Origin of the sequence: Azospirillum griseum, assembly GCF_003966125.1 — a bacterium.
In the GTDB taxonomy this organism is placed as follows: domain Bacteria; phylum Pseudomonadota; class Alphaproteobacteria; order Azospirillales; family Azospirillaceae; genus Azospirillum; species Azospirillum griseum.
The window spans coordinates 1-57,074 of record NZ_RXMA01000018.1 but is presented as its reverse complement, the minus strand read 5'-3'; the positions used below and the strand labels follow the sequence as shown (position 1 = coordinate 57,074).

The window sequence follows — 57,074 nt, the reverse complement described above, 5'->3', positions numbered from 1 at the left end:
CCGACCAGGAGGCGGTCGTGAAATCGGCCAAGCGGGTGCCGACGGCCAGAACGACGTCCGCCTCCTCGGCCAGCGCGTTGGCGGCGCTCGATCCGGTGACGCCGATGGAACCGACGTTGCACGGGTGATTCCAGGCCAGCGCGCCCTTGCCCGCCTGGGTTTCGGCCACCGGGATGCCGTGGCGGGCGGCGAAATCGGCCAGCGCGGCGCAGGCCCCGCTGTAATGCACGCCGCCACCGGCAACGATCAGCGGCTTGGCCGCGCCGCGCAGGGCGGCGAGCGCCTCCACCAGCTCGTCGCGGTCGGCCTCCGGGCGGCGGGTGCGGTGGATGGTGCGCTCGAAAAAGGACAGCGGGAAATCATGCGCCTCGGCCTGGACATCCTGCGGCAGGCAGAGCGTGACCGGGCCGCAATCCACCGGATCGGTCAGCACCTGGATGGCGCGGCGCAGGCTGGGCATCAGCTGTTCGGCCCGCGTGATGCGGTCCCAGAAACGGGACACCGGGCGGAAGCAATCGTTGGCCGACACGGTGAAATCGCCCGGCTGTTCGACCTGTTGCAGCACCGGATCGGGCGTGCGGGTGGCGAAGGTGTCGCCGGGCAGCAGCAGCACCGGCAGCCGGTTGACGTGGGCGAGTGCTGCCGCCGTCACCATGTTGACCGCCCCCGGCCCGACGGACGTGGTGCAGGCCATCATCCGGCGGCGGGCGTTGGCCTTGGCAAAGGCGATGGCGGCATGCGCCATGCCCTGTTCGTTGTGGGCGCGGTAGGTCGGCAGCGTGTCGCGGGCGGCGTGCAGCGCCTCGCCCAGACCGGCGACGTTGCCATGGCCGAAGATCGCCCACACCCCGGCGAAGAGCGGCTGCTCCCGCCCATCGACGATGACGAATTGGGCGCTCAGATGTTTGACCAGAGCCTGGGCCACGGTGAGGCGAACGGTCGCCATTCTCGCTACTCCAAAGGGGGCCGGTTGCGGCCCGTGTTCCTCCGGGATCGCCGCGCGGTGGGGCGGCGATCCGTTGTGTGTTTGGAACCGGCGCTGTGGGCGTCCGGGAGACGGCATTTTTCTTCCGTCTCACTTTCCAATTTAGAATATACGTTCCAAAAGCGGCTGTAAAGAGGCTGTTGTTGGCAAAGCGGATGTTTTGCAGTGCGGGATGTTTTGCTTCGGGTGCGCGTTTTGTCACGCCCCCGGAGTCGCACCCGTCTTGCGGGTGATCAGCGGGGGGGTGGGCGGGGTGGTGGGAAAACAGGACGCATGGAATTTATACGGCCTGTGGGTGTTTGCTGGCGGGCGTGTCATCCGACCGTTCAACCGATCATTGGGCCTGTCATGTCGATGTCCCCGCTGACCCTGTTGTGTGTGGCGCTGTTGGCCGCTTGCGGCGGAACCGGCGCTGTGCCGCATCTCACCGCCGTCGGTGCCAACCCGGCGGCGGCGGTCCGGCCCGAGATTCTGCGCGCCAGCGCCACCCACACCGGCCTGACGGTTCTGCCGCGCAGCCGGGGCGGGGGACGGGGCGAAGGCAGGGGTGGGGGCGGGAGAATGGTCCCGGTCCTGCCGCTGGGTCCGCAGGAGGCGGCAACGGAGTGACTCGCTGCCGGATCAGGCCGCCGCGCGCGTCGCCTCGGCCCGCTGCTCGTCCCAGAAGGCGATGAGGCGGCGGTAGGCGGTGGCCATCAGGTCGATGGCCTCGGCGTCGGTCAGGCTGCCGGACAGCCAGCCATCGGCGGCGGCCCCGAACAGGGTGCGGCCCACGGCGAAGCCCTTGCACACCGGCTGCCGGGCGGCGAGCGCCAGACCGGCTTTCAACTCCTCCTCCGGCGCGTCCAGGCCCAGGATCAGCACGCCCCGGCACAGCGGATCGCGGGCGGCGACCACGGCGGAAATCGCGTCCCACGCCGCTTGGCTTGTCTGCGAGGGCAGCTTCCACCAATCGGGCAGAACACCCAGATCGTAGAAGCGATCCATGGCGCGGGCGATGGTGCGGTCGTCCACCGCCGACTCCTTGGGCGGGATGATCTCCAGCAGGAACTCGTGGTTGGTGCCCCGGCAGGCGGCGAACAGCGCCTGGATCTGCCGTTCCTGATCGTCGCGCAGGGCCGGTTCATCGTCCGGGTGCAGGAAGGCAAGGCACTTCACCACATGCTCGGCGGGCCATTCGCGGATCGTCACCGCCGCGTCGGGGCCGCCCTCGAAGCGCAGCGGGCGCGATCCCGGCAGTTCGATCGGGCGGCCGATCCAGGCGTTGGTTCCGGTCAGTTCCTCCAACGCGCTCTGGCCGTGCAACCCGTCGAGCAGCATGCCGAAGCCGTCGCGGCCCTCGGCCCCCTGGCGGGCGGCGGTCAGCGCCAGACTCTTGAAGTCGGCGATGCGCGCCGGGTCGGCCCCGTGCTTTTCGGCCATCACCTCCAACTGGGCGCGGTGGTCGATGGCGAAGGCCAGAACCTCCGGCCAATCGCGGCGCCGGGTGGTGGCCCAATGGATGTGCGACAGGGTGGCGTCTTCGCGCAAACGGGTGGTCGGGCTGCCATGGGTCAGGAAATGGGTCAACTCGGTCCAAGTCGGCACCGCCGGGGCGCAGCCGTGGCGCGACACCGCGAAGGCCCCGCAGGCGTTGGCGTAGGCGCAGCACTCCGCCAGCGGCGCGTCGCGCAGCCAGCCGCGCAGGAAACCGGACATGAAGGCGTCGCCCGCCCCCAGCACATTGTAGACCTCCACCGGGAAGCCGGGGCCGCGAACGCCGAGATCAAGATTGTCCGGCACGTCGCCGGAGAAGACGACGCAGCCCATCGGCCCGCGTTTGCACACCAGCGTCGCCGAGGTCAGGCGGCGGACGGCGCGCAGGGCGGCGACGGTGTCGGTGCTGCCACCGGCGATGTGGAACTCCTCCTCCGTCCCGACGATCAGGTCGCAGCCCGGCAGGATGGTTTGCAGAAGCGCGGTGACGCCGCCGTCGGCGACGAAACGCTCCTCGCCCAGCCCGTGGCCGGTCAGCTTCCACAGCACCGGGCGGTAATCGATGTCGAACACCACCTTCACGCCGTTGGCGCGCGCCAGCCGCATCGCCTTGCGCATGGCGGCGTCGGTGCTGGGGCTGGAAAAATGGGTTCCGCTGACGACGATGGCGCGCGACGACGCGATGAACGCCTCGTCCACATCATCCTCGCAGATCGCCATGTCGGCGCAGTTTTCCCGGTAGAAGATCAGCGGGAAGGTCTTGCGGTCGCGGATGCCCAGGATGACCAGCGCGGTCAGGCGTTGCGGGTCGGTGATGACGTGGCTGGTGTCCACCCCTTCGCGGATCAATTGTTCGCGGATGAAGCGGCCCATATGCTCGTCGCCCACACGGGTCAGCAACGCCGATTTCAGCCCCAGCCGCGCGGTGCCGACGGAAATGTTGGTGGGGCAGCCGCCCACGTATTTCGCGAAGCTTTGCACGTCTTCCAACCGGCTGCCGATCTGCTCGCCGTAGATGTCAACGGAAGACCGGCCAATGGAAATGACGTCGAGAGCGCGTTCGTGAGGCATCAATCAGCTCCGCTGCAATCCGGGACCGGCGGACGGCGGGCAAGCGCAGGCGTGGTCCGGCCGCGCCGATGGCGGTCCCGTCGCGTCTGTCTCTCCCCGTCGTCCGGTCTGTGTTTCAACCGGCTTTTGTTTTTGGGTTGTGTTGGCTCCAGCCGCCGGAGGTGATCCGGCGTTTGACCGTTGGTTGGATTATAGAACAAAAATTCCCTAAGCCGTCAATCAGGAATTTTTGTTCCAAATGCGATGCCGGTGTCAGGACATGAAAACGCCCCAGACGCGGGCCGGATCACGGGTGGATCGGGCCGGACGACCGGGGCGCTTCTGGGCAAGCGGTTCTGGGCAGGCGGATCAGGTTTGGAACGGATGAACCGTTTGCATCGGAACAATCACATCGGAACGATCACCATCCACGACAGGCCAAAGCGGTCGCGGACCATGCCGAAGCAGGGGGAGTAGAAGGTCGCCCCCAACGGCATTTGCACGGTCCCCTCCGCCGCCAACGCGGTGAACACCCGCTCGGCTTCCGCCGCGTCGGCAACCGACAGCGACAGGGAGAAGCCGTGGAAGGTCGGGCCGTCGGCGCTCTGGCCATCCGACATCATGACGGTGGCGTCGCCGATCTGCAGGGTGGCGTGCATGACCTTGTCCGACCAACCCGGCGGCAGCATGCCGTCTGGGCAGGGTTCCGGCGCGTCGGAAAACCCCATCCGCAGAACGACGGTGGCGTTCAGGGCCTGTTGGTAGAAGGCGATCGCCTCGTCGCAGCGACCGGCGAAAAACAGATAGGGCTGAATGGTCATCGGACGGCTCCAGAGTGTGAGGGAAGGGCCAGGGCAACCAAGTCAGGTTAACAATGATTAAGAAGGCGCGATTTGACACGGATTAACACGGATGCTGACTGCGTCAGCTCACGGATGAACACGGATCAAGAGAGAATTTTTATCCGTGTTCATCCGTGGATATTCGTGTTCATCCGTGCTTAAAATTCGCCTGTCTCGTCGGTAACATTTCGTTTTCTTGACTTCGCTGCACAGGGGGAAAGGGCGTCGGGCTTGACAAAATAGGTTGATATCAACATAATTGACCCATGTCAAACGACGCGAAAATCCCTTTTGAAACAACGATCCTGGTGCGCGACGCCTGCCTGTGCCTGCACGCGCAGCGGGCGGCGCGGGCGCTGGCCAAGCGGTTCGACGATCTGTTCCGACCGCTGGACCTGACCAACGGCCAGTTTTCCTTGATGATGGCGCTCAACCGCCCCGAACCGCCGGGGATGGCCCCCGTCGCCGCCCTGCTGGCGATGGACCGGACAACCCTGACCGCCGCCCTGAAGCCGTTGGAGCGGCGGGGGCTGGTCGCCATCCTCGACAACCCGAAGGACCGGCGGGGCCGTTTGCTGGCGCTGACGGCGGACGGGCGGGCGCTGCTGGCCCGCGCGCTGCCGCTGTGGGTGGCCGAGCACGCGGCGGTGGAAGCCGAACTGACCGACCCGCAAGGGCTGCGGGCCGGTCTGCTGGCGTTGGCTGGTTTGGGGTGAACCCCGCGCCGATCAGGCCGACCGGCGCACCGGCGGGGCCGCCCCTGGTGCCACGTAGTAGGGGACGCTGGCGCGGGGTTCCGGCTTGCGGTTGCGGATCGCGTCGGCCAGCTTTTCCGCCATCATGATGGTGGGCGCGTTCAGGTTGCCGGTGATGATGCGCGGCATGATCGAGGCGTCGATCACCCGCAACCCCTCCAGCCCATGCACCCGGCCTTGCCCATCGACCACCGCCTGATCGTCGGTTCCCATCCGGCAGGAGCAGGAGGGGTGATAGGCGGTTTCGGCGTGGTGGCGGACGAAGGCGTCGAGATCGGCGTCGGTCTGGCAATCGGCGCTGGGGCTGATCTCCCGCCCGCGATAGGGGGTGAGGGCGGCTTGCCGCATGATCGTCCGGGTGATGCGGATGCCGTCGCGGAACTCCTGCCAATCCTGGGCGTCGGCCATGTAGTTGAACAGGATGCTGGGCGGGGCGTTGGGATCGCGCGACACCGCCCGCACCCGCCCCTTGCTGGGCGAGCGCATGGAGCCGACATGCGCCTGGAAGCCGTGGGCCTGCACCGCGTTGGTCCCGTTGTAGCTGATCGCCACCGGCAGGAAATGATATTGCAGGTTGGGCCACGGCACATCATCGCCGGTGCGGATGAAGCCGCCCGCCTCGAACTGGTTGCTGGCCCCGACGCCGGTCCCCAAAAACAGCCATTCCGCCCCGATGGCAGGCTGGTTCCACCATTGCAGCGCCGGATAGAGCGACACCGGCTGCGTGCATTCATACTGAATGTACATTTCCAGATGGTCTTGCAGATCGGCCCCGACGCCGGGCAGGTCAATCACCTGCGGCACGCCCAGATCGCGCAACAGGTCCGACGGGCCGACGCCCGAGCGGTGCAGGATGGCGGGCGAGCCGATGGCCCCGGCGCACAGCAGAACCTCGCGCCGGGCGTGGACCGTGTGCGGGGTGGTGCCGCGCAGATAGGCGACCCCCACCGCCCGCCGCCCGTCGAACAGGATGCGGTCGGTCATCGCGTGGGTGACGATGGTCAGGCCGGGCCGCCCCTTGGCGCGGTCGAGATAGCCGCGCGCCGTGCTGGACCGCCGCCCCTGGCGGGTGACGGTGCGGTCCATCGGGCCGAAGCCCTCTTGCCGGTAGCCGTTCAGATCGTCGGTGCGGGCGTAACCGGCCTGCACCCCGGCCTCCACCATCGCCTCATAGAGCGGGTTGACGCCGGGCTTGGCGGTCGTCACCTGCACCGGGCCGTCACCGCCATGGTAATCGTTCGGGCCGACGTCGCGGCTTTCCGCCTTTTTGAAATAGGGCAGGCAGTCCAGGTAACTCCAATCCTCCAACCCCGGCTGTTCGGCCCAGCCGTCGTAATCCAGCGCGTTGCCCCGGATGTAGCACATGCCGTTGATCAGCGAGGAGCCGCCCAGCCCCTTGCCGCGCCCGCACTCCATCCGGCGGTTGTTCATGTGCGGTTCGGGTTCGGTGACAAAGGCCCAGTTGTAACGCCGCCCTTGCAGCGGAAAGGCCAGCGCGGCGGGCATCTGGGTGCGGAAATCCAAACGATGGTCCGGCCCGCCCGCCTCCAGCAGCAGGACGCTGACGCCGGGATCCTCGGTCAGACGGTTGGCCAGCACATTGCCCGCCGAACCGGCCCCGATGATGATGTAGTCGTATTCACGCGTTGCGATGGACGTGACGATGGACATGGGTCAGCCCTCTGAACGGCCAGGCGTTCCAGACACGGTGTGCGGACAGGTGGGTCGGGGGTGGGGAGGGGTCAGAAGACCGAGCCGTACGGCCCCAACTCCACCTGCACCGACTTCACGCGGGTGTAGTGATCGAACGATTCCACGCCGTTTTCCCGGCCGATGCCGGATTGCTTGAAGCCGCCGACCGGCATTTCCGGCGGCGATTCGCCCCAGGCGTTGATCCAGCAGATCCCGGCCTCCAGCCGGTGGATGACGCGGTGGGCGCGGGCGAGGTCGGTTGTCACCAGCCCGGCGGCCAGCCCGTACCGGCTGTCGTTGGCCCGCGCGATGACCTCCTCTTCCTCGTCGAACACCAGGATCGACAGGACCGGGCCGAAGATTTCCTCCTGCACGATGCGCATGCGGTCCAGGCAATCGGTGAAGATGGTGGGGGCGACGTAGGCCCCGCGCGCGAACGCCTCGCCATAGGGCGGGCCGCCGCCCGCCAGCAGCCGCGCCCCTTCGGCCTTGCCGCTGGCGATGAAGCCCAGCACCTTGTCCCGGTGGGGGAAACTGGCGAGCGGGCCGAAATTCGTCTCCGGGTCCAGCGGATCGCCCATGCGCACCCGCTCCACCCGGGCCAGCAGCCGGTCTTCGAACGCCGCCTTGACGCTGCGGTGGACAAACACGCGCGTGCCGTTGGTGCAGACCTGACCGGAGCTGTAGAAATTCGCCATCATGGCGATGTCGGCGGCGCGGTCCAGATCGGCGTCGGCGAAGACGATCAGCGGCGATTTTCCGCCCAACTCCATCGTCACGTCCTTCAACGTCGATCCGCCCGCCGCCGCCATCACCGCCTTGCCGGTGTCCACCCCGCCGGTGAAGGAGATCTTCTCGATCCCCGGATGGCCGCTGAGGAGCGCGCCAACCCGGCCATCGCCCTGCACCACGTTGAACACGCCGTCTGGCAACCCGGCCTCGCTGTAGATCGCGGCCAGACGCAGCGCCGACAGCGGTGTGATTTCGCTGGGCTTGAAGATCATGGCGTTGCCCGCCGCCAGCGCCGGGGCCGATTTCCACAGCGCGATTTGAATCGGGTAGTTCCACGCCCCGATTCCGGCGACCACGCCCAGCGGCTCCCGCCGTGTGTAGACAAAGGAGGTGGGGCGGAGCGGGATTTGCCGCCCTTCCAGCGCCGGGGCGAGACCGGCGTAATATTCCAGCACATCGGCCCCGGTGGCGATGTCCACCGCGCGGGTCTCGCTGATCGGCTTGCCGGTGTCGAGCGTCTCCAACTCCGCCAACGCGTCGTTGCGCTCGCGCAGCAGGGCGACGGCGCGGCGCAGCACCCGGGCGCGCTCCATCGCCGGGCGGGCGGCCCAATCGGCTTGCCCGGTCCGTGCGCTGTCCACCGCGCGGTCCACATCGGCGGCGGTCGCCTGCGCCACCTCCGCCAGCGTTTCGCCGGTGGTGGGGTTGACGGTGGTGAACCAGCCGTCGCCGGTCGCGTCCGTCGATTGGCCGTGAATGTAGTGGGTTTGCCGCCCGAACCGCGTCATGATGGATGCCTCCGCCGTTCGCGTGTGTGCTGGGTGCGCGATGGGTGTGCGTTGGGGTTTTTGCCGTCGCCGTAGCTTAGGCGTTTTTTTTAATTGATCGTCCAATAAAAAATAAACACCGTCGTGAGCGTTCTCCGCACTTGTCGGTTTGCGACAAGGACAAGGGCGAGCCTGTTCAATCCGTCGGGCGCGGGGACGGTGTTACTGTTTCGACACGCAACGGATGGGGGCGACGTGATGGAGACCATCGGCTTTCTGCTGGTGCCGGATTTCTCGATGATCGCCTTCACCGCCTCGGTCGAGCCGCTGCGGCTGGCCAACCACATCAGCGGGCGCACGCTGTACCGTTGGGTGCTGCTGTCGCGCGACGGCGGGGCGGAACGCGCGAGCAACGGTGTGGGCGTGCTGTGCGACCATGGGCTGGACGACGCGCCCCTGTTGCCGACCCTGGTGGTGTGCAGCGGCATCGGCGGCCATCGCTACGACGACCGGGCGGTGCTGTCCTGGCTGCGGCGGGCGGCGACGCGCGGGACCCAACTGGGCGCGGTGTGCACCGGCAGCCACATTCTGGCGCGGGCCGGTCTGCTCGACGGCTACCGCTGCACCATCCATTGGGAAAATCTGGCGGGGATCGCCGAAACCTTCCCGGAGATCGAGGCGACGGGGGAGCTGTTCACCATCGACCGCAACCGCTTCACCTGCGCGGGCGGCACCTCCGCCACCGACATGATGCTGCACCGGATCGCCGCCGCCCATGGGGAAACGCTGGCCATCGACATCGCCGAACAGATGCTGCACGACCGCATCCGCCCCGGCCACGCCCACCAGCACGACGCCATCCAGCCCAACCCGGTGATGGAGTGCAAGGAACTCAACGACGTCATCCGGCTGATGCAGGACAATTTGGAAGAGCCGCTGGATCTGGCCACCCTGTCGGCCATGCTGGGCCAGTCGCGGCGCAACGTGGAACGGCTGTTCCGCAAGTATCTCGATTGCTCGCCCGCCCGCCATTATCTGGGCCTGCGGCTGAAGCGGGCGCGGCAATTGCTGTCGCAAACCTCGCTGCCGGTGATCGAGGTGGCGGTGTGCTGCGGCTTCGTCTCGGCCACCCATTTCAGCAAATGCTACCGCGACCATTTCGGCGTGCCGCCGCGCAGCGACCGGCAGGGCCAGCGCGCGCGGGTGGCGGTGGGGGCGCTGTAATCCGGTTTATCAGTTTTGAAGGAGCGAGCCATGACGGTGGGTGCGGGGGACGCGGTTTCGCTTCAAGGGGTGTGGGCGGTCTACGGACAGGCATCGGCGGAAGCCCGGCGTCTGATCGCGGCGCGCGCCGAGAGGTCGGCTGTGGCGGCCACCGGCGTCGAGGTCGCCGTGGCCGGTCTGTCGCTGGACATCGCCGGTGGGGAGGTTCTGGCGCTGCTCGGGCGGCTGGGATCGGGCAAATCCACCCTGCTGCGGCTGATGAACCGGCTGGTCGATCCGGTCGCCGGAACGGTGACGGTCGGTGGGGTGGCCCTGGCCGATCTGTCGCCGCGCGCGCTCGCCGCCTTTCGCCGCGAACGGCTGGGCATGGTCTTCGCCTCCGCCGCCGCGCTGCTCGCCAACCGGACGGTCGCGGGCAATGTTGAATTCGCGCTGGAGGTGATGGGGCAGGGGCGCAGCCAGCGGCGCGAACGCGCCGAAGCCGCCTTGGCGCAATTCGGGCTGGCCGACCGGGCGGAGGCGGCGCTGGCCGACCTGTCCGCCGCCGACCGGCTGCGCGTGGGCTTCGCCCGCGCCATCGTCACCGCGCCGCGCCTGCTGCTGATCGACGACCCCTTTGCCAGCCTGCCCGCGCTGGAGCGGTCGGAGCTGACCGACGATCTGGCCCGCGTGGCCCGCGCGCTGGGATCCACCATGGTGCTGGCGATGCGCGACGCCGAGGACGCGATGCGGGTGGCCGACCGGGTGGCGGTGCTGAAAAGCGGGGCGTTGGTGGCGGTGGACACCCCCGACGCGCTGCTGGAACGGTCGGACGAGAACGCCGAGGTGCGTTTCTTCCTGCACCGCATCGCCGAACAGCGGGCGGTGCGGCGGCGGGCGGAGCGGTTGGACGGAGCGATCAAGGGCTTTGAGGCGGCGGTGACGCAGGCCTTGGGCGCGGTTGGCCAATCGGCGGGCGCGCTCGACTCCACCGCCCGCACGCTGAAGGGCATTTCCAGCGAAACCGGCGGGCGGGTGATCGAAACCGCCGCGTCGGTTGGCCAGACCGCCGCCAGCGTCGGGGCGATGGAGGCCGCTGCCCAACAAATGGCCAATTCGATGGACGAAATCGGGCAGCATGTCGGCCAATCGGTCGCCATCGCGTCCGCCGCCGTCGCCCAGGCGCAGGACACCGACGACAGCGTGCGCGGCCTGATCGGGGCGGCGCGCAGCATCGTCGGCATGGTCGGCGTCATCAGCGCCATCGCCGCGCGAACCCGCCTGCTGGCGTTGAACGCCACCATCGAATCGGCGCGGGCGGGGGAGGCGGGCAAGGGCTTCGCCGTTGTCGCCAGCGAGGTCAAGCAACTGGCCGAACAGACCGCGCGGGCGACGGAACAGATCGCCGCCCAGGCGGCGGGCATCCAGGCCACCACCGACGGGACCATCCAGGCGATCGCCCGCATCAAGGACACCATCGGCGACATGAACGCCCTGTCCGGTGCGGTGGCGGCGGCGGTGGAGCGGCAGCGCGGATCCGCCGACGACATCGGCCAGCGCATCGCCGAGGTGTCGGCGACGGCGGAGGCGTTGAGCGCGGCCATCGAGCGTTTCGGCAGTGGGGCCGAGCGCACCGACGCCGCCACCAGCCATGTGCTGGACGCCGCCGACGGGTTGGCCGCCTTGACCGAGGGCCTGCGCGCGCGGGTGGACCGCTTTCTGGCCGACATCCGCGACGGCACGGCGGCGGACGGCGATCCGTCCAACCGTCGCGCCGGTTGATGGAGCGGGTGTTTCATCGTGCCAGCCTCCTGGTTTGATTCTTGCTTTCCTCCTGACCGACCGGATCGCCCGGAGGACGGCGGCGGCACGGGTGGCAACACCCGCGCGCCCCTTGTTCCCGGACGGGAAACAGGCGACAGTTTGTCGCGCGGAATGAGGGAGAGCATGATGCCGGACGGCGCTTGGAACGGGGGGCAACCGGGCGACGCGGCGAAACGCTCCAAAGAGGGGGCGGTTCTGTCGGTCGGCTTCATCCTGGCCAACCGCTTCACCCTGACCGCGCTCGCCACCTTTCTCGACGCGCTGCGGCTGGCGGCGGACGACGGCGACGGATCGCGGCAAATCCGCTGCCGCTGGACCATCATGGGATCGGGGGCCGAGCCGGTGCGGTCGAGCTGCGGCGTGTCCATCGGCGCGTGGGAGGCGTTCCAGGATCCGCGCGGCTTCCATTACATCGTCGTCGTCGGCGGGCTGCTCCACCCCGGCCCGCAATTGGACGACGAGACGGTCGCCTATCTGAAGGCCGCCGCCGCCGCCGGGGTGACGCTGGTCGGGGTCTGTACCGGCGGTTTCGCCCTCAGCCGGATCGGCCTGATGAACCGGCGGCGCTGTTGCGTCAGCTGGTACCATTACAGCGATTATGTGGAGGAGTTCCCGGACGTCGAGCCGGTGGCCGATCAGCTTTACGTCGTCGACCGCGACCGCATCACCTGTTCGGGCGGGGCCGGGGTGGCCGATCTGGCCGCGTACCTGATTGAACGGCATCTGGGCCGGGCCTGCGCCCAGAAGACCATGCACATCATGCTGATCGACAAGGCCCGCCCCGCCAACCAGCCCCAGCCCCAGCCGCCGACCCACAACGAGGTGGTGAACGACCGGGTGCGCCGCGCCCTGCTGCTGATGGAACAGCATCTGGCCGATCCGCTGACGGTCGAGGACATCGCCCGCAAGGTCAACATCAGCACCCGCCAGTTCGAACGGCTGTTCCGTTTTTCCACCGGCATGAGTCCGACCGCCTTTTACCGGGTGCTGCGCCTGCGCTATGGGTTGTGGCTGCTGCGCAACTCGACCCGCTCCATCACCGACATCGCGGTGGAGTGCGGCTTTGCCGATTGCGCCCATTTCTCCCGCCAGTTCCGCGAGGGGTTCGGCGTGTCCCCGTCCGCCCTGCGGCGCGGCGGGCCGGAGGTGGAGGGGCTGACCCTGCCCACCGACGGCCCGTCGGCCCTGCTGCGCGCCTTCGATCTGCGCAGCGTGCCGCCGGACCGGCGGATTTACGAGTAGACACGGCGATCACACCGCGACCGTCCAGGAGCGAATCTCGTCCAGGCGTCGTTGCGCCGCCGTTCCGTCGCCGCCCTGGGCCGGGTGGAATCCGGGGGCGAAGAAGCGCAGCCAGGGCCGGGCCTGGCGGGGAAAATAGCCCGATGGCCGGAACAGGAAACGGGCCGCCTCCACCCAGGTCCGGGCGCGCCACAGGCCGCCGACCCGGCGCACGTTGTCCAGCGTCTGCACCATGGTTTCCACCAGCATCAGCAGGCTGATGTAGAGCATCCACAGGGTCCGCCGCAGATAGCCGCCGCCCAAGGTACGGTACACGTCAAAGGCGACGGCGCGGTGTTCGTGCTCCTCCGCCGAATGCCACAGCCACAGGGCGCGCAGGTGCGGGGGTGCCCCGTCCAACCACACCTCGTCCCGCAACAGGGCGTCGCCCTGGGTTGCGGTGAAATGCTCGTACGCGATGACGATGGCCAGCTTGTTCAACACGCTCATCCCACGCCCCTGCCGAATCCGCCAACCGATGACGGGTGCCAGGACGAAGCGCAGCCCCATTGCTTCAAGCCGCCGGTTCAGGCGGACATGGATGCCGGTGTGCGCCGCCTCCTGCCGGATGAAGCGGTCGATGTCGTCGCGCATCGTGGGGTCGGCGATGGCGGGCAGCGCCTCCCGCAGGGTGTCGATGAAGTATTTCTCGCCGGTTGGCAACATCAGGGAGCTGGCGTTGAACATTTGACTGCGCCAAACGTCGCCGCCAAGCCAATTGACGGACAGCGTTTCCAGGGCCGCGTCATCAAGCGTGAAGCGGCGAACCACAAGATCCGACATGGGATTCTCCATTTGTCTGGCGTTTGCCTGGCAATTGTCTGGCCGGTATGGATTTTGATCTGGACGGGGGCAGGATAGCGAGGGATGGTGTGCGGGCAAACTCGCTTTCCCGGACCCGCAGGGCGATGACCGACGACACGGATCAACAGCTTGATTCCATGAGGAAAAAGCCGCGACAGCCGCGCGCGTGGCGCACGGTGGCGACGATTTTCGAGGCGACCGTTCAGATTTTGGCCCGGCACGGCGAAAGCGGCCTGACCACCAACCGGGTGGCGGAACGCGCGGGCGTGTCCATCGGCACGCTGTACCAGTATTTTCCCGGCATGGACGCGATCATCCTGGCGATGATCGACTGGCGTCGTCGGCAGATCGTCGCCGATCTGGAAAAGATGCTGGCGGCGGCGGGCGCGTCCAACGACGATCCGGCGATTCACACCCGGCTGTACATCCGCACGCTGGTGCAGGCGTTCGGCATCCCGGCCCCCGGCACCGCCCCGCTGCTGCGCCGGGCGTGGCTGCTGGATCACACGCCGGAATGCATCGCCATGATGCAGGACACCGTGGCGCTGACCCACGCGGCGTTGACGCAGCGGGCGCACCCGGATTACCCGCCGCCCAGTCCCGCCGATCTGTTCGTCGCCACCCGTGGGGTGATGGGGGCGATCCGCGCGGCGGTGCTGGAAGGCTCCGACCTGCCGGGAACCCAGGCGTTTGAAGACGCGCTGACGACGATCACCTTGGCCCTGACCCGCCGCCCCGCCGGATCGCGACAGGATGACGCAGAGGGCGGGGGAGGAGCGAGGCCGGTTTGAACGTTTCCGACGATGCTGTCGCTTGTGTTCAAATGGAATGGCCTCTCTGTTCTAGCCTGCCCGATCCATTCAGCATTCTACTGACCCCTGCGAAAAGCGCGAGGCAGGCATGTCCAACGACTCGATCCTCTCAATCATCCCGATGCGGTTTCGCATCTTGAGCCTTGGGATCGGGCGTGGCGGAATCATGGATCAATGGGGACCGGCGTCGTCACCGTCGGGTCGGGTGGGTGCGAGCTGGCAATCGCCTGTGATTGGGCCGAAGGGCCTTAGGCCCGGCTGACCATCCCGGCACCGACGCCCGTCCATTCCTGCAATGCACAAGGACTTTTCCCATGGCCGTCAGCGTCTTCGATGTGTTCAAGATCGGCATCGGGCCATCCAGCTCCCACACCGTCGGGCCGATGAAGGCCGCCGCCGCCTTCGTCACCGGGCTGACCGACCGCGCCGACCGGACGGCGGTGGAGCGGGTGACGGCGGAGCTGTACGGCTCGCTCGCCCTGACCGGCGTCGGCCACGCCACCGACAGCGCGGTGCTGCTGGGGCTGCTGGGGGAATGGCCGGACACGGTCGATCCCGAACGCATCCCCGCCCTGGTCGACGGGATCCGGCGCGACCGGCGGCTGGCGCTGGGCGGTGGTCCCGTCATCGCCTTCGCCCCCGACCGGGATTTGCTGCTGCACAAGGGCGAGACGCTGCCCGGCCACCCCAACGGCATGCGGTTGACCGCGCGCGACGCCGCCGGAAACCTCCTCGACACCCGCGTCTATTACTCCGTCGGCGGCGGCTTCGTCGTGACGGAGGAGGAGTTGCACCGCAACGAACCCACGCCGGGCGCGCCCGAGGTTCCCTATGATTTCAACTCCGCCGACGAGATGCTGGCGCTGGCGCGCGACAGCGGGCGCAGCATCGCCGCCCTGGTCCGTGACAACGAACGCGTCACCCGCAGCGATGAGGAGATCGACGAGGGGATGCGCCGCATCTGGGGGGCGATGAAAGGGTGCGTGGCGCGCGGCATCACCCAGGACGGCGTTCTGCCCGGCGGGCTGAAGGTGCGCCGCCGCGCCGCCGCGCTCTACCGCGACGCCTGCGGCAAGGCGGAATCGGCGCTGCGCGACCCGATGGCGGTGATGGACTGGATCAGCGTCTACGCCATCGCGGTGAACGAGGAGAACGCCGCCGGGGGGCGGGTGGTGACGGCCCCCACCAACGGGGCGGCGGGCATCGTTCCGGCGGTGCTGCATTACTACGACCGCTTTTGCCACAACGCCAGCGAGCGCGGGATCTTCGATTTCCTGCTGACCGCCACCGCCATCGCCACGCTCTACAAGAAAAACGCCTCGATCTCCGGGGCGGAGGTCGGGTGCCAGGGCGAGGTCGGGGTGGCCTGTTCGATGGCGGCGGGCGGGCTGGCCGCCGCGCTGGGCGGAACCCCGGCGCAGATCGAGAACGCCGCCGAAATCGGCATGGAACACAATCTGGGCCTGACCTGCGACCCCATCGGCGGGCTGGTGCAGATCCCCTGCATCGAACGCAACGCGATTGGCGCGGTCAAGGCGATCAACGCCGCCCGTCTGGCCCTGAACAGCGACGGCCTGCACCATGTCTCGCTCGACAAGGTGATCCGCACCATGCGGGAAACCGGGGCCGACATGCAGACGAAATACAAGGAAACGTCGCTTGGCGGCCTGGCCGTCAACGTCGTCGAGTGCTGATCCGTTCACCCCGGCGGGACAGGGACGCGCCATGCCGACCCTTCGCCCGCCGGTCCACGCCAAATGCGACGGTCTGTCGCAATCCTGCGGTGATCTGTCGCGGGTTGGCAGGTTTCCTTGACGATCCGGTGACATCCTTTTTCCATCGACAGTGAGAAGCGAGCCGCCATGCCGTCGCCCGCCGAAACCCTTCTCAAGCCCTTGACGATCAAGCATCTGACCCTGCGCAACCGGGTCATGAGCACCAGCCACGCGCCGGGCTATGGATCGGAGGGCAAGCCCAAGGAACGCTACCAGCTCTACCACGAGGAAAAGGCCAAGGGGGGCATCGCGCTGACCATGTTCGGCGGCTCCTCCTCCGTCGCGGTGGACAGCCCGGCGGCCCCGTGGAACCAGATCTCCGTCGCCGACGACAGCGTCATTCCCTTCCTGCGCGAGTTCTCCGACCGGGTGCACCGGCACGGCGCGGCGCTGATGATCCAATTGACCCATATGGGGCGGCGCACGCGCTGGGACACCGAGCATTGGCTGCCCACCGTGTCGGCCTCGGCCCGGCGGGAACCGGCGCACCGCAACACGCCCAAGGAGATGGAGGACTGGGATTTCACCCGGATCATCGCCAGCTTCGCGGCGGCGGCCCGCCGCTGCAAGGAAGGCGGGCTGGATGGGTTCGAACTGTCCGCCGCCCACGGCCATCTGATTGACCAATTTTGGAGTCCCTCGGTCAACCGCCGCACCGACAAATACGGCGGCAGCCTGGAAAACCGCATGCGCTTCGGCATCGAGGTGTTCGAGGCGATCCGGGCGGAGGTCGGCGACGACTACATCGTCGGCATCCGCATGTCGGGCGACGAGCTGATCGACGATGGGCTGACCAACGAGGATTGCGTCACCATTGCCCGCACCTACGCCGAACGCGGGCTGATCGATTTCGTCAATGTGCTGGGCGGGCAGGCGCGCGATCACATGGCGCACGCGATTTCGCTGCCCAACATGTCCTTTCCCGTCGCGCCCTTCCTGCATCTGCCCAGCAGCATCAAGCGCGAGGTCGGCATCCCGGTGTTCCACGCCCAGCGCGTGACCGATCTGGCCACCGCCGCCCGCGCGGTGGAGGAAGGCCATGTCGATATGGTCGCGATGACCCGCGCCCACATCGCCGACCCGCATCTGATGCGCAAGCTGGCCGAAGGCCGTTTGGACGATGTGCGGCAATGCGTGGGGGCTGGTTATTGCATCGACCGGATTTACGTGGGCGGTGACGCCCTGTGCATCCAGAACGCGGCGACCGGGCGCGAAGCGACCATGCCGCACGTCATCGCCAAGGCCCCGGCCCGCCGCCGCGTGGTGGTGGTGGGGGCGGGACCGGCCGGGCTGGAGGCCGCGCGGGTCTGCGCCGAACGCGGCCATTCGGTGCTGCTGCTGGAACGCGCCCCGGCCTCGGGCGGGCAAATCTCCGTCGCCGCCAAGGCCACCTGGCGGGAGGCGCTGACCGGAATCACCCGCTGGCTGACCCAGCAGGCGGTCAGGCTGGGCGTTGAAATCCGCTATGGGGTGGAGGCCACCGCCGCGCTGGTGCAGGCCGAACAGCCCGACGTTGTGATCGTGGCGACCGGTGGCCGTCCCGACCGGGGCGACTTCCCCGGCGCGGACCTGGCCGTCACCACTTGGGACGTGCTGACCGGGGTGGTGGAGCCGACCGGCAGCGTTCTGATGTATGACGGGACCGGACAGCATCACGGCGCCTCCTGCGCCGAGTTCATGGCCACGCGCGGCGCGCTGGTGGAAATCGCCACCCCCGACCGCATGGTCGCGGAGGAGGTCGGGACCACCAACCAGCCGATCCATCTGCGCGAGCTGTACCGGCTGGGCGTGATGATGACGACGAATCACACGCTGGTGGAGGTCTACCCGGAGGGCAACCGCCGCGTCGCCGTCCTGCGCAACGACTACACCCACGAAGAGGAAGAACGGCTGGTCGATCAGATCGTTGTGGAGCTGGGAACCCAGCCCAACGACGGCCTGTATCTCGACCTGAAGGAGCAGGCGGCCAACCGGGGCCAAACCGATCTGGACCGGCTGTTGAGCGGGCAACCGCAACCGGTTCCGACCTCCGGCTACGCCCTGTTCCGCATCGGCGACGCGGTGGCCGGGCGCAACATCCACGCCGCCATCTACGACGCCGCGCGTCTGTGCAAGGATCTGTGAGATGATCGCCGCCGCGCTCTCCACGGTCACGCTGACGGTCCTGCTGGTCGGGCTGGGGCTGGCCCTGGTGCAGGCGCGGCGTTGGCGCGCCGGGCGGTCGGCCAAGGTCGGTGTGTGGGCCGGTCTTGCCGCCCTGCCCGCACGCTATCTCGTCGATGTGCACGAGGTGGTCGGGCGCACGCCGTTCAACGCGCGGTTCCACGCGCTGACGGCGGGCGGTTTTCTGGCGTCGCTGGCCTTGTCGGTCGCGCTGGCGTTGCCGCCGCTGCGCCATCCACTGCTGTGGGGGCTGTTGGCGCTGACGTTGGCGGTGATGCTGGCGGGCGGGATGATGGTCGGCTACCGCCGCCGCGTGCTGCGCCCGGCGGAGCTGTCGGGCGGGCGCTTCAGCCGTCTGCCGTTGGCGTTGACCGGCTTTTCCGCCGCCTTCCTGCTGGTGGCGCTGGACCAGAGCGCGGGCGGGATCCTGCCGGTGTGGCTGGTGTTGACGCTGGTCGCGGTCGGTGGCTGGGGCTTGGCCGAACTGGTGTTCGGCGTCTGGAACGGGCCGCTGAAGCACGCCGTCCATGGCGCGCTGCATCTGGCCTTTCACCCGCGCCCCGCGCGGTTCCACGATGGGGCCGGGCGCGACACCGGCTTGCGCCCGCTGGATCTGGCGCAGGCGGACGCGCCGCTGGGGGCGGGGCAGGCGGTGGATTTCGCCTGGAACCGTTTGCTGGGCTTTGACGCCTGCGTGCAGTGCGGCCGCTGCGAAAGCGCCTGTCCGGCCTACGCCGCCGGGTTGCCGTTGAACCCGAAAAAGCTGGTGCAGGATCTGGTCCTGTCGCTTGATGATGGGTCGGATGATCGCGCCTACGCCGGGCATGGTCATCCGGGTCGGCCTGTCGGCGCGGCGGTGACGGGGCCGACGCGCCCGCTGGTCGGGGCCGACGCCCTGATCCACCCGGACACGCTGTGGGCCTGCACCACCTGCCGGGCCTGCGTGCAGGAATGCCCGATGATGATCGAGCATGTCGACGCGGTCGTCGATCTGCGCCGCTTTCAAACGCTGGAACGCGGGGCGACCCCGGTGAAGGCGGCGGGCGTGCTGGAGGAACTGCGCGCCACCGACACCCCCAGCGGGCGGGCGTTGGACCGGCGGTTGGATTGGGCGGTCGATCTGCGTCTGCCGGTGCTGGCGGCGGGGGAAACCTGCGACACGCTGCTGTGGCTGGGCGACGGCGCGTTCGATCTGCGCAACCAGCGCAGCTTGCGCGCCCTGGTGCTGCTGCTGCGCCGGGCCGGGGTGGAGTTCGCCGTGCTGGGCGCGGCGGAGCTGGATTGCGGCGACGTCGCCCGCCGGTTGGGCGACGAGGCGACCTTCCAGGATTTGGCCCGCCGCAACATCCAGACGCTGGAGGCCCGCCGCTTCCGCCGCATCGTCACCGCCGACCCGCACGCCTTCCACTGCCTGCGCAACGAATACCCGGCCTTGGGTGGGCGTTGGACCGTGCAGCACCACAGCGCCGTCCTGTTGGAGCTGTTGACCAGCGGGGCGCTGACGGTGACGCGGCCCCTGGACGGGCCGGTGGCCTACCACGACCCCTGTTACCTGGGCCGCTACAACGGGGAGATCGACGCGCCGCGCGCCGTGCTCGACGCCATCGGCGCGCAGCGGCGGGAGATGGAGCGCTCCGGCCTGCGCTCGCGCTGTTGCGGCGGTGGCGGTGGCGCGCCCCTGACCGACGTGGTGGGTGAACGCCGGATCCCCGACATGCGGATGGACGACGCCCGCGCCACCGGCGCGCCGACCCTGGCGGTGGGCTGTCCCACCTGCACCCTGATGCTGGAGGGGGTGGTGGAGCCGCGCCCGCAGGTCGCCGAACTGGCCGAACTGGTGCTGACCGCGACGGAGCCGACGCCATGACCGCCCGCCGCCGCGACCCCCGCGCCGAACGCGCCGCCCGTGTGGTTCCAACCGGCGGTCCCCGCCTGCGTCTGGCGCTGACCGCGTCGGACAGCGCGGCCCCCGCGTCGGGCCGCCCGCGCCGCGACCCGCGCGCCCGCCGGGCCGACGCGACGGTGCAGACCGCGCCGCGCCTGCGGCTGGATTGGAGCGGCAAGGCGCTGGCGGCCCCCGCCACCACGTCAGCCGCCGCCGTGTCACCTGCCGTTGCCGGGCGGGGCGTGCGCGCGGTGGCGGAGCCGGTGTTGCGGGTGATCGACGCCCCGGCCTGTCTGGTGTTTGCGGTGCTCGACCGCGCCGACGGCGCGCTGTCGGCGCTCGACCGGCAGGTGATGGCGGCGGCGCGCCTGTTGGCCGACGCGCTGGACGGCGCGGTGGTGGCGCTGGCCCCCGACGGGCCGGAGGATTGGGGGCCGGAGGATTGGGGCGCGCTGGGGGCCGACCGTGTGCTGCCCATGCCCGCCGCCTGGGCGCAGGAGCACGCGCCGGAGGCCCGCGCCGCCGCCGTTGGGGCCGCGATGGCGCGCTGGTCCCCCGTGCATGTGGTGTTTCCCGAAAGCCAGGACGGCGGCGACGTTGCCCGCCGGGTGGCGGCGGTGGTCGGGGAGCGGTTGTTCGCCGGGGTGGAAAGCCTGTCGGCCCAGTGCGTCGCCCGCCGCGCCGGAGGCGGTTCGCGCGAATTGTCCTGCGCCCCGCCGCGCCTGCTGTCCATCGCCGCCGATGCGGTTGCCCCGCTGGGACCGTTGCGTCACGAGGCCCGCCCGCTCGATCCGGTTGCGGTGGCGTGCGCGCCCCGGCTGGGTGCCGCCCGTCGCTTGCCGGTCGATCCCGACGGGGTGGGGCTGGGCGAGGCCGATTTCATTCTCAGCGCCGGAAACGGCGTCACCGACTGGGCGGCCTTCGCCGATCTGGGCCGGGCGCTGGGCGCGACGCGCGCGGGCAGCCGGGTGGTGTGCGACGCCGGGCATCTGCCGCGCGACCGCCAGGTCGGGGCGTCGGGCATGGTGGTGTCGGCACGCAGCTATCTCGCCTTCGGCATCGCGGGCGCGCCTCAGCATCTTCAAGGCATCGGTGGGGTCGGCCACGTCATCGCCATCAACACCGATCTGCACGCGGCGATGATCAAGCGCGCCGATCTGGCGATCATCGCCGACGCGCAAGCGGTCATGCCCGCCCTGATCCGCCTGATGAGGGAGCGCACGCATGGTTGACGTCGCCGTCCTGCTCTCGGTCGGTCGGCACCCGGTGTCCGGGCGGGCGCGCCGTGCGCCCACCGACGCGCGGGCGCTGGAACTGGCCCTGTCGCTGCCGCCGGGCCGCCGCACCGCGCTGCACGCCGGATCGCCGGACAGCCCGGCCCTGCGCGACTATCTCGGCATGGGGTTGGCGGAATTGACGGTGCTGGCGATGGCGGAGGGGCGGGATCCCACCGACGCGCTGCTCGCCCGTCTGCGCGCCCTGTCCCCGGCTCCCTCCATCCTGCTGACCGGCAACCGGGCCGAAGGCGGGGAGGACAGCGGGATGTTGCCCTACAGCCTTGCCCACGCGCTGGGCTGGGCCATCGTGCCCGACGTGGTCGCCTTGACGCTGAACGACGATGGGTCGGCGGAGCTGGTGCAGGCCCTGGCCCGTGGGCAGCGCCGCGCGCTGCGCGTCGCCATGCCCTTCGTCGTCACCATCCACCCGGCCGCTCCGGCCCCGCGCCCGTCGGCCTTCGGCCCGGCGCGGCGCGGGCGGATCACGGTGGAGGCGGTGGACGCGCCGGAGGACACGGCCTTGGCCGCCTGCGCCGTGCGCCCCTGGCGCGACCGGCCCAAACGTTTGACGGTGGGCGCGCCGGGCGGCGGGTCGGGCGGGGCGCTCGACCGGTTGCGCGCCGCCACCGAAGCCAAAGCGGGGCAGGGCCGCCTGCTGGTCGGGCCGACGCCCGACGAGGCCGCCCGCGCCATTTACGACTGTCTCCAGGAACAGGGAATGCTGCCGCGATGACGATCGACGACCGACCAGCCCAGGCCCCCGTCTTCGCCGCTGAGAGTGGGGCCGACACCACCGGGACGGGATGGCCCGGACACACACACCGCAACGCAGGACGGAGGGCGGAATGACCATGACGATGCGCTTGGACGACCCTCCCGCCGTGGCGAAAACGGCAGCCCCACCGACGACCGGCAAGACCCATGCGGAGGCCGAGGTCCGGCTCCAGGTCCGCAACCTTTACAAAATCTTCTCCGCCGATCCCAAACCCGCCCTGGCGATGCTGAACGCCGGGGCCAGCAAGGCGGAGGTTCTGGACAAGCTGAACGTCAATGTCGGCGTCATGAACGCCAGCTTCGACGTGCGCGCCGGGGAAATCTTCGTCATCATGGGCCTGTCGGGGTCCGGCAAATCGACGATGATCCGCCTGTTGAACCGGCTGATCGAACCCAGCAGCGGCGAAATCCTGCTCGACGGGCGCAACCTGACCCAATTATCCCGGCGGGAACTGGTGGAGGTGCTGCGCCGCGACATGTCGATGGTGTTCCAGTCCTTTGCCCTGCTGCCCCATCTGACCGCGCTGGACAACGCCGCCTTCGGCCTGGAGATCGCCGGGGTGGACAAGACCGCGCGGCGCGACGCGGCGATGGTGGCCTTGCAGCAGGTGGGGTTGGGGGCCTACGCCCACCGTTACCCGCGCGAAATGTCGGGCGGGATGCAACAGCGCGTCGGTCTGGCCCGCGCCCTGGCCAACAACCCGACCATCATGCTGATGGACGAGGCGTTTTCCGCGCTCGACCCGCTGATCCGCACCGAAATGCAGGACGAGCTGTTGCGGCTTCAGCGCGAGCAGAAACGCACCATCATCTTCATTTCCCACGATCTGGACGAGGCGATGCGCATCGGCGACCGCATCGCCATCATGGAAGGCGGGCGGATCGTGCAGGTCGGCACGCCCTATGACATTCTGCGCGCACCCGCCGACGATTACGTCCGCTCCTTCTTCCGCAACGTCGATGTGTCGCGGGTGCTGCGCGCGGGCGACGTTGCCCGGTTCGAGGCGTCGAACACCATCGTGCGGGTGCCGGGCGTGCTGGGACCGGCGTTGCAGCAATTGACCGAAAGCGGCCATTTCTATGGCTATGTCCGCGACAACGAAAACCGCTTTCAGGGCATCGTGTCGCGCGATTCGGTGGCCCACGCCCTGCGCAGCGGCGAGCCGCGCTTTCTCACCGCCTTTTTGCCGGGGATTGAGCCGGTGACGAGCGACCTGCCGGTGCACACGCTGTTGCGGCGGGTGGCGGCGGCCCCCTGCCCGGTGCCGGTGGTGGACGCGAACGGGATCTATCTGGGCGCGATTTCGCCCTCGGTGCTGCTGGAAACTCTGGACAGGGGAGCGTGAGCGATGGACGGCAAGATCGGGATTGGCGTGTGGGCGGAACGTCTCGTCACCTTCATCCTCGACCATTTCCAGCCCAGTTTGGACGCCATCGCCGCCGTGGTCGATGGCTTTGGCGGTGGCATTGACGCCGCGCTGTTGGGAATGCCCGCCTGGGTGTTGGGCGGGGTGATCGCCGCCCTGGCCTTCTGGCGGGTCGGGGTTGGCTTTGGCGTGTTCACGCTGGGGTCGTTGGGGCTGATCTATGGCATGGGCCTGTGGGAGCCGACGGCCAGCACGCTGGGGCTGGTCCTGTCCTCCACCCTGCTCAGTCTGCTGGTCGGGGTGCCGCTGGGCATCTGGATGGCGGGCAACCGCATCGCCGAACAGGTGGGCAAGACGCTGCTGGACTTCATGCAGACCATGCCCGCCTTCGTCTATCTGATCCCGGCGGTGATGTTCTTTGGTCTGGGGCGGGTTCCCGGCATCATCGCCACGGTGATTTTCGCCATGCCGCCCGCCGTCCGCCTGACCATGCTGGGCATCCAGCAGGTGCCGGGCGAACTGGTGGAGGCCGGGCGCGCCTTTGGCTGCCACCCGCACCAACTGCTGTTCAAGGTGCAACTGCCCAACGCCATGCCGTCGATCATGGCCGGGGTCAACCAGACCATGATGATGGCGCTGTCGATGATCGTGGTGGCGTCGATGATCGGCGCGGGCGGGCTGGGCAATGTGGTGCTTCAGGGCATCCAGCGTCTGGACATCGGTTTGGGGTTTGAAAGCGGGTTGTCGGTGGTGCTGCTGGCCATCGTGCTGGACCGCATCACCCAGAGTTTCGGATCGGTCAAGGCTCCGGCGCGGCGCTTTGCCTTTCTCACCCGCCTGCGTCCGGCGGCGGCACGGTAAGGACGCATAGGGGGAACAGGGTCTATCGCGTTTCATAGGGTTCCATCCGGGCGGTCCACCGGCGCGTCATCCGCGCCGGAACGCCGGAGCCTTGCCTTCACACACCATCAGCGGGGGATTGGGATGAACCGGGTCACAGCGTATCTGGGCAGAATCGTTCTGGGCGCGTGTCTGATGACGGGAGGCGTTGCGAGCGGGGGCATCGGCGCGGCCAAGGCGGCGGACGAGTTGGCCCATTGGCCCGCCCCGGCGGCGGCGGCGTTGAAAACACTGGTGACGGCCAACGCGAACAAGGGCGCTTACGCCGTGTTCGACATGGACAACACCCTCTACCGCTACGATTTGGAAGAGTCGCTGCTGCCCTTCCTGGAAATGAAGGGGGTGTTGACGCGGGACAAAATCGACCCGTCGCTGAAGTTGATTCCCTTCAAGGACCTGAACGGTCACAAGGAAAGCCTGAACAGCTATTACTACCGGCTGTGCGAGATCGACGATCAGGTGTGTTACCCCTGGGTCGCCCAGGTGTTCGCCGGCTTCACCCTGCGCGAGCTGAAGGGTTACGTCGATGAGCTGATGGCCTATGGCAAGCCGATCCCGTCGGATTATTACGAGGGCGACAGCGTCAAGGCGATCGAGATCAACGCGCCCAAACCCTACACCGGCCAACTGGAGCTGGTGAACCTGATGCACAAGAACGGCATCGAGGTCTATGTCATGACCGCCGCCAGCGAAGAACTGGTGCGCATGGTCGCCGCCGATCCCAAATACGGCTACAACATCAAGCCGGAAAACATCATCGGCGTGACGATGCTGTTGAAGGACCGCAAGACCGGCGCGCTGACCACCGCCCGGAAGCTGATCGAACAAAAGAAATACGATTGGAACCAGACCATGGATATGGAGCTGGGCACCTATCTGTGGGCACCGTTGACGTGGTTTTCCGGCAAATACGCCGCGATCCTCACCTACATCGACCCATGGAAAAAGCCGATCCTGGTGGCGGGGGACACGCCGACCAGCGACGGCTACATGCTGCTGCACGGCACGGACGTCGAGCATGGCGGCGTGCGGCTGTGGGTGGACCGCAAGGACAAGTACCGCAAGCAAATCCAATCCATGTGGGAAGACGCCGCTGCCCGTCAGAAGGCGTTGGGTCAGCCGGTGACGGCGGATCAAAACTGGGTGGTCGTGAAGGCACAGGAGATTCAGTGACGCTGTTGTTTCGATGAACAAACCCCAAAAATCGAACAGGAAGGCGCAACACGCATGTTGAAGACGATCACCAACACGTTGGCCACGCTGGCCACCGTCGCCACTCTGACCCTGACCGCCACCGGCGCGCTCGCCGCGTCCGACAAGAAGGTCAACATCGGCTGGACCGCCTGGTCGGACGCCGAGGCTGTGACCAAGCTGGCCAAGAAGCTGATCGAAGAACGGCTGGACACCAAGGTCGAACTGACCATGGCCGACATCGGCGTGCAGTATCAGGGCCTTGCCGCCGGGAAGATGGACGCGATGCTGATGTCCTGGCAGCCGCTGACCCACAAACCCTATCTGGACAAGGTGGGCAAGGACATCGTCGATCTCGGCCCGCTCTACACCCGCGCCCGCCTGGGGTGGGCGGTCCCGGACTACATCCCGGCCAGCGAACTGTCCACGCTTGAGGATTTGAAGAAGCCGGAGGTGCAGAAGAAGCTCAGCGACCGCATCCAGGGGATCGATCCGGGGTCGGGGCTGATGCAGGCGTCGGAAAAGGCGCTGAAGACCTATGGGCTGGACAAGTATCAACTGGTGTCGGCCAGCGACTCCGGGATGCTGGCGGCGCTGGATCGCGCGATGAAGCGCAACGAATGGATCGTGGTGACGACTTGGTCTCCGCACTGGATGTTCGCCAGCATGAAGCTGCGTTATCTGGACGATCCCAAGGGCGCGCTGGGCGGGCTGGAAAGCGTCAACGCGCTGGTGCGCAAGGGATTCTACCAGGACAATCCGGCGGTGTTCGAATTCCTGAACCGCATGGTGATTCCGATTGGTGATCTGGAAGCGATCATGCAGGACGCCAAGCAGACCAGCTACGAACAGGCGGTGGACAATTACATCAAGGCCAACAAGACCCGCGTCGATTATTGGGTGACGGGCAAGCTCTGATCGGCTGGAGCAGTGGTCTTGCGGTGGCGGGCCGGGACGGCGGATTCGTTCAAGCGCTATGCCCAAACGGTTCAAGCGGACCGGTCCGCCGCCGTGAGACGCTTTGTGATTGTTGATGGACCAAACGGGCATGAACCAAGCGGGCGTGACACGATGACGAGCGACGGGCTGCCGGACGACACCACCCCCCATCTGACCAGCGAGGCGCTGTTGCAGCGGCTGGCCGATCTGGGACTCGCGGCGGAAACCATCCATCACCCGCCGGTCCACACGGTGGAGGAGGCGATGCCCTTCTGGGCGACGCTCGACGCGCTCCACACCAAGAATTTGCTGCTGAAGGACGCCAAGGATCAATTGTGGCTGATCGCCGCGCCGACCGACCGGGTGATCGACCTGAAAAGCCTGCCCGCGCGCATCGGATCGAAACGCGTGTCCTTCGCCAAGGAAGAGCTGCTGTTTGCCACGCTGGGGGTGCGGCAGGGGGCGGTCAGCCCCTTTGCCCTGGTGAACGACCGCGCCAAGCGGGTGCGGTTGGTGCTGGACGCCGCCCTGATGGCGGCCCCGCGCGTGGCCTTTCACCCGCTGGCCAACACGGCCACCACCGCCGTGACAACGGATGGTCTGCGCGCCTTTCTGGGCAGCCTGGGGGTGGAGCCGCACATCGTGGCGCTGGACGCCGCCCTGGTGGAGACCGCATCCTGATCAACGCATAAAGATCACTCGCCGACCAAACACCACACAGACGTCGGCCCCACGCCGCAGCGTCTGACAATAACCGGACAGAGGAGCAACAGGGGCATGACGACGATGACGGCAAAAGCGACGGGTTGCGCGTTGGGGGTTCTGGCGGCGGCCTGTGTGACGATCGGAACGATGGGGGCCGCGCTGGCCGCCGATCCGGCCTCGTGCAAGGCGGTGCGCTTCGGTGATGTGGGCTGGACCGACATCGCCGCCACCACCGCGCTGGCCTCCGTCACCCTGGAAGGGCTTGGGTACAAGGCGACGACGAACATCTCCTCGGTTCCCGTCGTCTATCTGGGTCTGAAGACCAAGTCGCTTGACGTCTTCCTCGGCAACTGGATGCCGACGATGGAAAGCTTCATCAAGCCGGTGCTGGACGACGGCTCGGTCGAGGTGACGCGGGTCAATCTGGAAGGGGCGAAATACACGCTGGCCGTGCCGAAATACGCCGCCGACGCCGGGCTGAAGAGCTTCAAGGATCTGGCGAAGTTCAAGGACAAGCTGGACGGCAAGATCTATGGCATCGAGGCCGGGAACGACGGCAACCTCATCATCGACAAGATGCTGAAGGCCGACGCCTTCGGTCTGAAGGACTTCAAGATGGTGGAGTCCAGCGAGGCCGGGATGCTGGGCGAGGTCAAGCGCGCCATCCGGGCGAAAAAGTTCATCGCCTTCCTGGGCTGGGCACCCCACCCGATGAACAAATCCTTTGAGATCACCTATCTGGCCGACGGCGACGATTGGTTCGGCCCGGATTTCGGCGGGGCGACGGTCAGCACCAACGTGCGCAAGGGCTACGCCACCGAATGCCCGAACGTCGGGAAATTCCTGTCCAATCTGGTCTTCACCGTGGACATGGAAAACGCGGTCATGGACGGCATCATGAACGCCAACAAGAAGCCCGAAGCCGCCGCCACCGAATGGCTGAAGAAGAACCCGGCCACCCTGAAAGCCTGGTTGCAGGGCGTCACCACCATCGACGGCAAGGATGGCTTGGCCGCCGTGCAAGCCAAGCTGGGCATCGGCAAGTCGTAACCCTTTTTGCACGGATCCAACACGCTGCGGCCCGCCTCCCCTTGGGGGCGGGCCGTTGTGTTTGGAGAGGCCATCAGCCCTACCGAGCGGGTCGCCCAACGGCTGCGAGGCGTGTCAATGCGCCTCATGGTCCAGGCACAGGACCAGACGGCCCACACCCGGACGAGCGGGTGGGGAGCGGTGGACGAGGCCGCGCCCCCGGTTGCCAGGCCAGGATTCACCCTTCAGCACGCCGACATCCCCGGCGTTCATCCGCCGCAGCCGCCGGGCGTCGGGCAGGACGGCGGCGTTGTTGCCGGTGCCCAAGCCGTCGCGCCGCACCGCGTCGTCGGGGACCCATTGGGTTCCCGGACCACGATAGGTGCAGAGCAGCCGGACGCCGACGTAATCGACGTGCAGAAACTTGCAGCCGTTGCCGGTCACGCGCTCCAGACGCAGCGACACCGACGGGCAGCCGACCAGATCGGCGTAGATGCGGACCAGCGCGGCGATGTCGGGCACCAGCGGCCCGGCGGCGGCGGCGCCGGTGTGCACACGGTCGGGCGTGGTGGTCAGGCGCAGGTTGCTCCACCCCTCCCCCGGCCAGTCCGTGAGCGTGTCGGCCAGATCGGCGGGCAGGCCGCGCCGCCACAGCGCCATCGTCACCCCCGGTTCCCGGATCGCCGCCAGCCCCTCGGCACGCTCGCACAGGGCGAGGTAGGGGCGGGACGTGGCGTGGCGTTGATGGGTGAACGCCGGTCCATCGGCTGGGGCGGCGGCGGGCGTGGCCATGGGGGGAGCCTCGGTTGGATGGTGATGGATATGTAATGATATAACGTAACTTGAAACGCAAGAGGCCGTCTTTTTCCCGGCGGGTCGACACTTTGTGTTCCAATGTCAACCGGCCCCGCCGCACCCCGTGCCATGCTGTTGTCAGGATGCGACAGGGAGGACGCCGGAGATGGCGGTTTACTGGCGGGATTTGGGGCGGCAGCGCCATCGCTTCGACGATCTGAAAACGGTGATGGCTTGCGCCTCGCCGCGCCGGTCGGGGGACGAGTTGGCGGGCATCGCCGCCGACAGCGACGAACGGCGGGTGGCCGCCCGCATGGTGCTGGCCGATCTGCCGCTGAAAGCCTTCCTCACCGAAACCCTGATTCCCTATGAAACCGACGAGGTGACGCGGCTGATCGTGGACAGTCACGACGCCAACGCCTTCCGCCCGGTGGCGCACATGACCGTCGGCCAGTTCCGCGACTGGTTGCTGTCCTATGAGGCCGACACCGTTGCGCTGACCGCGCTCGCCCCCGGCCTGACGCCGGAGATGGTGGCGGCGGTGTCCAAGCTGATGCGGAACATTGATCTGGTGGCGGTGGCGGCCAAATGCTGCGTCGTCACCAGGTTCCGCACCACGGTGGGGCTGCCGGGCCGCCTGTCCAGCCGCCTGCAACCCAACCACCCGACCGATGACCCCGCCGGGATCGCCGCCTCCACCCTGGACGGGCTGCTGTATGGGGTGGGCGACGCGGTGATCGGCATCAACCCGGCCACCGACAACGTCCCCGCCTGCATCACGTTGCTGGAGATGCTGGACGCGGTGCGCACGCGCTTTGACATTCCGGTGCAATCCTGCGTGCTCGCCCACGTCACCACCTCGATCCAGGCGATTGAGCGCGGCGCGCCGCTGGATCTGGTGTTCCAATCCATCGCCGGGACGGAAAAGGCCAACCGGGGCTTTGGGGTCAGCCTGTCGCTGCTGGCCGAGGCGCAGGAGGCGGCGAAGTCACTGAAGCGCGGGACCATCGGCGACAACGTGATGTATTTCGAAACCGGGCAGGGGGCCGCCCTGTCGGCGGACGCGCATTTCGGCGTCGATCAGCAGACGGTGGAAACCCGCGCCTACGCCGTCGCTCGCGCCTTCGACCCGTTCCTGGTCAACACCGTCGTCGGTTTCATCGGGCCGGAATATCTCTACGACGCCAAGCAGATCACGCGGGCCGGGCTGGAGGATCATTTCTGCGCCAAGCTGATGGGCGTGCCGATGGGCTGCGACGTCTGTTACACCAACCACGCCGAAGCCGATCAGGACGACATGGATGTTCTGATGACCATGCTGGCGACGGCGGGCGTCAACTTCATCATCGCCGTGCCGGGGGCCGACGATGTGATGCTGAACTACCAAAGCCTTTCCTATCACGACGTGCTCGGCCTGCGGCACCTGCTGAAACGCCCGCCCGCGCCGGAGTTCGAAGCGTGGCTGGACAAGGCCGGATGGCTGGATCCGCAACGGCGCTTGCCGCCCTGGCCCGATCAAAGCCCGGTCGTCCAGGCCCTGTTGGGGAGTGCGGCGGCATGAACGACCACACCCCGATCAACAACGGTGCGATCAACAAAGACCAGTCCAACGACACCCAGGGCAACGATACCAAAAGCAACGATCCATGGGCGCGCTTCCGCAGCAGCACCCGCGCCCGCATCGGGCTGGGCCGCGCGGGCGATGGGCTGCCGACCACGGCGTTGCTGGACTTCCAACTGGCCCACGCCCGCGCCCGTGACGCGGTGCACAGCGCGGTCGATTTCGATCGGCTGGCGACCGATCTGTCGCCGCTGCCAACCCTGCGCGTGCACAGCGCCGCGCCCGACCGTCCGACCTATCTGCGCCGCCCCGACCTGGGCCGCAAGCTGGACGCGGCCAGCGCGCAACGGCTGTCCGCTGATCCGGTGGCCGGGGGCTGGGACATCCTGTTCGTCATCGCCGATGGCCTGTCGGCGGCGGCGGTGCAGGTGAACGCCGCGCCGCTGATCCACGCCTGCCATGACCGGTTGTCGGGCTGGCGCATCGGCCCGGTGGTGCTGGCCGAACAGGCGCGCGTCGCGCTGGGCGACGATGTGGCCACCCGGCTGGGCGCGCGGCTGGTGGCGCTGCTGGTCGGGGAACGCCCCGGCCTGTCGGCGGCGGAATCGCTGGGGGTCTATCTGACCTGGGACGCCAAGCCGGGGCGCGCCGATTCCGAACGCAACTGCATTTCCAACATTCACGCCGACGGCCTGTCCATCGGGGCGGCGGCGGACAAGCTGTGCTGGCTCGCCACCGAGGCGGCGCGGCTGAAATTGACGGGGGTCGGCCTGAAGGAAGACGCCCCGTCCTTGCCGGGTCCGGGCAACGACGACAAGAACACGCAACCGGGCCTGATCGAAAACGCATGAGCAACCGCCTTTTGAACAGGGGCAGGAGGGTCTTTCATGTCTGGGAACACGCAGCCTGAATTGAGCAAAAGCCTGACCGGGCTTCATCTGTGGGGGATCGCGGTCGGTCTGGTGATCTCGGGTGAGTATTTCGGCTGGAGTTACGGTTGGGCGGCGGCGGGGACCTTGGGTTTCCTCGTCACCACCATCCTGATCGCGGCGATGTACACCACCTTCATTTTCAGCTTCACCGAGCTGACGACCGCCATTCCCCACGCCGGGGGGCCGTTCGCCTACAGCTACCGCGCCTTTGGGCCGACCGGCGGTTTCATCGCCGGTTTCGCCACGCTGATCGAGTTCGTGTTCGCCCCGCCCGCCATCGCGCTGGCCATCGGGGCCTATCTGAACGTGCAATATCCGGCGCTTGATCCAAAGGTGGCGGCGGTCGGGGCCTACATCATCTTCATGGGGTTGAACATCGCGGGCGTGTCCATCGCCGCGACGTTTGAACTGTTCGTCACCGTGCTGGCGATCATCGAATTGCTGGTGTTCATGGGCGTGGTGACGCCGGGCTTCTCGTGGGCCAACTTCACGGCGAACGGCTGGTCGGGGGAAAACAGCTTCTCCATCGGCAGCATCGGCGGCATCCTGGCGGCGATCCCGTTTGCCATCTGGTTCTTCCTGGCGATCGAAGGGGCGGCGATGGCGGCGGAGGAAACCAAGGATCCCAGCCGCACCGTGCCGCGCGCCTACATCTGCGGCATCCTGACCCTGGTCTTCCTGGCCTTCGGGACCATGATTTTCGCCGGTGGCGTCGGCGACTGGAAGGCGCTGTCGAACATCAACGACCCGCTGCCCCAGGCGATGAAGGCGGTGGTCGGTGAATCGAGCGGCTGGCTGCACATGCTGGTGTGGATCGGTCTGTTCGGTCTGGTCGCGTCGTTCCACGGCATCATCATGGGTTATTCGCGCCAGATCTTCGCCCTGTCGCGCGCCGGGTTCCTGCCGCCGGTGTTCGCCACCGTCCACCCGACCCGCAAGACCCCGCATTGGGCCATCCTGGCCGGAGGCGTGGTGGGCATCGCCGCCATCTTCTCCGACGAGCTGGTGCAGATCGGCGGGCAGCCGCTGACCGCCAACATCGTCACCATGTCGGTGTTCGGGGCCATCGTGATGTACATCATGAGCATGGCCGCCCTGTTCAAGCTGCGCGCCAGCGAACCCAACCTGGCCCGCCCGTTCCGCGCCCCCTTCTACCCGGTGTTTCCGGCCATCTCGCTGGCCTTGGCGGTGCTGGCGTTGGGGACGATGATTTACTTCAATTTCCTGGTGTTCGGCCTGTTCGTGGCGCTGTTCGCGCTGGGCTATCTGTTCTACCGCTTCTTCGCCGATCTGAAGCAGGACGGCGACCCGCTGTTGAACGTTGCCCTGGCCGAAGCGCGGTCGATGACCGACTGATCGGTCGGCTGGCCGGTTGACGGAGCCTGACGCCTGTTCCATCCCGCAAGCCGCCTGACACGCGGCGAGGCGTCACGCCGAAGGCCGCCGTCGTTCCCCGACGGCGGCCTTTGCCGTTGGCGCGATCCTTCGTTATAGAAACATCAGACTATCGTTCAATTGAGTGTGCGAACGATTTTTGCGACGCTGAGGCCCTCATCCGGCACGGCGTTTGCTGCGGTGCGGCAAACCGGCTGTGGAAGGCTCTGTCATGACGACTCACGGCACGAATTCTAGGCAGACCGCCACCGCGCGCCCAACGGATGGGCAGACGCGGCACAACATCCTCGCCGCCGCCGCCTCGGGCGTGGCCCCCTTCATCGCCCGGCAGGGCGGGCGGCCCGACCGTGTGTTTCACCGCGTCGGGGTGGAGGAACGCGCGCTCGACGAACCGACCCTGGCGCTCGACCTCACCGCCTATGTGGCGATGATGGAGGTCGCCGCGCAGGACACCGGCAACGACAATTTCGGCCTGCTGTTCGGCCGCCAGTTCCAACCGGAAATGCTGGGGCTGATCGGGCGCATCGCCCTGTCGGCCCCGACGCTGGGATCGTCGTTGGAGCATCTGGCCCGGCTGTTTCCCTTTCACCAGCAGGCCACCGAAACCCGCTTTGTGCGCGACCACGGTCTGTTGCGGCTGGAATACCGCATCCTCGACGGCCGCATCGTCGAGCGGCGGCAGGACGCCGAATTGACGATGGGCATGTTCGCCAACGTCGTGCGCGCCTGCCTTGGCCCGTCCTGGATGCCGGAGGAGGTCCATTTTGAACACCCCAAGCCGGAGCAGTGGCGTCAGCACGAAGCCCTGTTCGACGCGCCCGCCCATTTCGGCCAGCGCACCAACGCCCTGATCCTGCGCGACCGCGACCTGGACCGGCGGATGCCCGGCGGCGACATGGCGCGCCTGACCGCCCTGTGCGGCACGTTGGTGGGCATCGCCCACGACACCGGCGAACCGGCCTTGCTCGACCGTGTGGCGGCGGAGATCCGCGCGCGGTTGCCCGATGGCTATCCCTATGTCGAGGACATCGCCGACCGGCTGGGCGTGGCCCGCTGGACCCTGCAACGCCGCCTCGCCGACGAGGGGCTGAGCTTCTCCGATCTGGTTGAGCGGGTGCGGCGCGATCTGGCGGCGGTCTACATCCGCCAACGCCATGTCCCCATCGCCGACATCGGCGCGTTGCTGGGCTATTCGGAAGTCAGCGCCTTCAGCCGCGCGTTCCGCCGCTGGTTCGGCGTGTCACCGCTGCGGATGCGGGCGCAGTAGGGTGGGAAGGGCGATCAGGGGCGGGATCAGACTCCGGTTCCACAAATCACGTCAACATCTGACCCGTCTCATGTTGCAACCCACCGTCAACACGATGCCTCTAACCAGCATGCATAGTGGCGAAGACCGCTAGCCACCCGTGAATGCGCGTCACGAGTGGCAAGCGGAACGGGCCACCAACCCACCGGGCTTAGCGCAACCGGGAGGCTGAAAACCAGGTATCATGTTTAGCGCCGCTGATGCTGCGGGCAGAGCCGTTATCTTGTGAACAATAAAGCTCGACATAGTCCGTCGTGCCATTCATCTGCACGATATCGTTGACTTGTACGGGGTAATTACTGGTCCGCGCCGGAGCGACAAAATTCCAGGATTGCGCTGAGCCATTTTTATAAATGGAGGCTCCAATATTTACTCCACTGCCTGTGTTTACGATATTAACCTGAGCCGCTATGATGAAATAGCCGCCCACTGTTGGTTTGAAGCGGTAAGTCGTGGTGTCGAAGGCACCGCCGACGTTGAAGTCGGCGGTCGTCAAATTGACCCGCGTGGCGGTCGAATTCGGGACGCCGGTCTGGTCGACGCCGTTCAGGGTGATTCGGCAGAAAACCTCATTCGCCAGAGAGGAGGTCGTCAGGTCGGACAGCGCGCGTTCGTCGCTGATCGCCGCGTTGGTGATGAACGACAGGGTGTTCAGGAGATGAACGCGGGCCACCGGCAGTTTGCCTGCGGGAAGGGCCGGTGGCGTGACACCGCCATCCGTGCCGACGACGATGCTGGCCACCCCGGTCGCGCGGTCCACGACCACACGGTCCACCCGTTGGCTGGGTGTCGCGGTAAAAGGACCCACCGTCTGCGGGTTGACTTCGGTCAGCGTGGTGCCGTTGAGCAGATACCCGGCATCGACGATGATGGTCATGTTGGGTGTGGTCTGCGCATGCGGCGCAAAAGGCCCGACGACGCGCTGAGCGACCGCCCAGTTGGTGGTGCTCTGCGGCAGGTCCGATGGGTTGAATGTCTGAACGGGCATCGTCGACTCCAGTTGCTTTTCGCGCGATCCGAATGTTTTTAATCGGACAGCACAATTTATAAGGAGTGAATGTTTCGTCGCCAAAACAATAAAAACACTCACATGAAATTTTCTCTCTTGAAATTAACGCATACACCGCTTCTACTACCTAAAAATGATTTTTTCTGAACGGTGTGAGCGATCGCTGAAGAATCTTCCAAACCTTCGGCAGAGGTTCTTAGAGCTTAGGGCTACCAAAAATGCTCAGAACCAATGGATGACACTGTTGCTCAGCAGGGATTCGATCTGGCACTGCGAGCAGCGTCGTTTTCTTGTTATGCTTTTTGGAGTTTTGTTATAAAATATGATTTTATAATATTCACAAGAATGTTTTTGAGAAATTCTCAAAATCATTTCCTGAAGAGATTCCAGATCAAAATCTTTGCATTCATAATTTTTTGCCGTAGTCATGCTATGATTGCTTAATGGAAATTTGGCATGAGGAACATGTTCTTCCGGTTGGAAGTGACAATTTTCGCGCCATGAGTTTTCATGGGATGCATGCAAACAATCCAGACAGTCTGGGGCAGATTGGCAAATTGGTGAATAATCTGAAGCTCGACTGGTTGCAGTTTGAAGAGCTTATGATCGACTGTGTGTTTCCTTTGGTATTCGAAAAGCTCAAGACAGATATTAATGAACAGTTGCGGCGATATGATTTGGATCGGCACGATCAATTGATGCTGGAAAAGGATGATTTTGAAATCATACAAGATGAACTTGTGACAAGGCGGAATAAGCATATTTTAGCACCTCATATCGATAATCTGCGCGGTGCGCTAACAATTCTATATTATATGCCGCCAGACAGCGACCATATGCATCTTGGAACTTTATTCTATAAACAGGTTGGCTCCGGTCGTCCTCTGCTGCCAAAAGATATGCCGGTGCCTTTCTACGCTCAGTATGCGTCCTCTTTCGACATCACATGCGTAGAAGCCAAGCGGGTGCCCTTTGCCCCCAACACGCTCATCGCCTTTGTCAACAGCATCGACGCTTGGCATGGCCAACATTTGGACGAACTGTATGACCGCAGAGGGTATCAATCCTTCTTCGGGGTCCGTGAGGCTCTGCTGGACCGAATTTTCGATGCGAAATCCGTCCGCTCCCTGACCTGCGGGGGTGCGGCTGACGCAACCTGACAACCCAAACCGGGCATTGGCGCCATCACAAATTCCTGTTCGACACTCCCCTCATTTCGGCCAGCGCACCACCGTCCTGCTTCCGCGCGACAGCGATCTCGCTGCGGGAGATCCGCACGCGCTTGCTTGAAGACGGGCCTATCGATGATATCGGCGACCGGCTGGGTCTCGCGCACTGGACCCTACAGCGGTCGCTTGGCCGAAGAGGGTTTGAGCTTTTCCGATCTGGTGGAGCGGGTGCGGCGCGATCTGGAGGCGGTCGCCGCTTGACCTTGCCCATAACTATGCGCATTCTCTATGTGTATAAACATGGAGAAATGGGATGCCGGACACGCGCCTTTCCTTTGACGCCTCCGCCCCGAAGCGGGCGACCAACGTCAGCCTCAACAGCGATCTGTTGGAGCAAGCCAAAGCCCTTGGCATCAATGTGTCGCGGGCCTGCGAGCGCGGGTTGGCGGCGCAGATCGCTGAACTGCGCGAAAAGCGCTGGTTGGACGAAAACCGCGCGGCCCTTGCATCGTCGAACGCCTATGTCGAGGCGCATGGCCTTCCTTTGGCGAAGCACCGGCCCTACTGATGGCCCGTTTTGACATTCACCGTCGTCTGGATGGCCCTGGTTATCTGCTTGACCTACAGGCCAACATTTTACGGGATCTCAACACGCGCTTTGTCGCGCCGTTGCTGCCGCCGAATGAAGCGCCACAACCAGCCACTCTGCTCAACCCGGTTTTCATGATTGAAGGAGAACCGCTGGTGATGGTGACGCAATTCGCGGGCGCTGTTCATGTCTCTGAACTTGGCCCTTGCGTCGGGAACCTCCTGTCGGAAGACACCATCATCGTCGCGGCGTTGGATCGGCTGACCGGCCCCTGACCCGCCACTCCGCTCACACAATCGACAGCATCGCCGACACCGGGGCTTGCAGGGAATCGGCGATCGCGCGCAGGCCGCGCGCGGTTTCGTCGCGGGTTCCCGGCATGCACAGGCCGACGCGGACGGCGTGCGGGGCGCTGGTGCGGCCGACGGCGAAGGCGTCGGCGCCGATCACCACCACGCCGCGCCGCCGGGTTTCGGTGGCGAAATCCTCCCGTCGCCAGGGTTCGGGCAGGACCAGCCACAGATGTTGCGCCGCCGGGTGGCCATAGACGGTTTCCGGCGGCAGGATGGAGCGGGCCAGATGCTGGCGGGCCAGATCCTCGGCGCGCTGGGCAGCGACGATGCGGTCGGCGGTCCCCTCCTGAATCCAGCGGCTCGCCACCTCGGCGGTCAGGGAAGGGGCGGAGTATTGCAGGGCGCGGATCGCCGCCTCAACCCGTGGGCGCAGATCCGGCGGGGCGACGACGTAGCCGACGCGCAAGCCCGCCGACACGCTTTTCGACAGGCTGGTGACGTAAAGCGTGATGTCGGGCGCGATGGTCTGGATCGGGCGGGCGTCCGGGACCATGAAGCCGAACACGTCGTCCTCGATGATGATGACGCCGTAACGGCGGGCGATGGCGGCGATCTCCACCCGGCGGTCGGCCCCCATCACCACCCCGGTCGGGTTGTGGATGGTCGGAACCAGATAGAGCGCCTTCGGTCCCAGGCGGCGGCAGGCGCTGTCAAACCCCTCCGGCGTCAGGCCCTGTTCGTCGATGTCCACGGCCTCCAGGTGATAGCCCTGGTTGGCGGCCAGCGTCTTGGTGCCGATGTTGGTCAGGCGTTCCGTCACCACGATGTCGCCGGGGCGGGCGACGGCGGCCAGCGCCACCGCCATGGCGTTCTGCGCCCCGGTGGTCAACAGCACCGACTCCGCCGTGGCGTTGACCCGGTGCTGGCGCTGCAACCACGCCGCCCCGGCCTCGCGGTGGAACGGCAGCCCGGCGTGGGGGCCATAACCGAGAAAGGCGGCGGTCTGGCCGCTCGCCCCGATGGCGGTCAGCGTGTCGGCCAGGGCCTGCCCCGCCAACGCGTGGGCGGGACGGATGGTCGTCATGTTGACGGTGCCGTCGCCCGGTGGCGGGACCGGCGGCGCGCCCGGCGTGAAGTAGGACCCGGTCAACGGGGCGGCTGAAGTTGGCGACGGGAGGGCAGGGCGGGGCGCTTGCACAAAGGTTCCGCGCCCAACCTCCCCACCGATCAGGCCGCGCCGTTCGGCTTCCGCGTAGGCCCGCGTCACCGTGCCAACCGTCACCCCCAAACGAAAGGCGAGGTCGCGATGGGTCGGCAGGCGCGCACCAACCGGCAGGGTCGCGCTGGCGATGTCATCGGCCAGCGCGTCGGCGATGATGCGGTAGAGCGGGCCGTCGCGGCCGGTCAGATCGGGGGTCCAATTTGTCATGGGTACAATGATGGGCTTGTCCCCGCCCTTTGGCAAGGGGCACAGCATTGTCACCATACAGAACAGGGTGCAACACGGACAATCCGCAAGATGACGCGCGCGCGGGGAGCGGATAACCTGTCGCCCCAGCATCCAGCGTGGGGAACAGCGTGGGGAAGCATGCACACCATCGCCGTTGTTGACGACGATCCCATCACCCGCGAAACCCTGAAATCCTATCTGGAAGGCGAAGGCTACCGCGTGGCGCTGGCGCGCGACGGCGACCAGCTTTCGGCGCTGCTGGCGCGCGGGCGGGTCGATCTGCTGCTGCTCGACATCCGTTTGCCCGGCAAGGATGGGCTGATGGTGACGCGGGAGCTGCGGGCCAGTTCCAACATCGGCATCATCCTGATCACCGGGCGGTCGGACCGGATGGACCGCATCATTGGGCTGGAGCTGGGGGCCGACGATTACATCACCAAGCCGTTCGAACCCCGCGAAATCCTGGCCCGCACCCGCAGCCTGCTGCGCCGGGTGGCCCGTCCGGGTCAATCCGCTGCCGCCGCGCCCGCCAGCGGGCGGGTGAAGCGCTTCGACGGCTGGGAAGTGCATCTGGACAAACGCCGCCTGCGTGACCCGGCGGGGGAGGATGTCCGCCTGACCTCGGCGGAATTCGACTTGATGGCAGCCTTTGTCGAAAATCCGGGACGGGTGCTGTCGCGCGATGATCTGCTGGATTTGACCCTGCGCGGCGACAACGTGCCCTATGACCGGTCGATTGACCGGCTGGTGCGCCGCCTGCGCCGGGTGGTCGAACCCGATCCGGCGGATCCCACCCGGATCGTCACCGTGCACGGCATGGGCTATCTGTTTCAGGCGGTGGTGGAATAGTCCGCCCGGTCCAGCCGATACAGCACATGGCGTTTCAGCGGGTGGCCATCGGGCACGCGCGGGTGGTCGAAATCGTCGCGTGGATCGTGGCGCATGCCCAGCCGCTGCATCACCCGGCGCGACCGGCTGTTGTCGGGAACCGTCAGGGCGACGATCTGCCGCAGGCCATGATCCTCAAAGCCATGTCGCAGGGCGAGATTGGCCGCCTCCGTCGCGTAGCCCTGGCCCCAATGGGCGGACGCCAAGCGCCAACCGATTTCGACGGCGGGTGTGAAAGGGGCCTCGAACCCAACCCGCAGCAGCCCGGCAAAGCCGATGAAAGGGCAAAGCCCAGGCACTTCGATGGCCCAAAAGGTGAAGCCATGCTCGTTCCGATGCCGCTCAAACCGTTCGATCACCGCCGCGCAGGCGGCGCGGTCGGGCAGGGGCAGCAGATGGCGCATCACGGCGGGATCGGCGCTCATCGCGGCGAACGGGTCGAGATCCGACTGGCACCAGGGGCGCAGCCGCAGGCGGGAACCGGTCAACACCATGGCGTTATCCCGCCTTGGGCGGAGTCAGCGGTTCGCCGCGCAGCACGGCGCAGCGGGCGCGGCGCTGGGCGAGGTAACGGTCGCGCGTGGTGTTGTAATCGGAAAAGCCGATGGCCTTGGCCTGCGGGTCGATCTGGCGGGTGGCGACGATGTCGGTGATGATCTCCACCGACTCGGCGATGGCGATGGTTTGCAGGCTGGCCCCGGTGCCGAGCAGGCTGCCCGCCGCGTACCACAGCACGGCGTTGGTCAGCACGATGTCGGCCACGGCGTCGCGCACCGTGCGCGGCCCGACGAAGGGCAACACAACGTAACCGCCCTCGCCAACCCCGGCCTTGCACAGGCTCAGGCCCGCGTCGTTGTGGATCGGGCGGTAGCCCCAGGCGGTGGCGGTGTCGTAATAGCCCAACAAACCAACGGTGCTGTTGATGCCGAACCGTTCCACCGAGCGCCAACTGGCCCCGACATCGCCCACCGCCAACGCGGTGATGGCGGTAACGGGTTCGTTGACCAGGTTGGCGACGACGTTGCCCAAACCGCCGACGCTGCCCGCCGGGGCGGGGGTGGCCTTGGTGGCTTGTGGCCCGTACCACCAGCCGTAAAACTCATCGATCTTGCCGTAGACCGTCTTGTTCCAGGTGAACATGTAGCGGCTGTAGGCGTCGAGCACGCCGCCGCTGGGGGCGGGTTTGATCGGTGTCTTGCCGGGGGGCAGCACGGCAAACGGGGCGTCGGCTGGCGGCGTCACCGGGGATGGCGTCACGGTGGCGGCGACCGGTGGGGCCACCGCCTGTGCGGCCACCGGGCCGCACAGAAGCGTCACCGCCAGACCGGTTGCGGCGGCAACGCCCCGAAGACGGCCGCCCCGGATCATGGACGGCTCAGAGTGGCGGCGATGCGGTCGCCCAACTTCACAATCGCCGCGTCGGCGGCGATGCGGGCGCGCACCTCATTGACCCAGGGTTCGACCAGGGCAGCGGCGTCGCCGCTCATCGAGGCCAATTCGTTCACCGCAGCGGCCAGATCGTTGTTCGCCAGCTTCTCCTTGACCCGGTCGGCGAGCACGGAGGCGCGCTCCACCGGCGGGAAGACGCCCGCCGGTTCCACCCCCGGCGTCGGGCGACCCAACAACGAGTTCATCCAGGCGATGGGGATCACCTTGTAATCGCGGCGGGTCAGCTCATCGGCCAACTCGTTGAATTCGGTGCGGAGTTGCGACCCGACGAGGATGCCGGAGGGGGCCAGCTTGTCCAACGGCTCCAGTGCCGCCGCCAGCGGGCCAAGGTCGCGGTTGGCGGCGCGGACCAACGCCAGTTCGACGTCAAAGGGGCCGGGGCGGCGCAAGGCCGCTTGCAGTTGGACCAGCGCCAGAAGACCGACCCGCGACTCGGCGGCGGTCTGTCCGGCGCGGGCGCTGGCGGTGTCCTGCTGGGCCTTGGCCAGATTGGCGTTGACGTCGGCCAGCTTGCGTTCCAGATCAGCGACCGACTGGTTGAGACGACCGATGTCCACATCCTGCCGCGCGTCCGCCGCCGCACCGGGCGTGCGCAGATGCAGCAGCTTGAACAGCGGCGGCGACCAGAAGGCGGAGGTCAGCGCGGCGACCAGAGCCACCGCCGCCATCGTCGTGGTCCCCCCGGCGGCGCGATAGCCGGATTTCGGGGCGGTCCCCGCCTGCGTCAAAGACGGCTGGTCGTCACCGGACATCGCTCACCTCCCTGGAATCCTTAAGCATTCTAAACACAGCCCTTGCGCGGTTGCAGCAAAGAACTATGCGGCGTCGCATAAACCGAACCCACGCTCCGCTTTCACAGGCCGCCATCGCCCCGGCCTTAGAACGTCAGGGTCAACACCGACACGATGGCGTGCACCATCAGCGTCACCGTCACCCCGGCGATGATGGATTGGGCGATGGCGGTGTTGATCGCGATCACCGAATCCTTGGGCCGCATGCCGATGACAATGGCGATTCCGCTGGCCACCAGCCCGCTCAGCGCCACCTTCAACAGCACCCAGCCCATCTTCGGCGACGGCGTCAACCCATTGACCAGCAGCTTGCGGAAGAAATGATCCTGCCACAACTCCCGGTGCTGTTGGGGGAACAGCAGATGCCAGGTTTCCATCGATCCCCAGCTTGCCACCGCCAGCGACACCGCCAGCAGCAGGCCCGACCCGACCACCATGTTGATGACGATGGCGGTGAAGATGTAACCGCGCGCCGGGATTTGCAGGTTTTCCATCGCCTTGAACTGCGAGGACAGCACCCGGTTGCCGATGTCGGCGGCGATGATGGCGTTGTTGCGGGCCACGAACAGGATGCTGCTGATGAGCGGCACGGCAACGGTGGCTTGCACCAAACCGACCCCGACCAGCGTTTCGTCGTGCAGCACCGATTTCAGGAAGCCGCCGAAGGAGTTGTAATTGAAACCGAACCACATGGACACAAAGCCCATGATCAACGCCCCCATCCCCATGTAGATCAGCATCAGGGGCGAGGCGCACAGCACCCAGAAATATTCGGCGAGGTAGCGCAGGAACCAGTGCAACCCCGACCGCCGTCCGATGGACTCCGGCCACGGGTTGGCCGGAGCCGGGGCGGTCCCCCGGCCGTCGTCCACGCTGGTGCGGACCAGTTCGGCCTCCACCAGATCAGCGTCCGGCGGCACCTCGATCAACCGCCGCCCGCGCGTGTCGAGCAGCAGCACCCGGTCGGCGATGGGCAACAGATCCTTCACATGGTGGGCGACGATCAGGGCCGGTTTGCCCATCACCTGACACAGGCCGCGAATCAGTTCGCCCAGGCGGCGGGCCGACACGACGTCGAGGCCGGAGTTCGGTTCGTCAAACAGCAGCACCGGGCGGTCGGCCAGCACGGTGCGGGCGATGGCCAGACGTTGGCGCTGCCCGCCGCTGCACGCCGCGATGCGCTTGTCGGGGCCGACATCGGCCAGCAGAGCGGCGGCGTCGCGCATCAGCGACGGGTGGGTGCTGGTGGCGTGGTCGGCGGCGATGCGCAGATTTTCAATGGCCGACAGATCGTCGAACAGCGCGTGATCCTGGAAGACGATGCCGCCGATGTCGCTGCGCTCGTGGCTGAGGTCGATGGTCCGGTCGCCGTGGCGAAGCTGGCCCGTCACCGTCCATCCGTCCTCGCCAACCTCCAACAGGCCGCCCAGCAGCTTGACGATGGTCGATTTGCCGCCGCCGCTGGGGCCGACCAGCAACACCACCTCGTGCGCGCGCAACTCCAGCGTGGTGTCGTTCAGCACACGCCCGCCACCGGGCCGCGAGATCGTCAGATTGTCGATGGTGATGTCGGTCACGGCGTGGCGCTCCGCACCAGAAGCTTGGGCACAGTGGAATCAACGCTCAGCATCGCGTCGCGCTGCTGCGGCGTCATCAGGATGATGACCGGGCCGGGCCGTCCGCCGACCAACCCGTTGAAGGTGTAGGCCGCGACCGCGTTCAGATCGCCGCCCTCGCGCACGCCGAACAGGATGCGGGGGGCCATCAGCGACAGGTCGCTGGTTGGCCCGCTCATCGGCGACAGGTAGGCGGCCATGCGCGGATCCGTGACCAGCCGGAACAGGGTTTCCTCGATCCGGTGATCGGCGGCCAGCGCGTCGATGGCGTTGCCCGCGAACACCTGCAGAAACGCCTTGCTCTGCCGGGTCTCGACGATCTGGGCCAAGGCGCGCTCCAACACGCCCTGGTCACGCATGTCGCGCAAGGCGGCTTCCACCGCCTGCTCGACCGGGGCCATGTTCCAGGGCTTGGCGTTGAACACGCTGAACACGGTGCCGACGTTGGCCTGCACAATGTCCCACAGCAACCCGTCGAGGCGGCGCATCAGCAGGGGGCGCACCTCGCGGTTGGCGACGTCGCGCAGGATGGGTTCGGCTCCGCGCAGCATCTCGTTGTAGGCAGCGCGGGTGGAGGGCAGCTTCCACGCGGCTTCGATGGCGTGGCGGGCGGCGTCCTGCAACAGCGGGCGGTATTCGTTGGTGAATTCCGGGGAATGCAGGACCTGATCGGCGGATTGGCGCAGCGATTGGGCCAGCGCGTTCACCCCGGCGCGCAGGCGGGTGCGCTCCTCGTCCGTCGCCAACAGCCACAGGGCGCGCAGGTCGGCGGAAAACAGCACGCCTTCGCTGGCGTCGGCCAGCAGGGGTTCATAGGGATCATAGAGCGTGACCCGGATTCGCCCGTCCGAATCGCGGTTGGCGTAGCCCGACCGGATGGTGCTGCGGTCGGCCCGCAGGGTCAAAACCGGAAAGGTGCCGTTCAACGGTGGCAGCGTTTCGGGGGCCACCGGCACGAAGGACAGATTGGGTGGTGCGCCCCGCAACGGCAAGGCGGCCATTCCGGCAGCGACGAACAGGCCCAGCAGACACAGGCTGGCCAAGGCCGGCAACACGCCCGACCGACCGACATCATCCATAGCTTGCTCACCCCACTGCCCGGCGAACCGACACGCGCGATGCAGGGAAGCATTTTAAATCACGGTGAAACAACAGAAATAAGCGGATTTTCCCCAAAGCCTAGGGTTCTCCGCGATGTGGCACCGCAGTGCGGCAACGTTGCTCCGCGTTCAGGGACGGGCCGCCGATGTTTTGTTGCGCGCGGCCCGACCGCTGCCCTTTCCGGCCCCGTCGCCGCCATCCTCATCCCGGCCTGGGCGGCGAAAGGTGCTGAGTTCGGCGATGCGATTCACCGACAGGCCGCTGATTCGGCATCCGGCCACCTCCACCACCTCGAACCCGGCCCGACGCGGAAAGCGGGACGCGACACGGTCGCGCGCCTCGCGGTCGCCATCAGACACCAGCAGATAACGGCGCACACCGCTCCATCCCCGCTGCCCGCGTGCCTCGGAACTGATGGTGGGAGAGCAACGCACCGCGACCTCCCAGAATCGCCCTGGGCGGGGTTCCTGACGGTCGAAGATGAAATAGCGGTCCATCGGGGCCGCCTTCTTCTTCTCGAACTCAACCAGGGTCGCTTGCAGATCGGTTTCGGCCTTTCCCACCCGCTTTTCCATTTCGGCGTAATGGTGGGCAAGTTGGGCGTAATCCGATGCGACGTCGGCCACCTCCCGCGTCACCTCATCAACCTTTTCCTTCAACTTGCCGTTGGCGATGCGGGTCAGAACCAGTTGGCGACGCCAATAGCGGTTGGACAGAACGGTCAGCACCATCAGGCCCAACGCGCAATAGAGCAGCATCCCGGTCATGCCGAACCATCCTGCTCCGCCACGGGGTCGGGGGCCAGCGCCAGCGGAACCACCGGGGAGGAGGCCAGACCGTTGCGCTGGCCAAAGGCCATGTGCAGCGTGGCGTGAGCCTGATCGGCGGAGTTGGCGAGGATGTGGACGACGTTGCGGTATTCCCAGATCTGACGGGAAAAGACGATGTCCTTGCGGTCCAACTGCGCAAAGGCTTCGCTGACCCCCAACTGTGCCCAATAGACATCGGTGTCGCCGTCGGTGTCGCCCACCTCGTGCACCAGTTCAATCTTCGAATATTCAAGCGCTTTCAATTCGCTCTGGGTTTTGTGGCGGCGTCCGGTGAACTCGGTCAGGCGGGCCTGCAGTGTGGTGAGATCGACGCGTTTGCGTTCCGTCTTTTGCCGCCATTCGGCAAGCGCGGCGCGCTTTTTTTCATAGGTGCGCTGGGCCAGACCTTCCTTTGCCTTTTCCGCGCTGACCCGCCCCACGTCAATGACAATGGACAGCCCAAGCGCGGCGGCGCTGGTCAGCAACAGCAACAACCCCAGAAACTCGGCGGAAACCACCATACGTCCACCCAAACCCGGCCAACGGCACCCCTTGCGCCCACCCGAAGGACGGGCCGGCGCAAGGAAAGGGCACGCCGCGACACCGCGTCGCACCGGAGCGATCATACCACCGAGTTTGTGTGTTCGGGTTGTAATTTTTCAGCGGCGATTGATCGCAGCGCTTCCGCCACTGTGCCCGCTGTCCGAAAGACTTATGTTTCCGGGGTGTCACGTGGGGCAAAGGTCATGGCAACCCCGTTCATGCAGTACCTAAGGCCGGTTGGCTGTGGTCCATCCTCAAACCGATGACCGAGATGGCCGTTGCAGCGGGCGCAATGCACCTCCGTGCGTGGATAGGCCAGCTTGTAATCGGTGGAGGTGGCGATGGCACCGGGCAGCGGCTCCCAAAAGCTGGGCCAGCCCGACCCGCTGTCGTATTTGGTCGTGCTGCTGTAGAGCGGCTGGCCGCAACCGGCGCACAGATACAGACCGGCTCGTTTTTCATCGTTGAGCGGGCTGGAACCGGGGCGTTCGGTGCCGTGTTCGCGCAGAACGCGATGCTGATCGGGGGTCAGGATCCGTTGCTTGTCGCGGTCATTGACGGTGCTGCTGCTCATGGCGGTGCCTCCGGAGAGTGGGAAAAGGCCTGTGGCAGCGGATATGTGGAGTTTTTGTCCCGAACCCAAGGGGCCTCACGGCGGGTTCACACGCTTGTGACCCAAAACAGGGTCAAAAATTCAAGCTGGAAATTTGTGGGTATTCCAAAAGAATCTAGCGCCCCGGCCTGTTTTGGCGAGGGTTGAGTCCTTTCCGTGGCGGTGCCGATCCGGTATTATAGCGTCGACCAATTGTAGACCCTGTTGCCATTCGAAAGGCGCGCGCCCTGTGACGTGTCTGCGAAATCGCTGCATCCATCGCAACGGTGAGGCCATCGCATGATGGACGAACGCTATTTGCGGGCGGTGCGCGACACGCTGGTGAAACACCAACAGTGGTTGTTGCGCGATCCGGCGGGCCAAGGGCGGCGTGCGGACCTCAGCTTTTTCGATCTGACCGGGTTGGGCTTGAGCCGTATCAACCTGTCCGGGGCCAAGCTGACCGGTGCCTGTCTGGCCCGTGCCCGCCTGATGGGAACGGTTTTGACCCGCGCTGACCTTTATGGGGCCGATCTGTCGCGCGCCGATCTCTCCGGGGCGCAGTTGCAGAACACCGATCTGCGCGGGGCGCGGGTGGACGGGGCGCAACTGGCCAAGGCCAACCTGTCCGGTGCCGATCTTCGGCGGGGCATGATGATCGAAGCCGGGGACCGTCGTGGCGGCGGCAACGCCGACGGCAGCACGACGTTTGTCGGGTGCAGCATGGCCGAGGCGATCTTGACCGACAGCCGTCTGGCCCAATGCGATTTTTCCGGCAGCAACATGGCGGGGGTCGATTTTTCCGGGGCCGACCTCAGCGGGGCCATCCTGATCGGGGCCGATCTGACCGGGGCGGTGATGCGGCGCGCGGTGCTGGACGGTGTGCTGATGTGCGGCGCGCGCCTGAACGACGAGTTGCGTACGGCGTTGGAGCGCAAGGGCATCGACGTCGATGGGACCGGCATGACCACCACGGCGGCCCGGATGGCGGACATGCTGTCCGATCATCAGCGTTGGGTGGACAAGGACGGCAAGACCGGTGCCCGCATCGAACTGCAACGGGTCGATTTGCGCGGCTATTCCTTTGCCAATCAATTGATGTGCGGTGCCGTGATGCGGTTCTGCGGGCTGCGCGGGGCGGATTTTTCCGGGGCCAAGCTGGCAATGGCTGATTTGTCCTATTGCGACTTGCGCGATGCCGATTTTACCAGCGCCGATCTGTCCGGCTGCAATCTGGAAGGGGCGAACCTGACCGGGGCAAAGCTGTGGCGGGCGCGGTTGCGCGGGGTGGACCTGACCGGCGACGGCACGCGGCTGTGGCCGACCAACCTGACCAACGCCCGGTTGGCCGGGGCCGACCTGCGCGACGCCAGCCTGGCCGGGGCGTTGCTGATCGGCACCGACCTGACCGGCATCAAGACCAGCCTCATGACCTTGAAGGGGGCTGATCTGTCAAAGGCGGCCGGGCGGCAGCGCGTGGCGGTTCCGGCGTGACGGGGATGTGAACGCACCCCATATCGGCCTTCCGCATCCTCCCATAGTATCATTTACCGATGACCCTCCCTCTGGATTAATGGCGGCGACAAACGCGCCGGGCCGAAGCAAACACAGGCCCGCCATCCAGAGAGGAAACGGAACATGCTCCACCAGGCTCTCGAAACGCTGCAAAAGCAAATCGCCCTTCGCCCCCGCTATGACAACTTTATTGGCGGGCAGTGGGTTGCCCCGGTGGATGGCCAATACTTCACGAATTTGACGCCGATCACTGGCAAGCCGCTGTGCGAAGTCGCCCGTTCTCAGGCCGCCGACATCGAATTGGCGCTGGACGCCGCGCACAAGGCCAAGGATGCCTGGGGCCGCACCTCGCCGACCGAGCGTTCCAACATCCTGCTGAAGATCGCCGACCGCATGGAAGAGCGGCTGGAACTGATCGCGCTCGCCGAATCCCTGGACAACGGCAAGCCGATCCGCGAAACCCGCGCCGCCGATCTGCCGCTGGCCGTCGATCACTTCCGTTATTACGCCGGTTGCATCCGCGCGCAGGAAGGCTCGATCGCCGAGATCGATCACACCACCTACGCCTATCACTTCCATGAGCCGCTGGGCGTCGTCGGCCAGATCATCCCCTGGAACTTCCCCCTGCTGATGGCGGCGTGGAAGCTGGCCCCGGCGCTGGCCGCTGGCAACTGCATCGTGCTGAAGCCCGCCGAACAGACCCCGATGGCCATCATGGTCCTGATGGACGTCATCGGCGATCTGCTGCCGCCGGGCGTCATCAACGTCGTCAACGGCTTTGGCATCGAAGCGGGCAAGCCGCTGGCCACCAACAAGCGCATCGCCAAGATCGCCTTCACCGGCGAAACCTCCACCGGCCGCCTGATCCTGCAATACGCCTCGGAAAACATCATCCCGTCCACGGTGGAGCTGGGCGGCAAATCGCCGAACATCTTCTTTGAAGACGTGATGGCCGCCGACGATGATTTCCTGGACAAGGCGCTGGAAGGTTTCGCCATGTTCGCGCTGAACCAGGGCGAGGTCTGCACCTGCCCGTCGCGCGTCCTGATCCAGAAGTCGATCTACGACCGCTTCATCAAGCTGGCGGTGGAACGCGTCGCCAAGATCGTCCAAGGCCACCCGCTGGACGGCAACACCATGATCGGCGCGCAGGCGTCGCAGGATCAGCTTGAAAAGATCCTATCCTACATCGCCATCGGCAAGGCGGAAGGGGCCAAGGTTCTGCTGGGTGGTGAGCGCGCCCATCTGGGCGGCGAACTGGAGGGCGGCTATTACGTGCAGCCGACCATTCTGGAAGGCCACAACAAGATGCGCATCTTCCAGGAGGAAATCTTCGGGCCGGTGGTCGCCGTCACCACCTTCGAAACCGAAGAAGAGGCGCTGGCCATCGCCAACGACAGCGATTTCGGCCTGGGGGCCGGTGTGTGGACCCGCGACGGCAACCGCGCCTTCCGCATGGGCCGTGGCATCCAGGCTGGCCGCGTCTGGACCAACTGTTACCACCTCTATCCGGCGCACGCGGCGTTCGGTGGCTACAAGCAGTCGGGCATCGGCCGTGAAACCCACAAGATGATGCTCGATCACTACCAGCAGACCAAGAACCTGCTGGTCAGCTACAGCCCGAAGGCGTTGGGCTTCTTCTGATCCTGTGCTCCTCCCCCCATCGGGTGGCACTTGGGCCGGGGCGTTGTCCCCGGCCCTTTTTGTTTCGCATCCTTTTCGCGACGGAGGATCACGCATGGTGGACCGCGTCACCGCCACGCCCGAGGCGTTGGCCCTGCTCGACCGGCTGGCCGCCCGGCATGGCCCGTTGATCCTGCATCTGTCGGGCGGCTGTTGCGACGGGACCGCCCCGCTGTGCCTGCCGCGCGGCGAGTTCCGCATGGGTGGTGGCGATCTCTGCCTGGGGTTGGTCGGGGAGACGCCCTTTTGCATGGGGGCCTCGACCTATGGCTATTGGGCGCATTGTCAGGTGATTCTGGACGTGATCCAGGCGCGCAGCGGCGGCTTTTCGTTGGAGGCCCCCGACGGCGTGCGCTTCGCCGCGCGGGCGCGGCTGTTCACCGATGAGGAAACGGCGCAATTGACGCCGCCGACGCCTGCGGACAGGCTGTAACACCCCACCCGCAGGCGGCTCGCCGCCCAGCGGTTCCCCGGACACAGGCGCGCTTGCACCCATGGTCGCTTTCACCCGCCCGCGCAACCGACTTTCCCGCCGCCACCCGTGGAGCACGCTGGCCGAACCCCCGCCGGGAACGGACGCACCCGCCCCCCCACCGGCCAGCGCCCCCGCCGACGGTACGACGACGCACGCCATCCCGCGCGCCGTCTCGCAGGCCGAGGATCCGGGCGTGGCGGCGCGGGAGTTGCGCGACGGGTTGGGTGACGGGTTGGAACTGGTCGTCGTCTTCTGCGCCCCCAGCTTTGACCGCGACGCCTTGGCCGGGGCGTTGACGGCGGCGTTCGGGACCATCCCGGTGATCGGTTGCACCACAGCGGGGGAGATCGGGCCGTTCGGCTATTTGTCCGGCGCGCTGGTCGCCGTCGGCTTCCCATCAGAGGATTTTTCGGTGGTGACGGCGCTGGTCGATCCGGTGGACCGCTTTGAAATCGCCGATAGCACCGCCATCGTGCAATCGCTGCTGGAGCGGCGCGACCATGCGCTCGCCGACCGGGCGGTTCCGTTGGGGGAGGAGGCCGACAGCTTCGCCATGCTGCTGATCGACGGCCTGTCGATGAGCGAGGAAACGGTGGTCAGCGCGCTCCACAACGCGCTCATCACCATTCCGCTGTTTGGCGCGTCGGCGGGGGACGATCTGCATTTCGAACGCAGCTTTGTGCTGCACGAGGGGCGGTTCCGCAGCAACGCGGCGGTGGTGGCGCTGTTCACCACGGCGCGGCCCTTCACCGTGTTCCACACCCAGCATTTTGTCCGCACCGATCGCAAGATGGTCGTGACCGGGGCCGATCCGCAGCGCCGCATCGTCACCGAAATCAACGCCGAACCGGCGGGGCCGGAATACGCCCGTTTGGTGGGGTTGGAGGGGGAAACGCTGACGCCGATGATCTTCGCCTCCCACCCCGTCGTCGTCCGGGTGGGCGGGGAATACCATGTGCGCTCCATCCAGAAGGTGAACGACGACGAAAGCCTGACCTTTTTCTGCGCCATCGACGAGGGCATCGTGCTGACGGTGGCGGAGGGGGTCGATCCGGTCGCCAATTTCGACGCGCTGATGTCCGGCATCGTGGCGGAGGTCGGGTCGCCCGATCTGGTGCTGGGCTGCGACTGCATCCTGCGGCGGTTGGAGATGGAACAGCGCCAGTTGGGCGCGGTGATGTCGCAGCGTCTGGCCAGCCACCGGGTGGTTGGCTTCTGCGCCTATGGCGAGCAGGTGAACGGCATGCACGTGAACCAGACCTTCACCGGCGTGGCGATTGGGGCGCGCCCGGTATGAAGCCCGCCAGCGCCAAGACCGCGACTCCACCGACCGACGCCGAGCGCATCGCGGCGCTGGAGCGGGAAAACGCCAAGCTGCAGCGCATCAATCAGGTGCTGATGGACCGGGTGGAACGGTCGATGGATTTCCAGGGTGGGGCCTTTTCCCTGTTCCAGACCGCCATCGTGCTGGAAAACCGCATCCGCGAACGCACGCTGGAGTTGGAACGCGCCCTGCACAAGCTGGAGGACAGCAACCGCGACCTCGCCCGCGCCAAGGAGTTGGCCGACACCATGCGCGCCCGGCTGTTCGAAGCGATCGAGGCGGTGAACGAAGGCTTCGCCCTGTTCGATTCCAGCGACCGGCTGGTGCTGTGCAACAGCAAATACCTGTCCTATTGGCCGGGGGTGGCGGGCCGCATCCAGGCGGGCATCCGCTTTTCCGAACTGGTCGCCATGGTGGCGAGCGCCGGGGCGGTCAGCGATCCCCCGCCCGATCAATGGCTGCGCGAGCGGATGGACCACCGTTTGGACATGCGCGGCGTCTTCCTCAACCAACTGGCCGATGGCCGGTGGATCCAGGTGAACGAGCGGCGCACCCGCGACGGCGGGGTCGTCGGCGTCTACACCGACATCACCGACATCAAGCGGGAGGAGGCGCGGCGGCGCGAATCCGAACAGGCGGAAAAATCCGCCCTGATGCAACTGAACGATCAACTGCAACTGGCCAAATCCCAAGCCGATCAGGCCAACCTGTCGAAAACCCGCTTCATCGCGGCGGCCAGCCACGATCTGCTGCAACCGCTCAACGCCGCCCGCCTGTTCGTGTCGGCCCTGTCGGATCTGGAGCGCGGCGGGGCGACGGGCGAACTGGTGGAAAACGTCGATCTGGCCCTGGCGTCGGTCGAGGATCTGCTGTCGGCGCTGCTCGACATTTCCAAGCTCGACGCCGGGGCGGTGACGCCGGAGCTGACGGAGTTCCCGTTGCGCGGCGTGCTGGTCCCGCTCGCCACCGAATACGCGGCGGTGGCGGCGGAACGCGGCATCCGCCTGCGGGTGGTGACGAGCGGGGCGGTGGTGCGCAGCGACATGCGGCTGTTGCGACGGATTGTGCAGAATTTCCTGTCGAACGCGCTGCGCTACGTCCAGGGCGGGCGGGTGGTGGTTGGCTGCCGCCGCTGCGCGGACGGGCTGCGGATCGAGGTGTGGGACAACGGCCCCGGCATCCCCGCCGACAAGCGGGAGGAGATTTTCCAGGAGTTCCGCCGTCTCGACACCCCCGTGACCAACGGGCGCGACCGGGGCATCGGGCTGGGGTTGGCGATTGTCGACCGGGTGGCGCGCATGCTCGATCACCCGATCAGCGTCCGGTCCACCCTGGGCAAGGGATCGGTCTTCGCCGTCACCGTGCCGCGCGTCCGCGCGCCGCGTGGCCTGCGCGCGCCTTGCGCCCCGGCACCGGTTCCGCGCACCGACCGGCTGGCCGGGCTGTCGGTGCTGGTGCTGGACAACGAACCGGCGGTGGTGGCGGGAATGGAGGCGCTGTTGCGCGGCTGGTCCTGCCGGGTCGTGTCGGCCATGTCCGGCGATCAGGCGCTGGCGCGGCTGGCCGGGTTGGATCGCCCGCCCGATCTGCTGATCGCCGATTACCACCTGGACGATGGCGCGCTGGGCGTGAACGAGATCGCCCGCCTGCGCGCCGCCGCCGGTCGGCCGCTGCCCGCCCTGCTCATCACCGCCAACCGCACCCCCGAACTGGCGGCGGAGGCCAAGGCCGCCGACTGCCTTGTGCTGAACAAACCGGTGAAACCGGCGCAACTGCGCGCGGTGATGTCGGGGTTGGTGGGGTAGGCGTGTTGGATGATGCTTCAATGATTGGAGCAAGAGGCTGATTTGTTTATGCCGCTGAAACCGTGACGCTTATCGTGCTCTTCATATTCCATCAAATCAACCATCCGTATTCACGTTCGATTGATTCCACCAATTCTCGTATCAGCGGCCCCCCTTGATCGGAATTCACCATAACAACAACGCCTTGACCTTTGACGGGGCGCAATTGCAGCTCGGCCAAAAAGCCATGATTGACACCCGAATGGCCAAAGCGGAATTGGTCATCTTTTCCCGTGCAGAACCATCCCAGTCCGGCAAAATCCATTCCGACGCTTTCCCCCGGTATCTGGGGCTGCAACATGGCGGTCAGGTTTTCGCGGAACAAGCCAAGGTTAGTGGCCTCACCGCGAAGACCGCGCATAACGGCGACTCCCAAGCGGGCAAGATCGCCCGCTGTTGTCCAAAGCCCTGCGGCTGCCATCTCGGGATAGACATGCCAGTCCCCCGGAATTGGGACACCATCGTGCAAATGTCCTGCCGCCGCACGCGCCTTCATATTTTCTGACAGCGGTTGTTCGTAACTGCTGTCACGCATCCCGAGCGGCTTGAACATGAGTTCATGCATGAAGTCAGCGAATGGCTGATCGGTAGCGTCCGTCACGGCCAATTGAGCAATGGTTGTCCCTCCGCCAGAGTAACGGAACTGTGTACCGGAAACCAAATCGAAGAGGACAGGTGGGGTGTTTGCCGGTGGGGCACCATCCAAAACCTCGGTGACGGTGGGCCACTGTGCGTTCATAGAGTAACCGGGAAAGCCATGAACCGTTGCGCCCGCGCTGTGACTCAGAAGCTGGCGCAAAGTCACTTTTGGAATCAGGCCGTTGTCGTCGGTCGGTAGGTTCCAAGACCTGATGATGCGTGTGATATCCTCGTCGAGATCAATCCGTTTGTCTTGGTGGAGTCGCATGACCGCTAAAGCGAAAACGGATTTGCTGATGGAGGCAGCCTGAAACGGTGTGTCCTCCGTCACGCAGGCAGGCAGCCCATTCTTTCGAACGCCGAATCCTTTGTGCCACGCGACATCAAAATGATCGATCACAGCTACGCTGACACCCGGAATGGAAAGACACGCCATTCGATCGTGAAGCGTGTGTGTGCTTGGATCCGGATGCGCCAAGGCAGGGGGGCGTTTGAGATTTCCTATGATGCGGTCAATCCGCTCACACACCTCCACAGCCATTGACCACCCTCCTCGGCTCAAAAAGATCATGCCTGTTGATACAGGCAATGCCACTTTGCGCCTGGACTGTAACTTTAAAACATATCCATTTCACCGTTGTTCAATCGAATGCTCTTCGCCCTAATTTGTCAGCAAAACAACAGGGGACCAGCCGGGACAAACGGTCCGGTCTGGAACCACCCGAACCCAATGCAGAGACCGACCTGCTCCCCTTGATCAGGGAGTGGGATGTTCCCCTCACCCCGTCAACGCCATGTCCTGGCGGGCAAAGGCCGCCATCACCATGGCTTCGGCGGCATCCGCCGACACCGGACGGGAGATCAGATAACCCTGCAGGCGGTCGCAGCCGGCCTCCGCCAACCAGCGGCGTTGCTCCAGCGTTTCCACCCCTTCGGCGACGGTGGACAGCTTCAGCCGCTGGGCCAGCGCGATGACGGTGGACGCGATGTCCGGCGCGTGGGGAAGGTCAGTGACAAAGCTGCGGTCGATCTTCAGCACATCGACCGGCAATTGCCGCAGATAGGCCAGCGAGGAATAGCCGGTGCCGAAATCGTCGATGGCGATCCGCACCCCCAACCCCCGCAGCCGGTTCAGCGTGGGCAGATGGTGCAGAACGTTTTTCATGATGACGGTTTCGGTGATCTCGATCTCCAGCAACTCCGGCGCGGTCCCATTGCGGCGCAGGGTGCTTTCGACCAGATCGGCGAAGCTGGAATCGGCCAGTTGCCGGGCCGAGACGTTGACGGCGATGGGCAGCGGCCCATGGTCCAGCGCCCAGCGGGACGCCGTTCGGCAGGCCTCCTCCAGCACCCAGGCCCCGATGTCGAGGATGAGGCCGGTGTCTTCGGCCACCGGAATGAACTCCATCGGTGAGACCGGCATGCCGTCCAACCGCCAACGCAACAGCGCCTCGAACCCGGTCAGGGCACCGGTGGCGGCGTCGATCTTGGGCTGGTAGGCCAGTTCAAAATCCCGGCGTTCGGTGGCGGCGCGCAAACTGGCTTCCAGGCGCAAGCGGGCCATCGCCCGTTCGGTCATTTCGCGGGTGTAGAAGACGAAACCGTCGCCGCCATCGGCTTTGGCCGCCTGCATCGCCGCGTCGGCCATGCGCATCAGTGCGTGTTCATCTGTGCCGTCGGTGGGGTAGAGCGCGATGCCGACGCTGGCGGTGATGTGGACGCGGTGGCCATCGACGTTGGTCAGGCGGCGCAGGGCACCCAGCAACCGACCGGCGACCATCGCCGCCTCGTCCGAACCGGCCACCCGTTCCAGAATGACCAGAAACTCGTCGCCGCCCAACCGGCCAACCGTGTCGCAGCGCCGCACGCCATCGCTCAACCGCTCGCCGGTTTGAATCAGAAGCGCGTCGCCGATGTCATGCCCAAGGCTTTCGTTCACCCGCTTGAAGCGGTCCAAATCCACATGCAGCACCGCCAGACGCCCTTGGGTGCGGTTGGCCATGTCGATGGCGTGGCCCAAGCGGTCGATCAGCAAGGTGCGGTTGGCCAAGCCGGTCAAGGTGCAGCGCGTCACCAGACGCCGCAACTCCGTGTGCTCGCGCTCCAGCATCTCCAATGTGTCGTTGAAGCGGGAGACCAGGAAGCCCAGCTCGTCATCGTCATGGCCGCGCGGAACGGTCAGGGGTTGGTTTTGCGGTTTGCCCGGCTCGATCCGGGCCACGGCGTAGCCGATGCGCACCAACGGGCGTGTCAGCAACCGGTGAAAGACCAGGGCCATCGTCAACCCGATCAACAGGTTGCGCAGCACCCCCGCCGCCAGCGTGGTCGCGGCGTACTCCAGAAAACGATCCGCGACGGCGGTGGGATCGATGCCGATGCGCAGATGGGCAAAAACACGGCGGGAGGCATCGTCACCATTGGGCATCAGCAACGCATGGTCGATCTGGGGCCGGTCCACGAACAGCAGGGTGATGGCAAGGCGTTGCAGGATGTGGTTCGGTTCGCCCGCGCGTTCCCGCCGGATGAAAACCAAACCATTGTCCAGCACGATGTCGGCCCATCCGACGGTGCGCACCCCCATCACACCGCTCATCACCTGTTCGGCCAGATTGTGGTCGAGCGACCAGGCGGCGGTCGTTGCCGCGCCATCCATCAGCGTGGCCACTTCCGCCATGCGGTCCAGCGCGGCGGCGCGTTCCCGCGTTACGGTCCAGCCGAACTCAACCGCCGTGATGGCAAAGCCGATCACGAAGGCGGCCAGAACGGCATGGATCGCCTGCTTCAGCGTCAGGCTGCGCAGGAGCGGGATGGACATGTGCACACACCCTTTGTGGTCTTCGCCGGTTGCCCAGCGCTGTTCATCGCCAACCGACCGCGCGGTTGTGACGAAAAGCATCAATGCCGGACGGTCGATGACTCCGTCGCTGCGGATTTGTGAAATTTTTGAAACAGCGCTGGGGTGGTTTGTGTCAACGCGGATGCATGAGTCCTAGGGCCTGTTGACATTCAGGCGAAGAATGGGATTCCCGTGGTCGCAGAAATTTGATTCAAGGCTACCGAAAGGGAGGTGGCCTTGGT

Annotated in this window: 50 protein-coding genes (1 of these 50 running past the window's edge); 31 read left to right on the top strand and 19 right to left on the bottom strand. The window is 66.3% G+C overall.

All coding sequences use genetic code 11. The features are described 5' to 3' along the window. Positions 1-946: the 5' portion of a 3D-(3,5/4)-trihydroxycyclohexane-1,2-dione acylhydrolase (decyclizing) gene (iolD, locus tag EJ903_RS17580; RefSeq protein WP_126617851.1), read on the bottom strand. It extends 902 nt beyond the left edge of the window; 946 of the gene's 1,848 nt are visible here — the first part of the coding sequence; it begins with the start codon at positions 944-946; its stop codon lies off the left edge, out of view. A 387-nt stretch (positions 947-1,333) separates the two neighbouring features. On the opposite strand from iolD, the gene EJ903_RS17575 reads away from it, so the two are divergent. Beyond that, positions 1,334-1,594, top strand: a complete 261-nt coding sequence (locus tag EJ903_RS17575; RefSeq protein WP_126617849.1) for a hypothetical protein — start codon at positions 1,334-1,336, stop codon at positions 1,592-1,594. 12 nt (positions 1,595-1,606) lie between these two features. On the opposite strand, the gene EJ903_RS17570 is transcribed toward EJ903_RS17575, so the two are convergent. Beyond that, positions 1,607-3,532: a bifunctional 5-dehydro-2-deoxygluconokinase/5-dehydro-2-deoxyphosphogluconate aldolase gene (locus tag EJ903_RS17570; RefSeq protein WP_126617847.1), complete on the bottom strand. Its 1,926-nt coding sequence runs from the start codon at positions 3,530-3,532 to the stop codon at positions 1,607-1,609. Between the two features lie 386 nt (positions 3,533-3,918). Next, positions 3,919-4,332, bottom strand: a complete 414-nt coding sequence (locus EJ903_RS17565; protein WP_126617845.1) for a VOC family protein — start codon at positions 4,330-4,332, stop codon at positions 3,919-3,921. A gap of 287 nt (positions 4,333-4,619) precedes the next feature. Between EJ903_RS17565 and EJ903_RS17560 the strand changes: the two genes are divergently transcribed. Continuing rightward, the gene (locus EJ903_RS17560; protein WP_126617842.1) at positions 4,620-5,069 is read left to right on the top strand and encodes a MarR family winged helix-turn-helix transcriptional regulator; all 450 of its coding nucleotides are present in this window, start codon (positions 4,620-4,622) and stop codon (positions 5,067-5,069) included. A 12-nt stretch (positions 5,070-5,081) separates the two neighbouring features. Here the strand turns inward: EJ903_RS17560 and betA are convergent, their stop codons facing one another. Together betA and betB are read right to left on the bottom strand one after the other, a co-directional pair. Beyond that, positions 5,082-6,779 carry a choline dehydrogenase gene (gene betA, locus EJ903_RS17555; RefSeq protein ID WP_126617840.1) on the bottom strand — a complete coding sequence of 566 codons (1,698 nt, stop codon included), beginning with the start codon at positions 6,777-6,779 and terminating at the stop codon, positions 5,082-5,084. A gap of 71 nt (positions 6,780-6,850) precedes the next feature. Then, positions 6,851-8,320 (bottom strand): betaine-aldehyde dehydrogenase, encoded by a 1,470-nt coding sequence (gene betB, locus EJ903_RS17550; protein WP_126617838.1) that lies wholly within the window; start codon positions 8,318-8,320, stop codon positions 6,851-6,853. Between the two features lie 237 nt (positions 8,321-8,557). Here betB and EJ903_RS17545 point away from each other — a divergent pair, with 237 nt between their 5' ends. The 3 genes from EJ903_RS17545 (at position 8,558) to EJ903_RS17535 (ending at position 12,568) form a co-directional block, all read left to right on the top strand. Next, positions 8,558-9,523 (top strand): GlxA family transcriptional regulator, encoded by a 966-nt coding sequence (locus tag EJ903_RS17545; protein WP_126617952.1) that lies wholly within the window; start codon positions 8,558-8,560, stop codon positions 9,521-9,523. 30 nt (positions 9,524-9,553) lie between these two features. After that, the gene (locus EJ903_RS17540; protein WP_126617836.1) at positions 9,554-11,284 is read left to right on the top strand and encodes a methyl-accepting chemotaxis protein; all 1,731 of its coding nucleotides are present in this window, start codon (positions 9,554-9,556) and stop codon (positions 11,282-11,284) included. Between the two features lie 165 nt (positions 11,285-11,449). Next, positions 11,450-12,568, top strand: coding sequence for a GlxA family transcriptional regulator (locus EJ903_RS17535; RefSeq protein ID WP_210211468.1), 1,119 nt, complete (start codon positions 11,450-11,452; stop codon positions 12,566-12,568). A gap of 9 nt (positions 12,569-12,577) precedes the next feature. Here EJ903_RS17535 and EJ903_RS17530 read toward each other — a convergent pair whose 3' ends face one another. Further along, the gene (locus EJ903_RS17530) at positions 12,578-13,390 is read right to left on the bottom strand and encodes a metal-dependent hydrolase (protein ID WP_158627950.1); all 813 of its coding nucleotides are present in this window, start codon (positions 13,388-13,390) and stop codon (positions 12,578-12,580) included. A 125-nt stretch (positions 13,391-13,515) separates the two neighbouring features. Between EJ903_RS17530 and EJ903_RS17525 the strand changes: the two genes are divergently transcribed. The 12 genes from EJ903_RS17525 to EJ903_RS17470 all read left to right on the top strand — a co-directional run bounded on the left by EJ903_RS17525 (position 13,516) and on the right by EJ903_RS17470 (position 28,249). Then, positions 13,516-14,202 (top strand): TetR/AcrR family transcriptional regulator, encoded by a 687-nt coding sequence (locus EJ903_RS17525; RefSeq protein WP_158627949.1) that lies wholly within the window; start codon positions 13,516-13,518, stop codon positions 14,200-14,202. Positions 14,203-14,537: 335 nt separating this feature from the next. Then, positions 14,538-15,917, top strand: a complete 1,380-nt coding sequence (locus EJ903_RS17520) for an L-serine ammonia-lyase (protein ID WP_126617830.1) — start codon at positions 14,538-14,540, stop codon at positions 15,915-15,917. Positions 15,918-16,085: 168 nt separating this feature from the next. Continuing rightward, positions 16,086-18,122: an NADH:flavin oxidoreductase gene (locus EJ903_RS17515; RefSeq protein ID WP_126617828.1), complete on the top strand. Its 2,037-nt coding sequence runs from the start codon at positions 16,086-16,088 to the stop codon at positions 18,120-18,122. Between the two features lies 1 nt (position 18,123). Then, positions 18,124-20,028 (top strand): (Fe-S)-binding protein, encoded by a 1,905-nt coding sequence (locus EJ903_RS17510; protein WP_126617826.1) that lies wholly within the window; start codon positions 18,124-18,126, stop codon positions 20,026-20,028. Further along, positions 20,025-21,278, top strand: coding sequence for an electron transfer flavoprotein subunit alpha/FixB family protein (locus tag EJ903_RS17505; protein ID WP_126617824.1), 1,254 nt, complete (start codon positions 20,025-20,027; stop codon positions 21,276-21,278). The genes EJ903_RS17510 and EJ903_RS17505 overlap by 4 nt, the downstream gene beginning before the upstream one ends. Beyond that, positions 21,271-22,056: an electron transfer flavoprotein subunit beta gene (locus EJ903_RS17500; protein ID WP_126617822.1), complete on the top strand. Its 786-nt coding sequence runs from the start codon at positions 21,271-21,273 to the stop codon at positions 22,054-22,056. Before EJ903_RS17505 ends, EJ903_RS17500 begins: the two co-directional genes overlap by 8 nt. 112 nt (positions 22,057-22,168) lie before the next feature. Then, positions 22,169-23,443 (top strand): glycine betaine/L-proline ABC transporter ATP-binding protein ProV, encoded by a 1,275-nt coding sequence (gene proV, locus EJ903_RS17495; protein ID WP_246015706.1) that lies wholly within the window; start codon positions 22,169-22,171, stop codon positions 23,441-23,443. A gap of 3 nt (positions 23,444-23,446) precedes the next feature. Beyond that, on the top strand, positions 23,447-24,325 hold the full coding sequence (locus EJ903_RS17490; RefSeq protein ID WP_126617820.1) for an ABC transporter permease: 879 nt from the start codon (positions 23,447-23,449) through the stop codon (positions 24,323-24,325). A 174-nt stretch (positions 24,326-24,499) separates the two neighbouring features. Beyond that, on the top strand, positions 24,500-25,537 hold the full coding sequence (locus EJ903_RS17485; protein WP_126617818.1) for an HAD family hydrolase: 1,038 nt from the start codon (positions 24,500-24,502) through the stop codon (positions 25,535-25,537). 54 nt (positions 25,538-25,591) lie between these two features. Next, positions 25,592-26,473, top strand: coding sequence for a glycine betaine ABC transporter substrate-binding protein (locus EJ903_RS17480; protein WP_126617816.1), 882 nt, complete (start codon positions 25,592-25,594; stop codon positions 26,471-26,473). Positions 26,474-26,626: 153 nt separating this feature from the next. After that, positions 26,627-27,175: a prolyl-tRNA synthetase associated domain-containing protein gene (locus EJ903_RS17475; protein WP_126617814.1), complete on the top strand. Its 549-nt coding sequence runs from the start codon at positions 26,627-26,629 to the stop codon at positions 27,173-27,175. A gap of 105 nt (positions 27,176-27,280) precedes the next feature. Continuing rightward, the gene (locus EJ903_RS17470; protein ID WP_377006500.1) at positions 27,281-28,249 is read left to right on the top strand and encodes a choline ABC transporter substrate-binding protein; all 969 of its coding nucleotides are present in this window, start codon (positions 27,281-27,283) and stop codon (positions 28,247-28,249) included. A 114-nt stretch (positions 28,250-28,363) separates the two neighbouring features. Here EJ903_RS17470 and EJ903_RS17465 read toward each other — a convergent pair whose 3' ends face one another. Continuing rightward, a complete protein-coding gene (locus EJ903_RS17465) occupies positions 28,364-29,020 on the bottom strand; it encodes a DUF1826 domain-containing protein (protein WP_126617810.1) in 657 nt (218 codons plus the stop codon). A gap of 169 nt (positions 29,021-29,189) precedes the next feature. Between EJ903_RS17465 and EJ903_RS17460 the strand changes: the two genes are divergently transcribed. From EJ903_RS17460 to qhpR, 4 genes are all read left to right on the top strand, one after another. Further along, complete coding sequence (locus EJ903_RS17460) at positions 29,190-30,584, top strand: ethanolamine ammonia-lyase subunit EutB (RefSeq protein WP_126617809.1); 1,395 nt, start codon at positions 29,190-29,192, stop codon at positions 30,582-30,584. Beyond that, the gene (gene eutC / locus EJ903_RS17455; protein ID WP_126617807.1) at positions 30,581-31,435 is read left to right on the top strand and encodes an ethanolamine ammonia-lyase subunit EutC; all 855 of its coding nucleotides are present in this window, start codon (positions 30,581-30,583) and stop codon (positions 31,433-31,435) included. Before EJ903_RS17460 ends, eutC begins: the two co-directional genes overlap by 4 nt. Positions 31,436-31,471: 36 nt before the next feature. Then, complete coding sequence (gene eat, locus EJ903_RS17450; protein WP_126617805.1) at positions 31,472-32,872, top strand: ethanolamine permease; 1,401 nt, start codon at positions 31,472-31,474, stop codon at positions 32,870-32,872. A gap of 250 nt (positions 32,873-33,122) precedes the next feature. Beyond that, positions 33,123-34,178 (top strand): AraC-like transcriptional regulator QhpR, encoded by a 1,056-nt coding sequence (gene qhpR, locus EJ903_RS17445; RefSeq protein ID WP_126617803.1) that lies wholly within the window; start codon positions 33,123-33,125, stop codon positions 34,176-34,178. 190 nt (positions 34,179-34,368) lie between these two features. On the opposite strand, the gene EJ903_RS17440 is transcribed toward qhpR, so the two are convergent. Next, entirely contained in the window at positions 34,369-35,205 is an 837-nt protein-coding gene (locus EJ903_RS17440; protein ID WP_126617801.1) for a hypothetical protein, read from the bottom strand. Positions 35,206-35,669: 464 nt separating this feature from the next. Here EJ903_RS17440 and EJ903_RS17435 point away from each other — a divergent pair, with 464 nt between their 5' ends. The 4 genes from EJ903_RS17435 to EJ903_RS17420 all read left to right on the top strand — a co-directional run bounded on the left by EJ903_RS17435 (position 35,670) and on the right by EJ903_RS17420 (position 37,259). Beyond that, positions 35,670-36,386 carry a hypothetical protein gene (locus tag EJ903_RS17435; protein ID WP_126617799.1) on the top strand — a complete coding sequence of 239 codons (717 nt, stop codon included), beginning with the start codon at positions 35,670-35,672 and terminating at the stop codon, positions 36,384-36,386. A 144-nt stretch (positions 36,387-36,530) separates the two neighbouring features. Beyond that, positions 36,531-36,656, top strand: a complete 126-nt coding sequence (locus tag EJ903_RS28035; protein ID WP_281274765.1) for a hypothetical protein — start codon at positions 36,531-36,533, stop codon at positions 36,654-36,656. A 52-nt stretch (positions 36,657-36,708) separates the two neighbouring features. Further along, positions 36,709-36,963: a type II toxin-antitoxin system CcdA family antitoxin gene (locus EJ903_RS17425; RefSeq protein ID WP_126617798.1), complete on the top strand. Its 255-nt coding sequence runs from the start codon at positions 36,709-36,711 to the stop codon at positions 36,961-36,963. Continuing rightward, positions 36,963-37,259, top strand: coding sequence for a CcdB family protein (locus EJ903_RS17420; protein ID WP_126617796.1), 297 nt, complete (start codon positions 36,963-36,965; stop codon positions 37,257-37,259). The genes EJ903_RS17425 and EJ903_RS17420 overlap by 1 nt, the downstream gene beginning before the upstream one ends. Before the next feature lie 13 nt (positions 37,260-37,272). Here EJ903_RS17420 and EJ903_RS17415 read toward each other — a convergent pair whose 3' ends face one another. Further along, a complete protein-coding gene (locus EJ903_RS17415) occupies positions 37,273-38,706 on the bottom strand; it encodes an aminotransferase-like domain-containing protein (RefSeq protein ID WP_126617794.1) in 1,434 nt (477 codons plus the stop codon). 159 nt (positions 38,707-38,865) lie between these two features. Here EJ903_RS17415 and EJ903_RS17410 point away from each other — a divergent pair, with 159 nt between their 5' ends. Beyond that, positions 38,866-39,576: a response regulator gene (locus tag EJ903_RS17410; protein WP_126617792.1), complete on the top strand. Its 711-nt coding sequence runs from the start codon at positions 38,866-38,868 to the stop codon at positions 39,574-39,576. On the opposite strand, the gene EJ903_RS17405 is transcribed toward EJ903_RS17410, so the two are convergent. The 8 genes from EJ903_RS17405 to msrB all read right to left on the bottom strand — a co-directional run bounded on the left by EJ903_RS17405 (position 39,558) and on the right by msrB (position 46,498). Then, positions 39,558-40,109 (bottom strand): GNAT family N-acetyltransferase, encoded by a 552-nt coding sequence (locus tag EJ903_RS17405; protein WP_126617790.1) that lies wholly within the window; start codon positions 40,107-40,109, stop codon positions 39,558-39,560. The genes EJ903_RS17410 and EJ903_RS17405 overlap by 19 nt on opposite strands. A gap of 4 nt (positions 40,110-40,113) precedes the next feature. Further along, positions 40,114-40,983: an MlaA family lipoprotein gene (locus EJ903_RS17400; protein WP_126617788.1), complete on the bottom strand. Its 870-nt coding sequence runs from the start codon at positions 40,981-40,983 to the stop codon at positions 40,114-40,116. Next, on the bottom strand, positions 40,980-41,816 hold the full coding sequence (locus EJ903_RS17395) for an MICOS complex subunit MIC60 (RefSeq protein WP_126617786.1): 837 nt from the start codon (positions 41,814-41,816) through the stop codon (positions 40,980-40,982). Before EJ903_RS17395 ends, EJ903_RS17400 begins: the two co-directional genes overlap by 4 nt. A 125-nt stretch (positions 41,817-41,941) precedes the next feature. Next, a complete protein-coding gene (locus EJ903_RS17390) occupies positions 41,942-43,432 on the bottom strand; it encodes an ATP-binding cassette domain-containing protein (RefSeq protein WP_126617784.1) in 1,491 nt (496 codons plus the stop codon). After that, entirely contained in the window at positions 43,429-44,550 is a 1,122-nt protein-coding gene (locus EJ903_RS17385; RefSeq protein WP_126617782.1) for a hypothetical protein, read from the bottom strand. Before EJ903_RS17385 ends, EJ903_RS17390 begins: the two co-directional genes overlap by 4 nt. Positions 44,551-44,700: 150 nt before the next feature. Then, entirely contained in the window at positions 44,701-45,339 is a 639-nt protein-coding gene (locus EJ903_RS17380; RefSeq protein ID WP_246015704.1) for a hypothetical protein, read from the bottom strand. Next, positions 45,336-45,902: a hypothetical protein gene (locus tag EJ903_RS17375; RefSeq protein ID WP_126617780.1), complete on the bottom strand. Its 567-nt coding sequence runs from the start codon at positions 45,900-45,902 to the stop codon at positions 45,336-45,338. The genes EJ903_RS17380 and EJ903_RS17375 overlap by 4 nt, the downstream gene beginning before the upstream one ends. Positions 45,903-46,093: 191 nt before the next feature. Beyond that, positions 46,094-46,498, bottom strand: coding sequence for a peptide-methionine (R)-S-oxide reductase MsrB (gene msrB, locus EJ903_RS17370; RefSeq protein WP_126617778.1), 405 nt, complete (start codon positions 46,496-46,498; stop codon positions 46,094-46,096). A 318-nt stretch (positions 46,499-46,816) separates the two neighbouring features. Between msrB and EJ903_RS17365 the strand changes: the two genes are divergently transcribed. From EJ903_RS17365 to EJ903_RS17345, 5 genes are all read left to right on the top strand, one after another. Beyond that, positions 46,817-48,010: a pentapeptide repeat-containing protein gene (locus EJ903_RS17365; protein ID WP_126617776.1), complete on the top strand. Its 1,194-nt coding sequence runs from the start codon at positions 46,817-46,819 to the stop codon at positions 48,008-48,010. Between the two features lie 144 nt (positions 48,011-48,154). Continuing rightward, positions 48,155-49,675 (top strand): aldehyde dehydrogenase, encoded by a 1,521-nt coding sequence (gene adh, locus EJ903_RS17360; RefSeq protein ID WP_126617774.1) that lies wholly within the window; start codon positions 48,155-48,157, stop codon positions 49,673-49,675. A 94-nt stretch (positions 49,676-49,769) separates the two neighbouring features. Further along, the gene (locus EJ903_RS17355) at positions 49,770-50,147 is read left to right on the top strand and encodes a DUF779 domain-containing protein (protein ID WP_126617772.1); all 378 of its coding nucleotides are present in this window, start codon (positions 49,770-49,772) and stop codon (positions 50,145-50,147) included. A gap of 61 nt (positions 50,148-50,208) precedes the next feature. Further along, a complete protein-coding gene (nosP, locus tag EJ903_RS17350) occupies positions 50,209-51,486 on the top strand; it encodes a nitric oxide-sensing protein NosP (RefSeq protein WP_126617770.1) in 1,278 nt (425 codons plus the stop codon). After that, positions 51,483-53,318: an ATP-binding response regulator gene (locus EJ903_RS17345; RefSeq protein WP_126617768.1), complete on the top strand. Its 1,836-nt coding sequence runs from the start codon at positions 51,483-51,485 to the stop codon at positions 53,316-53,318. Before nosP ends, EJ903_RS17345 begins: the two co-directional genes overlap by 4 nt. A gap of 91 nt (positions 53,319-53,409) precedes the next feature. Here the strand turns inward: EJ903_RS17345 and EJ903_RS17340 are convergent, their stop codons facing one another. Together EJ903_RS17340 and EJ903_RS17335 are read right to left on the bottom strand one after the other, a co-directional pair. Beyond that, entirely contained in the window at positions 53,410-54,537 is a 1,128-nt protein-coding gene (locus EJ903_RS17340) for a serine hydrolase domain-containing protein (RefSeq protein WP_158627948.1), read from the bottom strand. 237 nt (positions 54,538-54,774) lie between these two features. Further along, on the bottom strand, positions 54,775-56,811 hold the full coding sequence (locus EJ903_RS17335) for a putative bifunctional diguanylate cyclase/phosphodiesterase (RefSeq protein ID WP_126617764.1): 2,037 nt from the start codon (positions 56,809-56,811) through the stop codon (positions 54,775-54,777). Positions 56,812-57,074: the final 263 nt, after the last annotated feature.

Bases quoted from the DNA above. Each gene is read 5' to 3' on its own strand.
- EJ903_RS17575 (WP_126617849.1), top strand. From the start codon at position 1,334: ATGTCGATGTCCCCGCTGACCCTGTTGTGTGTGGCGCTGTTGGCCGCT.
- EJ903_RS17570 (WP_126617847.1), bottom strand. From the start codon at position 3,532: ATGCCTCACGAACGCGCTCTCGACGTCATTTCCATTGGCCGGTCTTCC.
- EJ903_RS17565 (WP_126617845.1), bottom strand. From the start codon at position 4,332: ATGACCATTCAGCCCTATCTGTTTTTCGCCGGTCGCTGCGACGAGGCG.
- EJ903_RS17560 (WP_126617842.1), top strand. From the start codon at position 4,620: ATGTCAAACGACGCGAAAATCCCTTTTGAAACAACGATCCTGGTGCGC.
- betA (WP_126617840.1), bottom strand. From the start codon at position 6,779: ATGTCCATCGTCACGTCCATCGCAACGCGTGAATACGACTACATCATC.
- betB (WP_126617838.1), bottom strand. From the start codon at position 8,320: ATGACGCGGTTCGGGCGGCAAACCCACTACATTCACGGCCAATCGACG.
- EJ903_RS17545 (WP_126617952.1), top strand. From the start codon at position 8,558: ATGGAGACCATCGGCTTTCTGCTGGTGCCGGATTTCTCGATGATCGCC.
- EJ903_RS17540 (WP_126617836.1), top strand. From the start codon at position 9,554: ATGACGGTGGGTGCGGGGGACGCGGTTTCGCTTCAAGGGGTGTGGGCG.
- EJ903_RS17535 (WP_210211468.1), top strand. From the start codon at position 11,450: ATGATGCCGGACGGCGCTTGGAACGGGGGGCAACCGGGCGACGCGGCG.
- EJ903_RS17530 (WP_158627950.1), bottom strand. From the start codon at position 13,390: ATGTCGGATCTTGTGGTTCGCCGCTTCACGCTTGATGACGCGGCCCTG.
- EJ903_RS17525 (WP_158627949.1), top strand. From the start codon at position 13,516: ATGACCGACGACACGGATCAACAGCTTGATTCCATGAGGAAAAAGCCG.
- EJ903_RS17520 (WP_126617830.1), top strand. From the start codon at position 14,538: ATGGCCGTCAGCGTCTTCGATGTGTTCAAGATCGGCATCGGGCCATCC.
- EJ903_RS17515 (WP_126617828.1), top strand. From the start codon at position 16,086: ATGCCGTCGCCCGCCGAAACCCTTCTCAAGCCCTTGACGATCAAGCAT.
- EJ903_RS17510 (WP_126617826.1), top strand. From the start codon at position 18,124: ATGATCGCCGCCGCGCTCTCCACGGTCACGCTGACGGTCCTGCTGGTC.
- EJ903_RS17505 (WP_126617824.1), top strand. From the start codon at position 20,025: ATGACCGCCCGCCGCCGCGACCCCCGCGCCGAACGCGCCGCCCGTGTG.
- EJ903_RS17500 (WP_126617822.1), top strand. From the start codon at position 21,271: ATGGTTGACGTCGCCGTCCTGCTCTCGGTCGGTCGGCACCCGGTGTCC.
- proV (WP_246015706.1), top strand. From the start codon at position 22,169: ATGACCATGACGATGCGCTTGGACGACCCTCCCGCCGTGGCGAAAACG.
- EJ903_RS17490 (WP_126617820.1), top strand. From the start codon at position 23,447: ATGGACGGCAAGATCGGGATTGGCGTGTGGGCGGAACGTCTCGTCACC.
- EJ903_RS17485 (WP_126617818.1), top strand. From the start codon at position 24,500: ATGACGGGAGGCGTTGCGAGCGGGGGCATCGGCGCGGCCAAGGCGGCG.
- EJ903_RS17480 (WP_126617816.1), top strand. From the start codon at position 25,592: ATGTTGAAGACGATCACCAACACGTTGGCCACGCTGGCCACCGTCGCC.
- EJ903_RS17475 (WP_126617814.1), top strand. From the start codon at position 26,627: ATGACGAGCGACGGGCTGCCGGACGACACCACCCCCCATCTGACCAGC.
- EJ903_RS17470 (WP_377006500.1), top strand. From the start codon at position 27,281: ATGACGGCAAAAGCGACGGGTTGCGCGTTGGGGGTTCTGGCGGCGGCC.
- EJ903_RS17465 (WP_126617810.1), bottom strand. From the start codon at position 29,020: ATGGCCACGCCCGCCGCCGCCCCAGCCGATGGACCGGCGTTCACCCAT.
- EJ903_RS17460 (WP_126617809.1), top strand. From the start codon at position 29,190: ATGGCGGTTTACTGGCGGGATTTGGGGCGGCAGCGCCATCGCTTCGAC.
- eutC (WP_126617807.1), top strand. From the start codon at position 30,581: ATGAACGACCACACCCCGATCAACAACGGTGCGATCAACAAAGACCAG.
- eat (WP_126617805.1), top strand. From the start codon at position 31,472: ATGTCTGGGAACACGCAGCCTGAATTGAGCAAAAGCCTGACCGGGCTT.
- qhpR (WP_126617803.1), top strand. From the start codon at position 33,123: ATGACGACTCACGGCACGAATTCTAGGCAGACCGCCACCGCGCGCCCA.
- EJ903_RS17440 (WP_126617801.1), bottom strand. From the start codon at position 35,205: ATGCCCGTTCAGACATTCAACCCATCGGACCTGCCGCAGAGCACCACC.
- EJ903_RS17435 (WP_126617799.1), top strand. From the start codon at position 35,670: ATGGAAATTTGGCATGAGGAACATGTTCTTCCGGTTGGAAGTGACAAT.
- EJ903_RS28035 (WP_281274765.1), top strand. From the start codon at position 36,531: ATGATATCGGCGACCGGCTGGGTCTCGCGCACTGGACCCTACAGCGGT.
- EJ903_RS17425 (WP_126617798.1), top strand. From the start codon at position 36,709: ATGCCGGACACGCGCCTTTCCTTTGACGCCTCCGCCCCGAAGCGGGCG.
- EJ903_RS17420 (WP_126617796.1), top strand. From the start codon at position 36,963: ATGGCCCGTTTTGACATTCACCGTCGTCTGGATGGCCCTGGTTATCTG.
- EJ903_RS17415 (WP_126617794.1), bottom strand. From the start codon at position 38,706: ATGACAAATTGGACCCCCGATCTGACCGGCCGCGACGGCCCGCTCTAC.
- EJ903_RS17410 (WP_126617792.1), top strand. From the start codon at position 38,866: ATGCACACCATCGCCGTTGTTGACGACGATCCCATCACCCGCGAAACC.
- EJ903_RS17405 (WP_126617790.1), bottom strand. From the start codon at position 40,109: ATGGTGTTGACCGGTTCCCGCCTGCGGCTGCGCCCCTGGTGCCAGTCG.
- EJ903_RS17400 (WP_126617788.1), bottom strand. From the start codon at position 40,983: ATGATCCGGGGCGGCCGTCTTCGGGGCGTTGCCGCCGCAACCGGTCTG.
- EJ903_RS17395 (WP_126617786.1), bottom strand. From the start codon at position 41,816: ATGTCCGGTGACGACCAGCCGTCTTTGACGCAGGCGGGGACCGCCCCG.
- EJ903_RS17385 (WP_126617782.1), bottom strand. From the start codon at position 44,550: ATGGATGATGTCGGTCGGTCGGGCGTGTTGCCGGCCTTGGCCAGCCTG.
- EJ903_RS17380 (WP_246015704.1), bottom strand. From the start codon at position 45,339: ATGACCGGGATGCTGCTCTATTGCGCGTTGGGCCTGATGGTGCTGACC.
- EJ903_RS17375 (WP_126617780.1), bottom strand. From the start codon at position 45,902: ATGGTGGTTTCCGCCGAGTTTCTGGGGTTGTTGCTGTTGCTGACCAGC.
- msrB (WP_126617778.1), bottom strand. From the start codon at position 46,498: ATGAGCAGCAGCACCGTCAATGACCGCGACAAGCAACGGATCCTGACC.
- EJ903_RS17365 (WP_126617776.1), top strand. From the start codon at position 46,817: ATGATGGACGAACGCTATTTGCGGGCGGTGCGCGACACGCTGGTGAAA.
- adh (WP_126617774.1), top strand. From the start codon at position 48,155: ATGCTCCACCAGGCTCTCGAAACGCTGCAAAAGCAAATCGCCCTTCGC.
- EJ903_RS17355 (WP_126617772.1), top strand. From the start codon at position 49,770: ATGGTGGACCGCGTCACCGCCACGCCCGAGGCGTTGGCCCTGCTCGAC.
- nosP (WP_126617770.1), top strand. From the start codon at position 50,209: ATGGTCGCTTTCACCCGCCCGCGCAACCGACTTTCCCGCCGCCACCCG.
- EJ903_RS17345 (WP_126617768.1), top strand. From the start codon at position 51,483: ATGAAGCCCGCCAGCGCCAAGACCGCGACTCCACCGACCGACGCCGAG.
- EJ903_RS17340 (WP_158627948.1), bottom strand. From the start codon at position 54,537: ATGGCTGTGGAGGTGTGTGAGCGGATTGACCGCATCATAGGAAATCTC.
- EJ903_RS17335 (WP_126617764.1), bottom strand. From the start codon at position 56,811: ATGTCCATCCCGCTCCTGCGCAGCCTGACGCTGAAGCAGGCGATCCAT.